42 protein-coding genes, 1 pseudogene and 2 riboswitches are annotated in these 57,671 nt (G+C 68.5%); of the genes and pseudogenes, 20 read left to right on the forward strand and 23 right to left on the reverse strand.

The genetic code is table 11. The annotated features are described in order from the left end of the window. Nucleotides 1-29: 29 nt before the first annotated feature. The 3 genes and pseudogenes from E1261_RS07720 to E1261_RS07730 all read right to left on the reverse strand — a co-directional run bounded on the left by E1261_RS07720 (nt 30) and on the right by E1261_RS07730 (nt 1,896). Nucleotides 30-806 carry an enoyl-CoA hydratase gene (locus tag E1261_RS07720; protein ID WP_132404105.1) on the reverse strand — a complete coding sequence of 259 codons (777 nt, stop codon included), beginning with the start codon at nt 804-806 and terminating at the stop codon, nt 30-32. Next, nucleotides 799-867: pseudogene (locus tag E1261_RS47080) on the reverse strand (NAD(P)-binding domain-containing protein); the annotation flags it as partial. The gene E1261_RS07720 and the pseudogene E1261_RS47080, both read right to left, overlap by 8 nt. Nucleotides 868-879: 12 nt before the next feature. After that, nucleotides 880-1,896, reverse strand: a complete 1,017-nt coding sequence (locus E1261_RS07730) for an enoyl-CoA hydratase/isomerase family protein (RefSeq protein WP_132404108.1) — start codon at nt 1,894-1,896, stop codon at nt 880-882. Between the two features lie 152 nt (nt 1,897-2,048). Here E1261_RS07730 and E1261_RS07735 point away from each other — a divergent pair, with 152 nt between their 5' ends. Genes E1261_RS07735 through E1261_RS07745 form a run of 3 tightly spaced genes read left to right on the forward strand, consistent with a single transcriptional unit; the run spans nt 2,049 to nt 5,989 of the window. Beyond that, nucleotides 2,049-4,106: an MMPL family transporter gene (locus tag E1261_RS07735; protein WP_132404111.1), complete on the forward strand. Its 2,058-nt coding sequence runs from the start codon at nt 2,049-2,051 to the stop codon at nt 4,104-4,106. A gap of 3 nt (nt 4,107-4,109) precedes the next feature. Continuing rightward, nucleotides 4,110-5,255, forward strand: coding sequence for a sensor histidine kinase (locus tag E1261_RS07740; protein ID WP_132404114.1), 1,146 nt, complete (start codon nt 4,110-4,112; stop codon nt 5,253-5,255). Next, nucleotides 5,252-5,989 (forward strand): response regulator transcription factor, encoded by a 738-nt coding sequence (locus tag E1261_RS07745; protein ID WP_165952415.1) that lies wholly within the window; start codon nt 5,252-5,254, stop codon nt 5,987-5,989. Before E1261_RS07740 ends, E1261_RS07745 begins: the two co-directional genes overlap by 4 nt. Here the strand turns inward: E1261_RS07745 and E1261_RS07750 are convergent. The 7 genes from E1261_RS07750 to E1261_RS07780 all read right to left on the reverse strand — a co-directional run bounded on the left by E1261_RS07750 (nt 5,906) and on the right by E1261_RS07780 (nt 11,000). Continuing rightward, nucleotides 5,906-6,739: an ABC transporter permease gene (locus tag E1261_RS07750; RefSeq protein WP_132404117.1), complete on the reverse strand. Its 834-nt coding sequence runs from the start codon at nt 6,737-6,739 to the stop codon at nt 5,906-5,908. The two genes, E1261_RS07745 and E1261_RS07750, sit on opposite strands and share 84 nt — an antisense overlap. Then, complete coding sequence (locus E1261_RS07755) at nt 6,736-7,656, reverse strand: ATP-binding cassette domain-containing protein (protein ID WP_132404120.1); 921 nt, start codon at nt 7,654-7,656, stop codon at nt 6,736-6,738. Before E1261_RS07755 ends, E1261_RS07750 begins: the two co-directional genes overlap by 4 nt. A gap of 6 nt (nt 7,657-7,662) precedes the next feature. Next, complete coding sequence (locus E1261_RS07760; protein WP_132404123.1) at nt 7,663-8,202, reverse strand: MauE/DoxX family redox-associated membrane protein; 540 nt, start codon at nt 8,200-8,202, stop codon at nt 7,663-7,665. Then, nucleotides 8,195-8,623, reverse strand: coding sequence for a lasso peptide biosynthesis B2 protein (locus E1261_RS07765; RefSeq protein ID WP_132404126.1), 429 nt, complete (start codon nt 8,621-8,623; stop codon nt 8,195-8,197). The genes E1261_RS07760 and E1261_RS07765 overlap by 8 nt, the downstream gene beginning before the upstream one ends. Beyond that, nucleotides 8,620-8,877, reverse strand: a complete 258-nt coding sequence (locus tag E1261_RS07770) for a lasso peptide biosynthesis PqqD family chaperone (RefSeq protein WP_132404129.1) — start codon at nt 8,875-8,877, stop codon at nt 8,620-8,622. Before E1261_RS07770 ends, E1261_RS07765 begins: the two co-directional genes overlap by 4 nt. Next, on the reverse strand, nt 8,874-10,715 hold the full coding sequence (locus tag E1261_RS07775; RefSeq protein ID WP_132404132.1) for an asparagine synthase-related protein: 1,842 nt from the start codon (nt 10,713-10,715) through the stop codon (nt 8,874-8,876). Before E1261_RS07775 ends, E1261_RS07770 begins: the two co-directional genes overlap by 4 nt. 171 nt (nt 10,716-10,886) lie before the next feature. Further along, nucleotides 10,887-11,000 (reverse strand): lasso RiPP family leader peptide-containing protein, encoded by a 114-nt coding sequence (locus E1261_RS07780; RefSeq protein ID WP_202874461.1) that lies wholly within the window; start codon nt 10,998-11,000, stop codon nt 10,887-10,889. Between the two features lie 236 nt (nt 11,001-11,236). Between E1261_RS07780 and E1261_RS07785 the strand changes: the two genes are divergently transcribed. From E1261_RS07785 to E1261_RS07805, 5 genes are all read left to right on the forward strand, one after another. Further along, nucleotides 11,237-12,259 (forward strand): LLM class flavin-dependent oxidoreductase, encoded by a 1,023-nt coding sequence (locus tag E1261_RS07785; RefSeq protein ID WP_132404135.1) that lies wholly within the window; start codon nt 11,237-11,239, stop codon nt 12,257-12,259. Nucleotides 12,260-12,380: 121 nt separating this feature from the next. Continuing rightward, nucleotides 12,381-13,157 carry an AfsR/SARP family transcriptional regulator gene (locus tag E1261_RS07790; RefSeq protein WP_132404138.1) on the forward strand — a complete coding sequence of 259 codons (777 nt, stop codon included), beginning with the start codon at nt 12,381-12,383 and terminating at the stop codon, nt 13,155-13,157. A gap of 1 nt (nt 13,158) precedes the next feature. After that, nucleotides 13,159-13,656, forward strand: coding sequence for a flavin reductase family protein (locus E1261_RS07795; protein ID WP_132404143.1), 498 nt, complete (start codon nt 13,159-13,161; stop codon nt 13,654-13,656). A 198-nt stretch (nt 13,657-13,854) separates the two neighbouring features. Continuing rightward, complete coding sequence (locus tag E1261_RS07800; RefSeq protein WP_132404146.1) at nt 13,855-14,919, forward strand: fatty acid desaturase family protein; 1,065 nt, start codon at nt 13,855-13,857, stop codon at nt 14,917-14,919. A 505-nt stretch (nt 14,920-15,424) separates the two neighbouring features. Continuing rightward, on the forward strand, nt 15,425-16,348 hold the full coding sequence (locus tag E1261_RS07805; RefSeq protein ID WP_132404149.1) for a hypothetical protein: 924 nt from the start codon (nt 15,425-15,427) through the stop codon (nt 16,346-16,348). Between the two features lie 170 nt (nt 16,349-16,518). Here the strand turns inward: E1261_RS07805 and E1261_RS07810 are convergent, their stop codons facing one another. The 4 genes from E1261_RS07810 to E1261_RS07825 form a co-directional block, all read right to left on the reverse strand. Continuing rightward, nucleotides 16,519-19,332 carry a helix-turn-helix transcriptional regulator gene (locus E1261_RS07810; protein WP_132404152.1) on the reverse strand — a complete coding sequence of 938 codons (2,814 nt, stop codon included), beginning with the start codon at nt 19,330-19,332 and terminating at the stop codon, nt 16,519-16,521. Next, entirely contained in the window at nt 19,329-19,976 is a 648-nt protein-coding gene (locus E1261_RS07815; RefSeq protein WP_132404155.1) for an MBL fold metallo-hydrolase, read from the reverse strand. The genes E1261_RS07810 and E1261_RS07815 overlap by 4 nt, the downstream gene beginning before the upstream one ends. Before the next feature lie 50 nt (nt 19,977-20,026). Beyond that, on the reverse strand, nt 20,027-21,436 hold the full coding sequence (locus E1261_RS07820; protein ID WP_132404158.1) for an agmatine deiminase family protein: 1,410 nt from the start codon (nt 21,434-21,436) through the stop codon (nt 20,027-20,029). A 153-nt stretch (nt 21,437-21,589) separates the two neighbouring features. After that, nucleotides 21,590-22,780: an epoxide hydrolase family protein gene (locus E1261_RS07825; RefSeq protein WP_132404161.1), complete on the reverse strand. Its 1,191-nt coding sequence runs from the start codon at nt 22,778-22,780 to the stop codon at nt 21,590-21,592. 105 nt (nt 22,781-22,885) lie between these two features. Between E1261_RS07825 and E1261_RS07830 the strand changes: the two genes are divergently transcribed. Then, nucleotides 22,886-25,786: a helix-turn-helix transcriptional regulator gene (locus E1261_RS07830; RefSeq protein ID WP_132404164.1), complete on the forward strand. Its 2,901-nt coding sequence runs from the start codon at nt 22,886-22,888 to the stop codon at nt 25,784-25,786. Between the two features lie 4 nt (nt 25,787-25,790). On the opposite strand, the gene E1261_RS07835 is transcribed toward E1261_RS07830, so the two are convergent. Continuing rightward, the gene (locus E1261_RS07835) at nt 25,791-31,451 is read right to left on the reverse strand and encodes an RHS repeat-associated core domain-containing protein (RefSeq protein ID WP_132404167.1); all 5,661 of its coding nucleotides are present in this window, start codon (nt 31,449-31,451) and stop codon (nt 25,791-25,793) included. 166 nt (nt 31,452-31,617) lie between these two features. Here E1261_RS07835 and E1261_RS07840 point away from each other — a divergent pair, with 166 nt between their 5' ends. The 3 genes from E1261_RS07840 to E1261_RS07850 all read left to right on the forward strand — a co-directional run bounded on the left by E1261_RS07840 (nt 31,618) and on the right by E1261_RS07850 (nt 34,501). Then, nucleotides 31,618-31,914 (forward strand): hypothetical protein, encoded by a 297-nt coding sequence (locus tag E1261_RS07840; RefSeq protein ID WP_132404170.1) that lies wholly within the window; start codon nt 31,618-31,620, stop codon nt 31,912-31,914. Between the two features lie 66 nt (nt 31,915-31,980). Next, nucleotides 31,981-33,204 carry a flavin monoamine oxidase family protein gene (locus tag E1261_RS07845; RefSeq protein ID WP_165952416.1) on the forward strand — a complete coding sequence of 408 codons (1,224 nt, stop codon included), beginning with the start codon at nt 31,981-31,983 and terminating at the stop codon, nt 33,202-33,204. An 811-nt stretch (nt 33,205-34,015) separates the two neighbouring features. Continuing rightward, nucleotides 34,016-34,501 carry a nitroreductase/quinone reductase family protein gene (locus E1261_RS07850; protein WP_132404176.1) on the forward strand — a complete coding sequence of 162 codons (486 nt, stop codon included), beginning with the start codon at nt 34,016-34,018 and terminating at the stop codon, nt 34,499-34,501. Here the strand turns inward: E1261_RS07850 and E1261_RS07855 are convergent. Genes E1261_RS07855 through E1261_RS07865 form a run of 3 tightly spaced genes read right to left on the reverse strand, consistent with a single transcriptional unit; the run spans nt 34,488 to nt 37,913 of the window. After that, on the reverse strand, nt 34,488-35,264 hold the full coding sequence (locus E1261_RS07855; RefSeq protein ID WP_132404179.1) for a hypothetical protein: 777 nt from the start codon (nt 35,262-35,264) through the stop codon (nt 34,488-34,490). The two genes, E1261_RS07850 and E1261_RS07855, sit on opposite strands and share 14 nt — an antisense overlap. Beyond that, nucleotides 35,261-35,818, reverse strand: a complete 558-nt coding sequence (locus E1261_RS07860; protein ID WP_132404182.1) for an RNA polymerase sigma factor — start codon at nt 35,816-35,818, stop codon at nt 35,261-35,263. Before E1261_RS07860 ends, E1261_RS07855 begins: the two co-directional genes overlap by 4 nt. 34 nt (nt 35,819-35,852) lie before the next feature. Then, entirely contained in the window at nt 35,853-37,913 is a 2,061-nt protein-coding gene (locus E1261_RS07865; RefSeq protein ID WP_165952417.1) for a glycoside hydrolase domain-containing protein, read from the reverse strand. A gap of 85 nt (nt 37,914-37,998) precedes the next feature. Here E1261_RS07865 and E1261_RS07870 point away from each other — a divergent pair, with 85 nt between their 5' ends. The 3 genes from E1261_RS07870 (at nt 37,999) to E1261_RS07880 (ending at nt 44,107) form a co-directional block, all read left to right on the forward strand. After that, entirely contained in the window at nt 37,999-38,853 is an 855-nt protein-coding gene (locus E1261_RS07870) for a MurR/RpiR family transcriptional regulator (RefSeq protein WP_132404188.1), read from the forward strand. Nucleotides 38,854-38,945: 92 nt separating this feature from the next. Continuing rightward, nucleotides 38,946-40,247 (forward strand): lysine N(6)-hydroxylase/L-ornithine N(5)-oxygenase family protein, encoded by a 1,302-nt coding sequence (locus E1261_RS07875; RefSeq protein WP_132404191.1) that lies wholly within the window; start codon nt 38,946-38,948, stop codon nt 40,245-40,247. A 98-nt stretch (nt 40,248-40,345) separates the two neighbouring features. After that, nucleotides 40,346-44,107, forward strand: coding sequence for a S8 family peptidase (locus E1261_RS07880; RefSeq protein WP_132404194.1), 3,762 nt, complete (start codon nt 40,346-40,348; stop codon nt 44,105-44,107). Here the strand turns inward: E1261_RS07880 and E1261_RS07885 are convergent. Next, nucleotides 44,104-45,357, reverse strand: coding sequence for a hypothetical protein (locus tag E1261_RS07885; RefSeq protein ID WP_238176071.1), 1,254 nt, complete (start codon nt 45,355-45,357; stop codon nt 44,104-44,106). The genes E1261_RS07880 and E1261_RS07885 overlap by 4 nt on opposite strands. Nucleotides 45,358-45,439: 82 nt before the next feature. Continuing rightward, a riboswitch (glycine riboswitch) is annotated at nt 45,440-45,534 on the forward strand. Continuing rightward, a riboswitch (glycine riboswitch) is annotated at nt 45,535-45,645 on the forward strand. A gap of 55 nt (nt 45,646-45,700) precedes the next feature. On the opposite strand from E1261_RS07885, the gene gcvT reads away from it, so the two are divergent. The 4 genes from gcvT to E1261_RS07905 all read left to right on the forward strand — a co-directional run bounded on the left by gcvT (nt 45,701) and on the right by E1261_RS07905 (nt 50,527). Beyond that, nucleotides 45,701-46,810, forward strand: a complete 1,110-nt coding sequence (gene gcvT, locus E1261_RS07890) for a glycine cleavage system aminomethyltransferase GcvT (protein ID WP_132404197.1) — start codon at nt 45,701-45,703, stop codon at nt 46,808-46,810. Next, nucleotides 46,810-47,184: a glycine cleavage system protein GcvH gene (gene gcvH / locus E1261_RS07895; RefSeq protein WP_132404200.1), complete on the forward strand. Its 375-nt coding sequence runs from the start codon at nt 46,810-46,812 to the stop codon at nt 47,182-47,184. Before gcvT ends, gcvH begins: the two co-directional genes overlap by 1 nt. 1 nt (nt 47,185) lies before the next feature. Next, the gene (gene glyA, locus E1261_RS07900) at nt 47,186-48,448 is read left to right on the forward strand and encodes a serine hydroxymethyltransferase (protein WP_132404203.1); all 1,263 of its coding nucleotides are present in this window, start codon (nt 47,186-47,188) and stop codon (nt 48,446-48,448) included. Nucleotides 48,449-48,586: 138 nt separating this feature from the next. Then, the gene (locus E1261_RS07905; RefSeq protein WP_132404206.1) at nt 48,587-50,527 is read left to right on the forward strand and encodes a heparinase II/III domain-containing protein; all 1,941 of its coding nucleotides are present in this window, start codon (nt 48,587-48,589) and stop codon (nt 50,525-50,527) included. Between the two features lie 18 nt (nt 50,528-50,545). Here the strand turns inward: E1261_RS07905 and E1261_RS07910 are convergent, their stop codons facing one another. Continuing rightward, nucleotides 50,546-50,869: a plasmid stabilization protein gene (locus E1261_RS07910; protein ID WP_132404209.1), complete on the reverse strand. Its 324-nt coding sequence runs from the start codon at nt 50,867-50,869 to the stop codon at nt 50,546-50,548. A 359-nt stretch (nt 50,870-51,228) separates the two neighbouring features. Here E1261_RS07910 and E1261_RS07915 point away from each other — a divergent pair, with 359 nt between their 5' ends. Further along, on the forward strand, nt 51,229-52,107 hold the full coding sequence (locus E1261_RS07915; RefSeq protein WP_202874463.1) for a DUF2797 domain-containing protein: 879 nt from the start codon (nt 51,229-51,231) through the stop codon (nt 52,105-52,107). Here the strand turns inward: E1261_RS07915 and E1261_RS07920 are convergent. From E1261_RS07920 to E1261_RS07930, 3 genes are all read right to left on the reverse strand, one after another. Beyond that, complete coding sequence (locus tag E1261_RS07920; protein WP_132404212.1) at nt 52,084-54,123, reverse strand: HelD family protein; 2,040 nt, start codon at nt 54,121-54,123, stop codon at nt 52,084-52,086. The two genes, E1261_RS07915 and E1261_RS07920, sit on opposite strands and share 24 nt — an antisense overlap. Nucleotides 54,124-54,304: 181 nt before the next feature. Continuing rightward, nucleotides 54,305-57,082 carry an ATP-binding protein gene (locus tag E1261_RS07925; RefSeq protein ID WP_132404215.1) on the reverse strand — a complete coding sequence of 926 codons (2,778 nt, stop codon included), beginning with the start codon at nt 57,080-57,082 and terminating at the stop codon, nt 54,305-54,307. A gap of 25 nt (nt 57,083-57,107) precedes the next feature. Continuing rightward, nucleotides 57,108-57,602: a beta-class carbonic anhydrase gene (locus E1261_RS07930; RefSeq protein WP_132404218.1), complete on the reverse strand. Its 495-nt coding sequence runs from the start codon at nt 57,600-57,602 to the stop codon at nt 57,108-57,110. Nucleotides 57,603-57,671: the final 69 nt, after the last annotated feature.

Here is a 57,671-nt window from a genome sequence, read left to right on the forward strand (position 1 = left end):
CCTCGTGGGGGCGCCTAATGATGGGTGACCTAATGATGGGTGAACTTCGCTGGGCGTTTTTCGATGAAGGCGGTCATGCCTTCGGTGCGGTCGGCGAAGGCGAAGGTTGCGTGGAAGGTGCGGCGTTCGAAGCGGATGCCCTCGGTCAGGGTGGTTTCGAAGGCGCGGTTGACGGCTTCCTTGGCGACGTAGACGGCAGGAAGCGACATCTCCGCGATCTTGTGGGCAACCTTCGCCGCCTCGTCGAGCAAGGCATCCGCCGGTACGACGCGAGAGACCAGGCCGGCGCGTTCGGCCTCGTCGGCGCCGATCGAGCGACCGGTGAGGATGAGGTCCATCGCCTTGGCCTTGCCGATCGCCCGGGTCAGGCGTTGGGAACCGCCGATGCCGGGGATGACGCCGAGGGTGATCTCCGGCTGGCCGAACTTGGCGGTGTCGGCGGCGATCAGCAGGTCGCACATCATCGCCAGCTCACAACCACCGCCGAGCGCATAGCCACTGACGGCCGCGATCAACGGCGTCCGTACGGCGGCCAGCCGGTCCCACGCGGTGAACCAGTCCGACAGGAACATGTCCTGGTACGACTGAGCCTGCATCTCCTTGATATCCGCGCCGGCGGCGAACGCCCGCTCGGAGCCGGTGATCACGATCGCCCCGATCCCCTGGTCCCGATCGAGCTCGGTCGCAGCGTCGACGACCTCGTTCATCAGTACGGCGTTCAGCGCGTTCAGCGCCTTCGGCCGGTTCAGCGTGATCGTCGCCGTCCGCCCGTCGCGGGCGACCAGGATCGTTTCGTAGTCAGTCATGAAAAATCAGCGTTCCAGCAGTCGCACCCACAACGCCACCCGAGACCGGCGCGTCGAGAGCGGCGCAGCATTGTCAGGCGAAGAAGGCGGCAACCGATTCGTCGGTGACACCGTCGAACGTCGCCGGCGACCATTGTGGATTGCGGTCCTTGTCGATCACCTGCGCCCGCACCCCCTCGATGAAGTCATGCGAACCGTGGAACCGCACCGACAACCGGTACTCCTGCTCCAGCGCAGCCGGCAACGACGGCAGATCGGCCGCGGCCCGCAGTGCGCGCAGCGTCACCTTCAACGAGGTCGGCGACTTCGTCAGCAACACCGCCGCGGTCTCCCGCGCAGCCGGTACGTCGGACTCCAGCAGCCGACTGTGGATTTTCACCAGGTCGTCGCCCTCGTAGGCCAGGTCGATCCACTCCCGATCGCCGACCAGCGCGGACTCCGGCACCGGATCAGCAAACGAAGCCACCGCAGCCGCCGCGTCCTGGGAGGCCAGTGCAGTAAGGAGATCCGGCAACCGATCGCTCGGCACATACCAGTCCGCAAGCCCGACCGCGATCGCATCACCCACGCCGACCAGCCCGGCCGTCAGAGCCAGGTGCGTGCCCAGCTCCCCCGGCGCCCGCGACAGCAAATATGTGCCGCCGACATCCGGGAAGAAGCCGATCCCGGTCTCCGGCATACCGACCTTCGATCGCTCGGTGACGACCCGGATGCTCGCGTGCGCCGACAGCCCGATCCCGCCGCCGAGCACGATCCCGTCCATCACCGCGACGAACGGCTTCGGGTACGCCGCAATCTCCGCATCGAGCCGGTATTCGTCCGCCCAGAACGCCGCCGACGCCGTACCGCCCGCGATCCCGTCGTGGTAGATCGACACGATATCGCCACCCGCACACAGACCCCGCTCACCGCTACCGGTCAGCACAACAGTCTGTACGGCGGGATCCGCGGCCCACTCGTCGAGTACCCGGCGGATGATCGTCACCATCTCGTGCGTGAGCGCGTTGATCGCCCGCGGCCGGTTCAGCACCAGGTGACCCGCACGACCGTGCACATGCGTCAGAACCGGGGACTCCTCGACCAAGGACATGTCCGCCAAATTAGCTGGACGTCCAACTAAATCCCTAGGGCGTGGATCACAGCTGTCCACCACGGGAGTACTGCGGACTGTCCACTGGGGGCGGACGTTTCACCCCGCCCTGCTGGGCCAGTGTTCGAGGTCCACAGACAGGGGAGGTTTTCATGTTCACGTTGCCGACTGGGCGGCGGGGTAAATGGGGTGTGGTCGGGGTCTGGCTGCTGTTGCTGGTGGCGGTGTTTCCGCTGGCCGCGGGGCTCGGTGACGTGCAGAGCGACGACGTCACCGATCAGTTGCCCGGCGGTGCGGAGTCGACGCGCGTCCATCAGGTCGAGGACCGCATCCCCGGCTCCGAGGACGACGAGCTGATCGTCGTCTATCACCGCGACGGCGGTCTCGCCGCCGGGGACAAGGAGGCTGTGACGCGGCAGCACGCCGTACTGGCAGGAGAGTTCGAGGTCGACATGCCACCCGTGCCCTCCGAGGACGGCACGGCGCTCATGTACGCCGTCGGCCAGCCGGCGAGCGGGACCGATGCAGGTATCGCCAAGTTCGTCGAGCGGGTCCGGGCGGTCACCGCCGACCGGCCGAGCGGTCTGCGGGCCGAGGTGACCGGCCCGGCCGCGATCGACGCGGACGTCGACGCGGTGTTCGACGGGATCGACACGACCCTGATGCTGGTCACCGTCATCGTCGTTGCGTTCCTGCTGATCATCACCTACCGCAGCCCGTTCCTCTGGCTGGTGCCGCTGCTGACAGTCGGGGCCGCCGCGTACCTGTCGATGGCGTTGGTCCGGGTCGTCGCCGGTGCGCTGGACCTGACGGTGAGTACGCAGAGTTCCTCGATCATGATCGTGATGGTGTTCGGCGCCGGGACCGACTACGCGCTGCTGATCGTCGCGCGATACCGCGAACAACTGCGCCACCACGGCGACGTCCATGCCGCCATGCGCGCCGCGCTGAAGAGTGTGGGACCGGCGATCCTCGCGTCGGGATCGACGGTCGCCCTCGGCCTGGGCTGCCTGTTCGTGGCCGACATGAACGACATCTCCGGCATCGGGGTGATCGGTGCGCTGGGCATCCTGGCGACTCTGGTCACCATGCTGACGCTGTTCCCCGCCGTACTGACGGCGCTGGGCCGCAAGGTCTTCTGGCCGCGTGTCCCTGCCCTGGCCAGTACGGCGCCCGCCGGCCGCGACTGGTGGCGGTGGGTCTTCGCCCGGCCGTTGCTGTCGGCCGGAGTTTCCGCACTGGCGCTCGGCCTGCTGGGACTCGGGGTGCTCGGGCTCTCGACGGACCTGAAACAGGCCGACTCGTTCACCAGTACTCCGGAGTCGGTGACGGGATTCACGACGCTTGATCGGGCCTACCCGGGCGAGGGTGGCCGGCCCTTCACCGTTGCGACTCCGACCGATCAGGTGGCACAGGTGCTCGCTGTGGCGCGTGCGACGGACAAGGTGGTGTCAGCGGAAACCGAGCGGGAGGGCAACGGCTGGTCGCTGGTCGACGTCGTACCGGCGGCTCAGCCGGACAGCGATGCCGAAGCGGCCGTGATCAAGCGACTGCGGGCCGACCTGCCGCCGGCGGCGCTGGTCGGTGGCGAAGGGGCGGAGCGGGTCGACGTACAGGAGGCGAGCGCCGCCGACACCAAGCTGGTGATTCCTCTCGTTCTCGCCGTGGTGCTGCTGGTTCTGTTCCTGCTGCTCCGATCCTTGGTCGCCTCGCTGCTCGTCGTGGCCGCGGTCGTGCTGTCGTGGCTCGCGGCGCTCGGACTTGGCTCGCTGGTGTTCGAGAACGTGCTCGGGTTCGGCGGCGTGGAGCCGACGCTGCCGGTGCTGGTGTTCGTGTTCCTGGTGGCGTTCGGCGTCGACTACGCGATCTTCCTGGTCGCCCGGATCGCCGAGGACCGCAAGGAATTCGGTACGACGGTCGCCACCCAGCGGGCGGTCCGGGCCACCGCGCCGGTGATCGCGTCGGCCGGATTGGTGCTGGCAGCAACCTTCGCGGTACTGGCGTCGTTGCCGTTCGTGCCGATGGTGGAGATGGGAGTGGTGGTCGCCGTCGGGGTTCTGCTGCAGACTCTGCTGGTAGCGCCTGCGTTGCTGGCGCCGATGATGGTGGGTCTGCGCCGATGGATCTGGTGGCCGAGCCGCCCTGCGGACAACCCGCAACCGGCAGCAGTCCCGGACGAGTCGGTGCTGGTCGGCGAGGAACGGAGCTGAGGGATGGGGACGGTGGCCATGGTGGGATCGAGGCGGTGGGGAATCGGCAGGGGCGACCTGCTGCTGACCGCGGCGCTGCTGCTCCTGCCGGTGGCCGCCGTCCTCGCCCTGCCGCGGCACTGGCTCGACGACAAGCAACTCGACGCCCTCGGGATCACCCTGCTGGCCCTGGCGACCGCGCCCGTTCTCGTCAGACGCCGCTACCCGATCCAGGCGCTGGTCTTCTGTTTGGCCGTCCAGATGGTCTACCACGCCTTGAACTACACGCACGACATCATGCTCCCGGTAGCGGTGGTCCTCATCTACACGGTCTCCCTGACCACCTCCCGCGTCTCGACGCTGGCGATGGTCGGAATCAGCGTCGCCGGAGTCCTGGTGAGCGCGAGCGTCCCGCAAAACGAATCGATCGGCGCGGAGGTGATCAGCCCGCTGGGCTGGTTCGCCGTCGCCGCGGTCGGTGGCCAGGCGATGCGCCTGCACCGGGCCTTGCTCGCGGAGACGAGTGAGCGCCGGGTCGCCGAGGAGCGGCTGCGGATCGCGCGCGACCTGCACGACGTCCTGGCCCACCACATCGTCGTGATCAACTCGCATGCCGGGGTGGCCGCTCATCTGCTCGACGAGCGCACCGACGATCCGACGCTCGCGCCGATCTCGCAGTCGCTGCACACGGTGGCGGACGCGAGCAGCGGCGTACTGGCCGAGCTGAGAACCACCCTCGACGTCCTCCGTGGCAACGAGGCCGACGTGGATCGGCACCCGACGCCGGACCTCGCCGGCCTGGCCCGGCTCGCAGCGGTCACCACGGCCGTCGGCGTACAGGTCGAACTGCGAGTATGTGGCACCAGCCGGCCGCTGCCGGCAGCCGTCGAGATCACCCTCTACCGGATCGCGCAGGAGGCCCTGACCAACGTGGTGAAGCACGCGCACGCTCGACAGGCACTGGTGCAGCTCGAGTACGACGTCGAGGAGGTTCGGCTCGAGGTCACCGATGACGGCCGGGGCAGGTCCGACAGCGGCAGCACGGCCGGCTACGGCATCGCGGGGATGAACGAGCGGGCGCAATCCGTCGGTGGTCAGCTGGTCACCGGCGACGCCCGGTACGGCGGATTCCGGGTCGCGGTGACCGTACCTACGCCGGGAGCGCGATGATCAGGGTGGTGCTGGCCGACGACCAGGAGCTGGTCCGGAGCGCCTTCGCGATGCTCGTCCGCTCCGCACCGGACATGGACGTCGTCGGTGAAGCCGCCGACGGCGACGAGGCGGTCGCGCTGGTCCGGTCGACCCGGGCCGACGTCGTCGTGATGGACATCCGGATGCCGGGGACGGACGGGATCACGGCCACCGGCACGATCGCGGCCGACGAGGATCTGAGCGGTGTCCGGGTGCTGATCCTGACCACGTTCGAGAGCGACCACAACGTGGTGGCCGCGTTGCGTGCAGGAGCGAGCGGGTTCCTCGTCAAGGACACCAAACCCGCGCAACTGCTGGCCGCCATCCGTACCGTCGCCGCCGGCGAGGCACTGTTGTCGCCCGGCGCAACCCAGGCACTGATCGAACGAGTGCTGAGGCAACCCGATCCGGCCGGTCCCGCGCCCGGCGCACTGGCCGCGCTGACCAAGCGGGAACGCGAGGTATTGACGCTGATCGGCCGCGGCCTGAGTAACGGTGAACTCGCCGAACGAATGGTGATCAGTCCGCTGACCGCGAAGACCTACGTGAGCCGGTTACTGACCAAGCTGGACGCCCGCGACCGGGCCCAACTGGTGATCGCCGCCTACGAATCCGGTCTGGTCAGGGCCTCAGCCGGGTCGACTCAGGCCCCGGGTCGCCACAGTGGCGCCGGCGATCGTGATGACGGCGGCACCGGCAAGGGCAGCGAGTAGCTGGCCGACGGGCGCGTGGCCGAGGACCAGTTCGCGGGCGGCCGTGATGCTGTGGGACACCGGGTTGAAGGCTGCGACGTGACGCAGCCAGGTGGGTAGGCCGGCCTCCGGGACGAAGGCGTTCGAGGCGACGATGAGCGGGAAGGTGACTGTGCCGGAGATGGCCTGCACGAGCTCGGTATGGCGGAGCTGGCAGGCCAGGGCGATGAAGATCCAGCCGAGGCCGGTGCTGACCGCGGTCGAGACGACGACGGCGGCCGCCGTACCGAGGATGCCGCCCGGTGGGTCGAAGCCGAGCACCACCGCGGCGAACACGGACAGCACGGTCAGCTGCAGGACCATGCGAACCAGGCCGGCCACGCTGTGCGCGACGAGCACCGAACCCGGCCAGATCGCCATCGTCCGGAGCCGGTTGATCAGGCCGTTGCGCATGTCCTGGAGCAGACTGATGATCAGGCCGAGCGCCGACTGCAGCGCCGTGGTGATCATGATCGCCGGTACGACGAAGTCGACGTACCGGGTGCCGGCCGGGAAGCTGATCGCCGTGGACAGGCTGCCGAGCAGCTGACTGAGCACGCTCACGAGCAGGATCGGGCCGAGCAGCGTCACGATCAACGTGCGCGGCTCGAAGACCACGCCGCGCAGGGAACGGCCGGACAGCGCGAGGATCTGTGTCACGACGCTGGCCGGCTCCGTGCGCACCGGCGTCCGTGCGACCGGCTGCGCGCGAGGTACGGTGACGGCGGTCATCGGGCCTCCCCCAGCGTTGCGAAGACGTCGTCGAGACTCGGCTCGGCGACCTCGAGACGCTCTGCCTCGATCCCGAGATCATCGAGCGCACGGACCACCTGGACGATCGTTGCCGAGGACGCGTCCACGACGGTCAGCTCGGCAGATTCGTTGCGCTGGGCAACATCGAGTCCGCGTCCGGCGAGGTGCTCGATGACACGTCCGACCGGAGCACCAGGTGGCAGCCGGACCACGATGGCGCGGCGACCCACCTGCTGTTTCAGATCGGCCGGCGTACCACCGGCGACCACCCGTCCACCGGCCAGTACGACGATCCGGTCGGAGAGCTGGTCGGCCTCCTCCAGGTACTGGGTGGTGAGCAGGATCGTCGTCCCCCGCTCCGCGAGTTGGGCGACCTGTTCCCAGACCGCACGCCGGCTGGTCGGGTCGAGTCCGGTGGTCGGCTCGTCAAGGAACAGTACGGCGGGGGCGGTGACGAGGCTTGCCGCGAGGTCGAGCCGGCGCCGCATGCCGCCTGAATACGTGCGGACCCGTCGATCCGCTGCCTGTGTGAGGCCGAACTGTTCGAGCAGTTCAGCGGCCCGCACCCGGGCCGCCCGCCGCCCGGTCCCGCTGAGCCGGGCGAGCAGGACCAGGTTCCCGGTTCCGGACAGGGTGTCGTCGACCGTCGCGAACTGCCCGGTCAGGCCGATCGAGCGCCGGACACGACCGGGCGACCCGACCACGTCAGCACCCGCGACCCGCGCCGTACCGGCTGAGGGCCGCACCAACGTCGAGAGGATCTCGACCAGCGTCGTCTTCCCCGCGCCGTTGTGACCGATGAGCCCGAGCACCTGGCCCGCCGCGACGGACAGATCGACCGACGAGAGCGCGAGCGTGTCGCCGTACCGCTTACTCAGTTGCTCGACCTCGATCACGGCCGCTCACGCCGTCGCGTGCCGGCGCAGCAGCAGCCGGACGAAGTCGTCGTAGTAGCGGATGATGAGGAACGCCAGCAGCAGCCCGAAGGCGAGCGCGGGCAGCGCCAGTCGCAGGTTGCCAAGGACGGGGGCGACCGGTACGACGACGCCGGCCACCGCGATCGCGAGGAAGACCAGGTTGCGGCCGACCATCGCCGTACTCATGATCGCGCCGCGGCCACCGAAACACCGGCACTCGGCGAAGATGCCGGCCCGGACCGAGCGGATCACCACACCGGTGAAGAGCAACAGCATCAGCCCGCCGATCACGAACCCGAGCCGGGGTGCGATCGGCGAGACCAGCAGCGCAGCCGCGAGCCCTTCACCGCTGACGACGATCCCGGCGAGGATCGCGGCAGACCGGGCGGACTTCAGCCGAGCCAGCCCTTGCACCGACTGGGCGAAGCCACGAAACCCGTTGTGCGTAAGGGTTTTCCCGGCGAAAGCAGTGATGAAGACCAAGGCCAGGAACGCGCGGGCAGACACCGCAACGAACTCAGTCATGGCGTCCTCCCCGCGGGGCTACCTCGATCAACTTGCGGAAGTGCTTCACGTCATCGAGTTCACCGACCGGCTGCCCGTCGACCTCGACCCAGGCATGGGCACGGAACGGCTCGGTCAGCGCGCCGGTGCACCAGTGCGGCCAGGTGCCGGACAGCCGGCAGCGCAACGCCGTCGCGACCGATCGCGGCAGACAGCCCTGACCGGCACACGTCACGCTCACCGCAACGACGGCCGAACGAGCGGCGTACGCATCGGTCTCGGTTGCGGGGCGCGCGCCGATCCGGACAGTCGACATCACCCGGCGCAGCGTGGCCGGCCGAAGCTTGATGAGTCCGAACGCCGCCGCGACACAGATCCGGCCGAGTAGCCGGTCCCAGCGGCCGACCGGGAGACCGTGCTCCAACGTCACCGGCATCGTCATGGCCGCAACACCCCCGCCTGCTCGAACGACGTCATCAACTGGCCGACGTCGGCGGCGATCCGCTCGGACGCGTCCGGGTACGACGCCTGCAGGGTGGCGATCAGTTCGTCGGGGCTCTTGCCGTCGAGGATCCCGTGCAGGACCGTCGCGCCGGTGCGGTTCAGGGTCAGGTAGCTGCCGGACTTCTCGTTCAGCAGCACCATCCCTTCGTCGGTGTCGGTCCAACTCATCCCGGGCGCCAGCGTGTACCTCATCCCAGACCTCCTTGGCGGGTCAGTTGTTCGTTCTTCTGGGCCGAGTTCTGGGCCGGGCGGCTGGAGACGGTGCGCAGCCAGGACTCGACGGCGAGCGTGCTGATCAACGGGATGAACGCGAACGACGACTGCGGCGGCCGGATCACGAGATCGCGCAATCGATCCGCGTCGACCAGACCACGCCGGGCCAGTTCGAGGTCCTCGCACAGTTCCAGTAGCTGCGGGCGCATCCGCCGGACACCGGCGTACACATCGGCGCTGTACTCCGACTTTGTCCGGCGGAGGCGGAACTCGTCGGGGACCGCACCGCGCATCGCCTCGGCCAGCAAGGGTTTGTACCGGTCCGGCATCGCGACATCCCAGGCGCTGACCGAGCAGGCGGCCTCGACGACGGCGTCATCGATCATCGGCGCGTGCCACGCAACGCCACTGCGCTCGGTCCACCGCGACACCCGCCGGATCGTGTCGCCACACAGCCGCACGTCCTGCAGCAGAGCGTGCACCCAACGATGCGGCGACATCGGCTGCGGATCTTCGCCGGCCGTCCGGTGCAGCTGGCGGCGAGCGGCCTCGAGGCCGTCCGCGGTGGACCAGATCGGCATCCGGTAGCCGATCCCCCAGCCGAACTCCGGCTTGCGGAGGTACTGCTCGATCGGCTTGTCGAGCAGAGACGCCGTACGGCGCAATCCGGTGGCGAACGACTCGGACCGGTTCAGCTCGGTGACGGTCTCGCGCCACGGCCAGCGGTGCACGGCCCGGTAGGCCTTGATGTACGGCAGCGCACGCAGTGGCCGGTCCATCAACGCAGGAAGGAAGAGTTGCGTCGCGGTGTAGAGCTCGTCGCCGCCATGACCGGTCAGGTGCAGCTTCGAACCGCGGGACGCGAGGAGCTCGGCCTGGTAGCGCAACTTGCCGCGGGTGCGGATCCACGCGAACGGGCCTTCCAACTCCCCATGACCATCGAGATCGGAGAACCAGGCCGGCGCGTCCTGCAGGCTCATCACTTGATGCATACCGGACAACTGCTGGGCAGCCCGTGCGGCCCAGAACTGATCCTCGTCTGCCGGGTTGGCGGCTTCCCAGCTCGTCAGGATCATGCCGCGCTGATGGCGGCCGGCGAGGAAACTCAGTGAGGTGGAGTCGAGTCCACCGGACAGGTCCGCACTGAGATCGGTGTGGGCGGCGCGCACCCGGATCGCCTCGGCGAGGGCTGCCCGGGTTGCCGTCGCAGCCTGCTCGAGCGGGAGTTCGGGTTCGGGCGGCGACCACCATTGGGTACGGCGAGCTCGGCCGGAGCGATCCCAGTCCAGGCGCTCGCCCATCGGCACGGCCTCGATACCGCGCCACATCACCTGGTCGGTGAACGGCCACGGGGTCCACGGCGCGAGCAACCGGGCCGGGATCGCATCGTCGTCCACGCTCGCACCGGTCAGCCGGATCAGCGGTTCGGGATCGTCGGCCGCGATGTCGACGCCGTCGTACCGAACGACGAACAACTGGCGGGTTGACGAGAGTGTGCCCTGCGCACGCACCAGCCCGTCCATCGAGAGCAGGACGTGCCGATCACCGGGGAAGCGGCGCGCGAGGGCGTCGGCCGCAGCCGGTGCGGACAGCCCGTCCAGTTCGTGCTGGGCGTCAGCGGGCGCCTCGGTGACGCCGACGGTGACCAGGCACCGATCGCGGCCGCGATGGACGGTGAGTGCCTTGGCAGGAAGCTGCCCGATCAGCCAGGGGCGTCCGCTGACCGGATGGGACAGAACCTGGGTGCCGGGCGGCCGGTCGACAGACTCGGCCAGCTGCGACCCGGTCGCATGGTCTGGAAAGATCAGGAAAGTCATCGCCGCTCCCCGAAAGAGGTCTAACCGGACCAATCGCGAAGCAATTGCTGGACTGTCAGCAAATGCCGGGCCATCCGGTGACTAATTGCCGGACGGGGTGCCGGTCCCGAAAGAAATCGGCACCGGCACCCCACTGTGCCTAGGTTCCGCGACCTGCGGAGCTGAGTGAAATCAGCACAGCATGACGCAGGTCCAGTCGGCTTCGAAGCCCCAGGTCGGACGGCCCAGGGTCACCTCGGCGAAGCTGCCGACCTCGGTCAGCATGGGCGGCTCGTAAGCAAGCATCATTGCCTCCAGTACGCGATTCGCGATTAGACCAATTGACAGAATTGCCAATCGGCGACTTCGAAAACCAACCTAGCGACCGACTGCTTCGGAATCCGTTCACAAATCCCCCGCGGCACTTTCACATCGCTTTCACCGACCCGCACCGCGCTTTTGTCCGGCCCGCTCGCGTGTTGTAGTGGGACGGTGATCGCCCGTCATCGAGGGTGCGGAGAATCGAGGCTGAGGAGAAACGGATGTCGGTGCAGTTGTCAGTGCTGGACACAGCCCCCATCTGGCAGGGCCAGCGCCCCGCCGACGCACTGCACGACTCGGTGCGGCTGGCGGTCGAGGCCGACTCGCTGGGCCTGTGCCGGTACTGGGTGGCCGAGCACCACAACGCGCCGTTCATCGCGAGCTGTGCACCACCGGTCCTGGTCGCGGCCATCGCCGCCCGGACGTCCCGGATCCGGGTCGGCTCCGGTGGCGTGATGCTGCCGAACCACGCCCCGCTCGTCGTCGCCGAACAGTTCGGCACCTTGGAGTCGCTGCATCCGGGCCGCATCGATCTCGGCGTCGGCCGAGCCCCCGGCACCGACCCTGTCACTGCGGCGGCGCTGCATCGCCGGCCGGGCGCGGAGTTCGAGCCACTTGTCGAGGAGCTGTCCGACCTGCTGTTGCGCGGCGCGGGCGGCGAGGTGATGGGCGACATCAGCGGTACGACGATCCTGGCAGTGCCGGCGTCCGGTTCCCGGCCGAGTCTCTGGGTGCTGGGCGCGAGCCCCGCAAGCGGTGAGCTGGCGGGGCGGCTCGGCGTACCGTTCGCGTACGCCTACCACGTCCGGCCGGTCGGCGTGGTCGAGTCGATCGCCGCGTACCGGGAGTCGTTCCGCCCGACCGCCTGGTCGGCAGAACCGTGGGCCGCGCTGTCCGCATCCGCGATCGTCGCCGAGACGCAGGCCGAAGCACACCACCTCGCCGGGCCGACCCGGGTGGTGGTCGCGGAGTTGCTCCGGGGCCGCCGGAACGGCCCGAATTTGCCGCCTGCGGAAGCCGCGTCGTACCGGTTCGATCCACGCGAGAAGCTGGCCGTCACCCAGCATCTACGGACCCACCTGATCGGTGACCTCGCCACGGTCCGCGACCAGGTCACCGAGCTAGTCGCGAGCACGGGGTGCCAGGAGATCCTGGCGCTCACTCTGATTCAGGACCTCGCCGCCAGGACAGCGTCGTACCGGCTGCTCAACCAGGCGGTGTCCGCCGTCCCGGTCCAGGCGTGACTCGTCGCAGCTCTGCCAGGAGGTCGCCTGGCCAGCCGTAGCCCCAATCTTGATAAGCACGCTGTTTGCTGAGGAAGCACTCTGGCGGCTGCGGCCGCCTGACTCTGGGGAGAGTGAATTGGTGTCACGTGCGCAGATTGCCAAAGACCTGGACTGTCGGGTCCTCGGTCCTCTACAGCTCCTGCTGGGCCAGCAGAAGCTGAAGGTGCCCACCGGGAAGAACGGTGTCCTGCTGGCCATCCTGCTCGTCCGGGTCGGCGAGCTCGTCTCCACCGAGGAGATGATCGACCGGCTCTGGGGCGACGACCTGCCACAGCGGCCGAAGTCCGCCCTGCAGACTCGCATCACCCGCGTCCGGAACGCGCTCGACCGCGGCCGGCCAGGGCTCGGCCAGATCGTTCGCAGTGGGTCCGGCGGGTACGAGCTCGACATCGAACCGACCCAGGTCGATCTGATCCGCTTCCGTCAGCTGGCTCAGCGGCAACCGGCCCGGTACGCACTCGAGGAGTCCGAGCACCTCCGCCAGGCGCTCGGTCTGGTGCACGGCCAGATTCTCTGCGACGTCCGGGGCCCGGCACTCGAGGCCGACATCATTCCGGGGCTCGAGGAGGAGCTGCTGCTGGCCCGCGAGCGACGCTGCGAGCTGGAGATCTCGCTCGGCCGGCATCGCGAACTTGTGTCCGAGCTGCGCGGACTGGTCGGCCGGTACACGTTCCGCGAACGGTTCTGGCTGCAGCTGATGACGTGCCTGTACCGATCGGACCGGCAGACCGAGGCACTCGCGGCGTACTACGAGATCGACCGGCGACTGCGCCAGGAGGTCGGAGTCGATCCCTGCGAAGAGCTCCGGATGCTGCACGCCCGCATCCTGCGGAACACGGCAGTGCAGGTGGCCTGACGTGTCCTCGTCGACGATGCCGAAAGCCGTGCGGAAGCATCATCCGCTGCGGTTGGCGCTCGGCCGCTTCGCCACCGGCGTCACGATCGTGACGGCGGCCGGCGACAGCGGCCCGGTGGGGCTGACCGCGAACTCCTTCACCAGCGTCTCGCTCGAACCCGCCATCGTCCTGGTCTGCCTCGACGCCGGCTCACGCAGCGGGCAGGCCATCACGCGCGCCGAGTCCTTCGTGGTCAACTTCCTGCGTCGTGACCAGCGCCGGTTGAGCGAGACGTTCGCACGCCCCGGGCAGGACCGTTTCGCCGGACTGACCACCCGCCCCGGCCGCACCGGAGCGCCCGTCATCGAAGGCAGCCTGGGGCACGTCGACTGCCGGGTCGACGAGACCTTGCTCCGCGGCGACCACCTCGTCCTGTTCGGAGCCGTCCTCGAGGCGGCCGTAACGCCGGCGGCGGCCGACGACGCCCCGCTGATCTTCTACGCCGGCCAGTATCTCTAGCGCGTCCAGCTGTCCGGACGTGAAGATCGTCACGGGCGCGGCGGCTTCGCCCGTGCCGTAGGGTGGGGCTCAGAACGACCTCTTCAAGGTTCTCGTTGTCGTGACCGGCCGCAGCAGAAGATCGCGGCGGATGTGTCTACGCGGACTGAGCAGATTTCTGCCCGCTTGGCTCCGCAGCCATCACGATTCGAGGAACCCATGCCTTCCGCCGGCACGACGCTCACGCCTACCCAAAATCAGGAGACCTGCGCCCCGAGCAAGGGCAGCGACTTCGCTCCGCTGCTGCGGGAGATCAAGGCGGCCGGTCTGCTCGAGCGCCGTACCGGTGAGTATGCGATCGGGATCGTGGTCAACCTGCTCTGTCTGGGCGCGGTGGTCGCCGGGCTGATCCTGCTGGGGAACTCCTGGCTCGTGCTGCTGCTGACCATCCCGGCCGGGATCTTCAGCACCCGCGCCGCGTTCTTCGGTCACGACGCCGGTCACCAGCAGATCGGCAGCTCCCGCCGGCTGCACGACGCGATCGGTCAGCTGCACGCGAACTTCCTGCTCGGCATGAGCTACGGCTGGTGGAACGACAAGCACAACAAGCACCACGCCAACCCGAACCACACCGACAAAGACCCCGACGTCGCCGCCGGTGTGCTGGTCTGGACGCTCGCGCAGGCCGAGGGCCGCCAGGGCCTGTACGGCTGGCTGAGCCGCAACCAGGCCCGCATCTTCTTCCCGCTGCTGAGCCTCGAAGGCTTCAGCCTGAAGGTCTCCGGGATCACCTACCTGCTCACGCATCGCCCGCGCCGCGAGTCGATGGTGGAGCTCGGCCTGATCCTCGCGCACCTGACCGTGTACTTCGGTGGCCTGCTGCTGATCATGTCGCCGCAGAAGGCACTCGTCTTCGCCGTCCTGCACCACGTGTTGTTCGGCCTGCACCTCGGCAGCGTCTTCGCGCCGAACCACAAGGGCATGGAGATGCCCGACTGCGACTCCAAGTGGGGTCACCTGGAGAAGCAGGTCCGCACGTCCCGCAACGTCAACGGCCACGTGATCACCGACTGGCTGATGGGCGGCCTGAACTACCAGATCGAGCACCACCTCTTCCCGAACATGCCCCGCGCCAACCTCCGCCGCGCCCAGGCCGCCGTCCGCGCCTACTGCGAGCGCGTAGGCGTTCCCTACATGTCAACCAGCATCATCGAGTCCTACGCCCAGGGCTTGCGCCACATGCACGAGGTAGGCCGGCAGCTGCGCTCCCCCGCCACCTCCTGACCGCACACCGAGGCGACCAATAGTTGCCGCCAGCAACAACGCACCCATGCCCCCGGTGCCGAGCCCGTCCGGGTGCCTGGGCGGTCCACCTTGAGCACCCATCAACCATCCGCCAGCCGCATACGTGGTCGAACCGTGCTCAAAGTCGGCCGGCCGGCTCACCTTGAGCACCCATCAACCACCGGCTGGCCGCGCACGTGGTTGAACCGTGCACAACGTCGTACCGGCTCACCTTGAGCACCCATCAACCATCCGCCAGCCGCATACGTGGTCGAACCGTGCTCAAGGTCGGGCGAGCGACTCACCTTGAGCACCCATCAACCACCGGCTGGCCGCGCAGATGGTTGAACCGTGCTCAACGTCGTACGGGCTCGTAGCCCTGATCCCCCACCCCCCCCAGGGGCGGAGATGAGGGATTGACCCTCATGCGTGGGGGGTGCCTCAGGCGGGAGATTGGTGGCAGAAGGTCAACCACTGAAAACCACGCAAGCTGGGGGTAAACGAGATGAAGCGTCAAGGGATCGCCGTACTGGCCGGGGTCGCCGCTGTGTTCGCCGGGACGGTTCTGCCGGCCGGGACCGCCGCGGCGGACGGGCTGCCGCTGCAGGTGCCGTGCACGGAGCAGAAGGACGTCACGGGAACGCAGTTCGCCGTCAACCTGTGCGACGTGACCGACGCGGACCAGTTCCGCACCCACCTCACCAAGGAAGGCAGCGTCCACTGCGGGCCGACCTCGCTCTACAACGCGATGTACTACCTGGGTGAGCACAAGGGCCTGCCGATGCGGGTGGTGCCGAACGGTCAGCTGATGACCGAGTACGACCCGCACGACCCGGCCGACTACGACGAGGCGACCACCTGGATCGGGTGGCTCGGGTACAAGGCCGGCATGGGTTCGGACCCGAGCGGTTCCAGTGCGGCCGGCAACCGGGCCGCCTTCGACGCCGCGACCGTCGGCGCCAAGGCGAGCGGCTGGACGGTCAACCGGGGCGGCACCGGCTCCGACGGTCTGCCCGAGTTCGGGCTGGAGATGGCGAAGCGGCTGCGGCAGGCACCACTCCAGATGTGGTACGGCCGGTACGTCCTGAACGAGGACAACACGCACACCCGTACCGGCGGCCACGCGGTCACCGTGGTCGCGGCCAAGGGTGACGTCGGCTCCGGCAAGGTCGAGCTGACCCTGCACGACCCGGCCCGCTCCGACGACCACAAGACCCCCGGCTACAAGGACACCCAGTCGCAGATCCGCGACGAGAAGGTCACCCTGTACCGGGTCGCGATCCGGACCAAGTCGGTGGACGAGGAGACCGGCGTCGAGACGATCAAGCAGCACACCTACTGGCGGCTGTTCGGCGAGAACTACACCGGCACCACCCTGCAGTACGTCGAAGCCTTCAACTGGTTCGAGACCGCTCCGCCCGTCGGCTGAGCCACGCAACACCTGACGAGCGGCCCCTGGAGGGAGGGGCCGCTCGCTCCCCTGCTCACAACGTCCGAAGCCCCGGAGGCTCCTCCTCCGATCCTTCGGACGTTAGCGCGTCGGTGACAACAACGTCCGAACGACCGGAGGCCCGCCCTCCGATCCTTCGGACGTTAGGGTTAAGTGAGCGCGCGGCCTAGTTCTCGGCGGCCGGTGATGCCGAGTTTCACGTAGATGCGGCCCAGGTGGTTCTCGACGGTTTTGGGTGAGACGAAGAGTTCTTGCGCGATGTCCCGGTTGCTGCGGCCGGTGACCGCGAGCCCGGCCACCCGCCGTTCGCTCGCGGTCAGGGAGTCCTGGCCCGGCGCCACCAGCGACCGCGGCCGATCCCCCAGTGCCTGCAGGACTTCCGCGACCCGGTTCCGCAGGACGACAGCACCACAAGTGGCCGCCAGCTCGCCACCTCGGTTCAGCGTCTCCCGAGCATCGGTACGGCGACCGACCACGCGATACGCCTCACCGAGATCGACCAACGCGCGCGCCAGCTCCAGCCGGGCCGGCGAACGTTCCAGTACGGCGACCGCCTCGGTCAGCGTCTCGACCCGGCGAGCGCCCTGCCCCACGTCGACCTTGGCCGTCAGCCGGAGCGCTGCTCCCAGATCCGAGGCCGCCCCCCAACGACGACTCAAGTCCAGCTGATCGCTCGCCAACTCACGAGCCGCGGCCTCATCACCCAGTCGCAGCTGCGCCAACGCCGCCGGGGTCCGCCACGGGACCGCCGGCGGATCCAGATCCGCGGCCACCATCTCGTCCCGCAACCGGTGCGCGTGCTCCAGCGCGGCCAGCGGATCGTCCAGCTCCAACGCGATCCGGGCCCGGGTCCCCTCCAGCCACATCGCCGCGATCACTCGCGGCGCGTTCCGGGTGGACTCGTCCCAATCGGCCAGCATCGCCTGCGCCGCGCCGAGATCACCGCGCTCCAGCGCCGCGTACAACCCGAACGTCACCGCGGTCGCCCGGATCGCCACCACTTGCGGCGTCAGGTCCTCCGACTCGATCGCAGCCAGTACGCCGTCCGCGTCGGCCTCGACCGCCGGCAGGTCACCGCATCGCCAGGCCAGGAAGTCCGCGACGTTCGCGACCATCGCGAACTCGATCGGCGAACCATGCCGCCGTACCCAGTCCTGCGCGCCGGCGATCTCGTCCCGGGCCGGTCCGACCCCGTCGGCCGCGATCAGCGACATCATCGCGAGCAACCATCCGACCAGCGGGTCCGCCTGGCCGACCGAGTCCTTGAGCAGCGCGCCACGACGCAACGCGCGCTCCGCAGTACGCCGTACGTCGGCCGACGGGGTCACCTCGTAGCGACCGCATTGGGCGAGCAGGGCAAGCAGGATCCGCTCATCGGGCGTATCACCGGGGAGGTCGGCGAACCCGTGCAGGTGTTGCGAGGCGCGCTTGCGCTCCGACGGCAGGTACGACCGGACGATCCCGAGCCGCGCGTCCAGCGCCAGCCGCGCCGACTTGTCCCCGGCCCAGTCATCGAGTGCGTGCATCAGCTCGGTCGCCGCCGCCACCGGCCCGTCGACCGCCGAGGTCGCGGTGGCCGCCGTACCGAGTAGCTCGGCGCGTTCCCGGCCGCTGCTCGCCTCGGCAGCAGCCAGCAGGTAGCGCCGGGCTTTCCGCGGATCACCTTTTCGAAGGAAGAGTTTCCCCAGCAGGGACTGGAGTTTCGCGCTGTCCGGCTCGACCTCGATCGCACGGTTGAGGTAGTCGATCGCCTTCTCGACATCACCCGCCGTCGCACACAGGGTGGCAGCCTCGGTGAAGATCGCGACCGCGGTATCGAGCGTGCCCGCTGGGGCTTGCACCAAGTGCGCGGCGATCCGATCCGCCGACGACCGCGCGGCCCAGAGCGTCTCGGCGGCTCGTCCGTGCAGCGTGGCCTGATCGACCGGGCCCAGGGTCGAAGCCACCGACTCGCGGATCACCGGGTGCACGAAACTCAGCTGCGCTTCATCCACGCTGATCACGTGGGCCGCGACCAACTCGTCCACCGTTGCCGCAAGCGCAGACTCCGGCAGCTGCGCGACCGAACCGGCTGCCCAGATATCCGTGCGCGCGCCGAGCACCGCCACTGTCTTGGCCAACGCGAGCGCCGCTGGCGACAACCTCGACAATAAGGTCCGGCTCACCGCACTCGCACCAAGCCCGCGAACCGTCTCCGCCGTCGCCGCATCCTTGGTCGACCGGTCCAGCACCTCAAGCTCGTCCAGCAACGACTCAGCCAGGAACGGGTTCCCACCACTCGCTGCCAGGACCGCATCCACGACCTGGTCGGCCGCTTCAGTGTGGCAACGATCCGCAATCAGTACGGCGATGCCGTCGCGACTCAGCGGCCGCGGCAGCAACCGCTCGACGTGCCGGGCGACGGTCAGCTCGGCCAGCGGACCAAGCCGGTCCGGCGGCGGCCGGGTCGCGACCACCAGCGCGATCGGCAGGTCACCGACGCGCTTGGACAGATAGGACAGGAAGCGCAGCGACGGCGGATCGGACCACTGCGCGTCGTCGATGGTGATCAGCAACGGGCGCGGCGAGGCCAGATCGACGGCCACCCACCAGAGTGCGTGCAGCGTCCGCGCCACCTCGGCGTCCCCGGCATCCGGAGTCGCCTTGTCGAGCGCTTCGATCGCACGGCCGGTCGGCCCGGCGATGATCGCGGCGCGGGTCTCCCCGGCGTACCGGGCAATCGACCGCTCGATCAGCTGCCGCACGACACCCCAGGCCATCACGCCCTCGACCTCGTCGCCGGTCGCCTGCATCCGGACGAAGCCGCGTTCCTTGGCCATCGCCCGCGCCTCGGCCACCAGCCGCGACTTGCCGATCCCAGCCTCGCCCTCGATCACGACGACTTTGCCCTCGCCCCGGCCGGCCGCATCCAGCGCAGCGGCGATCCGGCCGAGCTCGTCCGGCCGCTCGAGCACGCCGCTCACTCAGAACCCGGCAGCGCGTCGGCCACCCGGCTCAGCAGATCCGGGTCCTTAAGAGGTTTGCCATGACCGAACAGCACCAGCTCCGGCCGCAGCGCCGCGAGCCGGCGCATCGCCTGATGGTTGCGCTGCACATCGAAGGTCAGGAAGTTCCACGGCGCGGCGACCTTGGGCAGCCGGAAGAACACGTCACCGCACAGCAGCGTCCGATCCGACTCCCGCCACAGTGCGATGTGGCCGGGCGAGTGGCCCGGCACATCCAGCACAGTGAAGCTGCCCACCTGGTCCCCCTCGACCAGTCGCCGGCTGACCGGATGCGGCGGCGGCATCTTGCCGCGAGCCAGCATCCCGGGCAGCCATCCGGCGGCCGGCACCGGCGTCGCCGTCTCGATCGCCTCCGCGTCATCGGCCCCCGCCCACAGCGGGATCCCGAGCTCCTCGCAGACCGCGTGACTGGACCCGAAATGATCCGGGTGCGCATGGGTCACCACATGCGCGGCCACGTCCCGCCCGCGGAGCTGCCGCAGGATCCGCCCGGCCGCGGCCGGGGTCCCGGCATCGACCAGCACGTCGTCGACGAGGTACGCATTCATGAAATGCGGCGGCCGGCCCAACAACTGACCGACCCCCACTGCAAGCTGCCGCACAGACGGATCTTAGTCATCCCACGGGCCGGTCGCCGACCACCGGCGTGGTTTCAGCCCTTCCGGGGCTGTTGCTGGGTGGCGCAGTGGATGGTCCCGCCGCCGGTACAGAGGCCGTCGGTCGAGATCTGTACGACGATCTTGTCCGGAAAGGCCTCGGCAACCGTGTCGAAGGCCTCGGCGTCGGTGGCGTTGTCGCCGTACTGGCCGAGCACGATGCAGTCGTTGGCCTCGTAGTAGCCGATGTAACCAGGTGCGGCGGTCTGGCCGAACTCGTCGCTGCTGCGCTCGGTGAACGGCCGCGCCTGGTTCCGTGCCTTGTAGGTCTTGTATACCGCCGCCGGATCGGGCTCGGGCAAGGTTGCCGTGGTCAGCTTCTTCTGCCCGCCCAGGAGCCGGGTGCGCTGATCGTCAGGCAGGGCGTTGATCTCGTCGACCGCCTTGAGCAGGGCCTTGCGATCGCGCTTGTCCTCGGCCTCGCCGAACTCGGCCGACGCGTACAGCAGGTGGCCGGGTGCAGTGAACCGGGCCAGGAAGTCCACATGCCAGTCGGTGACCTCGAGCCCCGGCCGGCCCGGCATCCACAGCATCCGCTCGATCCCGAACAGGCGGCGCAGCTCGACCTCGATCTCTTCCTTCTGCTTGCCGGGGTTCCGGTTCGGGTTCAGCAGGCAGCTCTCGGTCGCCACGCCGAGCCCGTGGCCGTTGACCTCGATCCCGCCGCCTTCCATCGTCAGCCAGGTCTTGACAACCGGTACGGCGGAATCGGCGGCGATCGCGGCCGCGACGGCACGGTCCTCGTCGATCGGCTGGTCGACCACCCCGTTGGCGGCCTTGCGCGGATCCTTCCGCCAGCCCTCCAGACCGGTCGTGATCGGTGCCTGCCCCCAGCCGTTGAAGTTCAGGTTCACGCCGTGCAGTGCGCCGCTCGCATCCGTCACGAAGACCGGTCCGGTGTCGCGGACCCAGAGGTCGTTCAGCGGGACGCGGACCAGGTCGAGCGGGTGGGTCTTGATCGGCGGCAGCTCGCTCTTCGCGACGTCGCCCAGATAGATCCGGCCGGACCCGTCCAGCTCCGGACCGACCTGGTCCTTGGCCGACGACGCCTCGATGATCTCGGTCAAGAACTGGTTCGCCTCGGCTTCGTCGGCCGCGTTGTTCACCAGCAGCGCGACCGGCTCGAACCGCGAGATCGTCGCGGCCAGCCGAACCAGGTCCTGCCGGGCGACGATCCGGGCGTTGGTCAGGTCCCGCCCGTACGCCGTCTCCGGTTCCTCACCCCAGACACCCGGCGTCGCGCCGTACGCCATCCAGGTCACCTCGTGCGGAGCACCTTCGGCCGGCAGCAGGAAGCCGTCCTTGACCGCGCGCGGCTTGGGTGCAGCTTGACTCGGTCCGCACCCGGTCAGTCCGGCAGCGGCCACGAAGCCCGTAGTACTGAGAAACGTCCGACGACCCATCATGAAACCTAGTGTCGACCACCGCCGGCTCGACACCGTCCGTCCGCGCCGATGGGGCCTTGAGCAACGCTGGACGGCCTTCTGCAAAAGACCGTCCAGCGCTCCATCTGACGGACTCGGCGAGTCCTCGGTTCCGTCCCCTACTGACTGTGCTGCCTAGTGAAGGGTCCGGAAGAACTTCCGGATGTCCTCGACGAGCAGGTCGGGGGCGTCCTGGGTGGCCCAGTGGCCGCCGCGGTCGTACTCGTTCCACGACACGATGTTCGCGTGGTCGCGATCGGCGAACCGGCGCAGCGGGGTGAAGTCGTTCGCGAAGCTGGCGAGCCCGGTCGGTGCCTTGGTCGCCTCGGTCGGGTGCTCGGCGTGGTGGTCCTCGTAGTAGAACCGTGCCGACGATGCGGCCGTGTTGGTCAGCCAGTAGATGGTCGCGCTCGTCAGCACGTGCTCGTCGTCGCAGGCCGCGAGCAGCTGCGCGATCCAGGCCAGCTGGCCACTCGGCGAGTCGGCCAGTGCGTGCGCGAGGTTCTGCGGCGCGGTCTCCTGCAGCTTCGCGTACGCCGACATCTCCTCGTTGAACTTCTGCAGGAACCCGAGGTACTCGATGTCCTTCTCACTCAGCCCCTCGAACTCGGCCGGGTCACCGGACGGGAACGAGAACAGCTGGGTGACATGTACGCCGATCACCTGATCCGGCGCGATCCGGCCCAGCTCGGGCGACACGAACGAACCGACATCGTTGCCGTGGGCACCGAACTTCTCGTACCCCAGCCGCCGCATCAGCTCCGCCCAGGCGCGCGCCGTCCGGTGCCGGTTCCAGCCCTTCTCGTACGTCGGCCCCGAGAAACCGAAGCCCGGCAGCGACGGCACTACAACGTGGAAGGCGTCGGCCGGGTCGCCGCCGTGCGCCCGCGGGTCGGTCAGCGGCCCGATCACGTCGAGGAACTCGACCACGCTGTTCGGCCAGCCGTGCGTGAGGATCAACGGCGTGGCATCAGGTTCGGGCGAGGTGACGTGCAGGAAGTGGATGTTCTGCCCGTCGATCTCGGTGGTGAAGTTCGGGTACTCGTTCAGCCGCGCCTCCCACTTCCGCCAGTCATAGCTGTCCCGCCACGTCTCGACAAGCCGCTTCACGTACTCCAGCGGTACGCCGTATTCCCAGCCCGGCATGACCGGACCGCGCTGGACGCCGTCGGTGACCTGGTCGCGCGGCAGCTCGTTCGCCCACCGGACCCGCTGCAGCCGCTCGGCCAGATCATCCAGCTGTGACTGGGGAACCTCGATCCGCAACGGCCGGATCGCGTCGTCCGCAGTATCCCGCGGCGTGCTGTTCGGAGTGTTCACTGTCATCTCCTCGGAGGTCGTTTGTTTTCCGGCCCTCTCGCCCCCGGCCGGTCTACGATCACAGCGTGCTGGCAGACCGGTTCCGGCGAATCCGTGGAACGCGGTATTTCCATGTCCGGTGACGATCCGTACGTCCCCGGACGACAACCGGTGGTCAGCCCCTTGTACGTCGGTCGCCGGACCGAGCTCGCTGAGTTGCGCACCGCGGCCGGCCAGGTCGAGGCAGGAGGTTCGGCCCGGGTGCTGATCGCCGGTGAGGCCGGGATCGGCAAGTCGCGCCTCGTCACCGAGTTCGCCGCCACCCTCGGCGTGGACTGGCTGACCGTCACCGGCGCCTGCCCGGAGCTCGGCGCCGAACACCTCCCGTACGTCGGCTTCCTGCCGGTCGTGCAGCAACTCGTCCAGGCCGAAGGTGGATCCGCCTCAGGCTCGGCGTTGCGCACTCTGCTCCCCCAGCAGACTCTGCTCCCCCAACAGAACGGTCAGAACAGCCGATTGACCCTCCTGCAGGAGTTGCTCGCGCTGGTGGAGCGTGCGGCCACCAAACGCCCGGTGCTGCTCGTCGTCGAGGATCTGCACTGGGCCGACGGTGCCAGCCGTGAACTCTTCGGCTACCTCGCCAGGAACCTCGGCCGCCTACCCGTCCTCCTCGTCGGCACTGTCCGTACGGGTGAGCTGCCGGCCGGGCACCCGATCCGGCAACTCGTCGCCGAGCTCGGCCGCCGAGCGGATGTGACGACGCTGGCGCTCGGCCCCTTGCGGCAACGAGATGTCGGTGAGCAACTGACCGCCATCGACGGCCGGTACGACCCAGCCCGCGCCGCGGCCATTCATCGCCGTTCCGGTGGAAACCCGTTGTTCGTCGAGGCCTTGGCCCACGACGCACCTGGGAGCGCGCGGAGCGGGACAGCGCAGTTGCGGACCCTCCTGCAGGAACGCGTTGCCCGGCTGTCGGAGAGTGCCCGCCCGGTGCTCGCCGTCGCCTCGATCGCCGGGGCGACCGTGGGCCACGAGCTGCTCACCTTGCTGGTCGGCCGGACGGACGACGAACTCGACCTCGCCCTCCGCGAACTGGTCGAGCGAGACCAGCTGCAGACCACCGCGACCGGCTACCAGTTCCGGCACGCTCTCATCCGCGAGGCCGTCTACACGGGACTCCTCCCGGCCGAACGCCGCCGCCTGCACGGTCGCGCGGCCAAGGCGCTCTCCGAGTTCCCCGCACTGGCTGCCCAAGGGCTCCCGGCCGCTGAGCTGGCCGAGCACTGGTATCTCGCCGGCCGCACCGAGGAGGCGTACCAGGCCTCACTGATCGCCGCCGACGAGGCCCGTGCGAGCTTTGCCTACACCGAAGAACTGCGACACCTGGAACGCGCTCTGAGCCTCCGTCCCGCCGACGACCCGGACCGGTTGACGCTGCTGGAGCGGGCCATGACCGCCGCCATCCCGGCCGGCGCTGCCAACCAGGGTCTGCAGCACACAATGGCCGCCTGGGAGCTGGTCGACCCCGATCGCGAACCCGGCCGGGCTGCCGAGATCCTGCTGCTCCGCGCGCAGTTCAAGAGCCGCCGCGACCTCACCGGCCGGGCCGACCTCGACCATGCACTGGAGCTACTGCCGACGGAACGGCCGAGCTACGCCCTCGGGGTGGTGCACTATCTGCTCGCGATCGACGAGGCCACCGCCCGGCGCGGACCGTCGGCCCACCGCCATGCCGCCGTCGTCGCCGAGCTAGCGGAGACCCTGGACGACGACCGGCTGCGCTGCCGGGCTTTCGCGGCGTTGGGCGACGCCTTGTGCATGAGCGGCGACCCCGACGCCGCCGTACTCGCTCAGCAGCAGGCGCAGGAGCTCGCGACCACGATCGGCGACGACTACGTGCTGGTGGCCAGCGTCCTGTGGGAATGTGCCTCGCTCGGGGTGGGCGCACGCTACGAGGAGCTTGCACGCCGGGTGCCGTCGGCCCTGCGCCAGGCCGAGCTCGTCGGCATGCACCACTGGCGCGGCCCACTGCTGCGAGCCAATCTGGTCATGGCCTACTTCGCACTGGGCCGGTGGGACGAGGCCGTCGACACGATCGAGCAAGCCCTGGCCGACGAACCGGAGCCGCTGTACCGGATGTTCCTCCGGGCAGAGCTGGCCGAGATCAGCATCCACCGGGCCAACTTCGAGCAGGCCGTGGAGGTCTTGATCCCCGCGGACGAGGTGTTCGCGGGGACACCGGCGTACCGCAACTACATCCTCGGCTTCATCACCTCGCTGTGGTGCGAGCTGGCGATGGCCCGGCAGGAACCGGAGGCCGCCAACCGAGAGGTCGGTCTGTACCTGCAGCACTGCCGCGATCACCTCGACGGACTGCAGCCCGACGAGGGCGGCCTGATGACGATCGCCCGCCTGCAGCGGGCCCGGCTCGCCGCCGCCCCCCGCAACCGCGAGATCGCCGCGGACGTGGCCTCGATCCGCGCGACCGTCACCGAGCTCCTGCACCTGAATCCGCTGAGCTCCAGGCTGTCCGACGCGACCCGGCAGACCACCGAGGCCGCCCTCGGCCCGGCCCAGATCGCCGACTGGGACGAGGCTGCGGACCGCTGGCGCCAACTCGGCCATCTGCCCTGGACGACCGAGTGCCTGATCAGCGCCGCCGAAACAGCCCTTGCCACCAGCAACCGTGCCGGCGCCCGCCGCCGCCTCGAAGAGGCCCGCGACCTAGCCGCCGTGTACGGCGGCACAGTCGCCCTCGACCGCATCGCCGTCCTCGGCCAACGAGCCCGCCTCGAACCGCCGACCACCACCCCCGAGGACGACACGGGCCTCACTCCCCGCGAGTACGACGTACTGCGCCTCCTCGCCCGCGGTCTACCGAACCGCCAGATCGCCGCCGAGCTCTACATCTCCCCAGCAACCGTAGGCGTCCACGTCGGCCGCATCCTCACCAAACTGAACGCCACCACCCGAACCGAAGCCACTGCGGTCGCCCACACCCGGGGCCTCCTCGGCGAAGAGACCCCGGGCTGAGCGGTCACCGGCCGGCAGCGTAGCCCTTGCCGGCGATCCAGGTAGCGAGGTTGCTGGTGCTCATCCAGTACTCGTTCTGGCCTTCGGCTGCACCCGAGTCGTAGACATGCGCGGTGTCGCCGTAGTCGTCGTACCCCATGATCGTGACGTAGTGGCCAGGAAAGTAGTGCGAGTTGCCCGCGGTGTCGATCGCCGGGCCGCCCATCACGTTGGCCACGATCAGCCGGTTGAGATTGATGCCCTTGACGATGTCCGCTCTCAGCTGCGGGATGGAGACGTCGGGTTCAGCCAGGTTGCCCTGCGCGTCGGCCGGAATGTCCTTGGACACGTAGAAGTCCGTCTGCAGCTTGGCGTTCATGAACGGGACGATGTTGCCCGCGATCGACGCTGTGCCGTCCTCCGTCGTCCCGAGCGGCTCCCAGATCAGCTGCTCCTTCTGGAACAAATAGCCCTGCGCCGCCAGTGCGACCCGGACCGCGGCCGGCCCGCAGGAGAACTCGATATTGGCCTGCTGTCCGTACTTGTACGGGTTGCCCCGGTCGCAACTCTTGCCGCCGTTGGCGCAGTCCAGTCCGGACTTGTCGGTCTGGTTGATCGGATCGTTGGCTGCGTACGCGTACCGGTTCAGGCCGATGATGTCGTCGCCGTCGATCACCGGGTTCGGCGAGATGAACCGGCCGAGCTCCGGGTCGTAGTACCGCGCATGCAGGTAGAGCAGACCGGCCGCGTCCTCGCGCTGCCCGGTGAAGCCCCGCGACTCCCGTGCCAGCGGCCCGGTGGCCGACACCACCTCGCCGAAGGCGGCGTACTTCTTCCGGTGCACTTCGTTGCCCGCGGCATCGGTCACTGCCTGGATCGACCCTTGCTGGTCGGTGTGCACCCAGTACGGCGTTGTGCCCTCGGCGCGGGCGACCAGCTGACCCGCGACCGAGATGTACTTGGTCGCCGTCCCGGTCGTCACGTTCACCTCGTAGTCGTCACCGAGGTAGCGACGGGTCGTGCCGCCCTCGACGGCCTGTACCCGGACGCCGTCCGCGTCGTACGTGAAGGTGGTCGTCACGCCGTCCTTGGTGACCGAGGCCAGCCGGTTGTCACCGTCCCACGTGTACGTGCGGCCCGCGCCGGACGACATCAGCCCGGCGGCGTCGTACGTGTAGGTGTTCGCACCGGCCTTGGTCACCGCGTGCGGTTTGGCCGAGCCGTAGGTGTACGCACCGAGGTCGGAGGTCGAGGCGATGTTGCCGGTCTTGTCGTACGCCACCGTGTAGTCGCTCGCCTTGGTCAGCTGCTCAGCCTCGTCGTAGGTGTAGGTCCAGCTCTCCCCCGCGAACGGACTCGCCACCTGGGTGACGTTGCCCTTGGCATCGCGGGTGTAGGTGACGTCCTGGATCGTCGTGGTGCCCTTCTTGGTCTGGATCGAGTCCAGCCACCCGCGCACCTCGTCGAAGCCCCGCGTGGTCACCGTGCCGTTCGCGTTCTCCAGCCGGGTCAGCTCGCCACCCGCGGTGTAGCGGGCAGCGGTGACAAAGCCCGGTACGGCGAGCAGTCGGCCGGCGCCGTCGTACCGCAGCGGCGCCGTTGGAGTGCCGACGGTGAAGCCGTCCGGGTACGTCGTCCACAGCGGCCGGTCGCCCGGATCGAAGCCGTGCTGGACGGTGTACGGCGTACCACCGATCGTTCGGACCACCCGGACTGCCCGGCCCGCGACGTCGTAGTCGGACGTCTTGGTTCCGGACGGGTCGGTGGTCGTGGTCAGCCGGCCGGTGTTGAAGAACCCGGCCCGCGGTTCGTCGTACCGCCAGGTCGACGTGGTCGATGATGCCGTCCCGGCCTTGCTGAGCTGACTCGTCTTCCGGCCCAGGGCGTCGTACGTGAACGTCGTCTTCTGGCCCTTGGCATCGGTCTGCGCAACCAGGCGATCCGCCGCATCCCACTCGTACGTCGTCGTGCCGTTGTCGGGATCGATGATCTTGATCGCGTTCCCGACCGAGTCGCGGAGGTAGCCGATCACGTTGCCGTCCGGATCGGTCGATCGGGTCAGGAAGTCGTTGCCGTCGTACGTGTACGTCGCTGTCTGCGTCGTACCGCCGATCTCCTGGCTGCTGGCGATCCGCTTGTCGTAGGCGTTCACCCGCTGGGTCATGGTGTTGCCGCGCTCGTCGGTCTCGGTCGTTGTCCAGAGCCCGTAACTCGTCAGCCGCGTCGCTCCGCCCGGGATCGTCTCCTTGATGACCCGGTCGAGGGCGTCGTAGCTGGTGAGGGTCGGGTGCGTGACCGGCTGCGGTTGGCCGGACACCCAGTAGTACGCCGCGGTGGTGGCTGCTGCCTTCCCGCGCGCGTTGTACGTGGTGTCGACGTAGATGTCGCCGGTCGCCGCGTCCGGTCCCTTCGAGACCGTCCGCCAGTCGCGCTGCAGACCGTCGAAGTACCGGCGGGTCCACTGCGGGGTGCTCGATCCGTCCGCCGCGGGCCGCTCGGTCTGCTCGTGCTGGGTCGCCGCGTTGCCGACGCCGACCCAGCTGTACCGCTCGAACTTGCCGCCTGGCTCGGTCATCTCGAGCCGTCGGCACAGAGCGTCGTACGAGACCGTGGTGACTTGGTTCTCGGGGTTACGAACCTCGGTGGGCAAGCCGCAGGCCGCATCCCAGGTCGCCGTGACCTGGTGGGCGAGCGCGTTCTTCTCACTCACCTGGTACAGGTGGTACGCCGGGTCCCAGCCGATCGTGGTGCGCGCGCCCCGCGGGTCGATCTCGGCGGTCACGTTGCCGAACTCGTCGTACTCCTTGCGCGAGTCGGCGTACGTGCCGGTCGTCGAGCGCCACTTACTGCCGCGGGTCGCGAGGCCCTTGGCCGGCGGCTCGCTGATGCTGGTCGCGTTGTCGTAGTAGGCGAGGGTCTCGGACAGCTTGGTTCCGGCGGTTCCGATTCCTTGGTACCGCCGGACGGCGGCCGACTTGTTCACCACGTACGTCGCCGGGTTCGGCACGAACGTGGTCGTCGTGGTCCGCTCGTCGCCGGTGGCCTCGTGATCGCCGTACTCGATCTGCTCGGTCACCTCGCCGTACGCGTTGTACTGCCGTGCCGTGTACTTGCGCTTCACGGCACCGTCGGGGGCGTAGATGTTCTCCCAGGTGCCGGTGGGCAGCGCGGTCCGGGGCGTCGTGTCGTTGTCGACGGTGAACTCCTGGATTGTTGCGCCAAGCAACGTTCCGTCCCCGGACCTGCGTTCGGCCTGCTCGGATTCGCCGACCGCGGCCAGGTCCTGCCGGAAGGTGCTGTCAGTCGTGGGACAGGCCGCCTCACCGGCGATACATGGTGCAGTCTCGCGCTGGGTGCGGAAGCCCAACGGTGTCCGCTCGGGCCGGTTGATCGCACCACCCGCGAAGCTGTACTTCGTGGTCGCGCTCCCACCGCGACCGTCGGCCACCGTCACGGCCGACGCGGTCTGGACGAGCGGCGGGTTGTTGGTGTTCGTCCACTCCGAGGACGGCGTGTACGCGACCGACGTCTTCGCGCCGTACACATCGGTCTTCGAGCTGAGCAGATCCGGAACCGCTCCCCCGATCCCCCAGACATGCCGGCCCTTGCTGAAGCCGAAGTTGGTGTTGTACAGCTCGGTCATCTCCCCGAGACCGTCACCGTTGACATCCATCTCCAGGAAGGTGCTGCTGCAGTTGCCCTTGCTGCAACTGAACGAACCGATCCCGGTGTCGCTCGCGCCTTCGGCGAAGCCGGACCCGGTCGACAGCCAGATGCGTCTCCTCGTCGAGAGCCCGTACGGCGACAACTCGATCATGTCGGCGCGGTGATCGCCGTTGACGTCCGCGGTCAACTGGCGGGCGTTCGTTGCCGAGGGCATCGCCGCGTCGGTCGAACCGAGGACATAACTGTGGCCGGTCGAGATCCAGGTCCGCCGGGTGTACATCGCCAGGAACGGATAGAGCTCGACCAGGTCGGTCCTGGAGTCTCCGTTCACGTCCATCACGATGAACCGGCTGCCGGCGCCATCCGCGTCCGGTGTGCTCCACTGCATGCCGCCCTCGGTCGCCCCCAGGGTGAATCCGGTTCCGTTCGACATCCACAGCCGCCGGCCGGCCGCACCGAAGAGGCCGGCGTAGACCTCCAGCAGATCCGACCGGCCGTCACCGTCCACGTCCGAGGCCATGAAGACGGTGTTGGTGGTGAAACCGGTCCCCGACGACACGTTCGAAGCGAGCGTGAAACTGGTGCCGTTGGACAGCGAGGTGGCCTGGCAGTAGACGACCGGGAAGATCCCGCAGCCGTAGAGCTCGACCACATCGGTCTTGCCGTCGCCGTTCACATCCATCGTGAGGAAGCGCGAGTCCTTGCTGTTGTTCCCCACCGAGTTCGCGGTCGAGGCGAGCGTGAAGCCGGTTCCGTTCGACAGGTAGACCCGGCGTCCCCAGTTGAAGCCGTTCGGGTAGAACTCGAACAGGTCCGACTTGCCGTCGCCGTTCGCATCACCGCTGAGGAACCGGCTGTCGGCGTTGACGCCGGTCACCGCGACATTCGATGCCAGCGTGAAGTCGGTTCCGTTCGAGATCCAGGCGTGGTGTTCCCAGGTCCAGCCCGCGTAGATCTCCAGCAGGTCGCTCCTGCCGTCGCCGTTGATGTCCATCGGCAGGTACCGGGTCTCGGCCTTGTTCGCCATCCCGGTGTTGTTCGCGCCGGAGGCGAAGGCCGGCGTACCGGTCTGGTACGTCGCCGAGGCCGGCGGCAGGCTGGTTCCACCGGTGACCGTTCCGGACGCGTCGACGACGGCGTCCTTCCCGAACTGCTGGACCTGCGTGAGCAACGACCGCGTCGTCGTACCGCTGGTCGCGTAGGTGAGCTTGTAGGCGCGCACGCGGCCGCCGCCGACTGCTATGTCGATCGTCTTGATCCGGCCCTTCACCGCACTCAGTACGCCGTTACCGGCGGCCCGCTGCTCGTTGTCCGGCCGCGCCTCGTAGTGGAACTTCACCGTCACGCCGTTGTAGGCGATCTGGGCCGGAGCCGCCCAGCCATCGGTGTTCCAGGTGAGATCAACCGTGTTGCCGAGCGTGTCGACGACCTGGCTCAGTCCCCAGCGGAACACCTGATCCGTAGCGACGCTCTCGATCGGGGCGAAGACGCGTCTGATCCCGTCCTTGGCCGTCACGGTCCAGCGGGTCCCCGAGAAAGCGATCCGGAGGTAGGTTTCGTTCTTGGTCGCATGGGTGCCGCCGGTTGTACAGCTTGGGCTGACACTGCCCGCCGTACAAGCTATGAGGTCCTGACCATCGAGCCGGAAGGCGTCGGTGTCGTCGTACTTGGGCGCTCCCCGGCGCGCGGAAACTCGCTCGATCTCGGACAGCCCGGCCAGCTTCCAGCCCTGCCCGGCCACACCGTTCCCGGCACTGGACTCGTAGGTCAGGGAGAGCTTCGGCTCAAGCCCGCGAAACCCCGGCACCTGCAGAGAAATCGTGTCGGAGAAGGTGCCGCGGTGATCGACCTTCCAGCTCTTCTCCGGAACCTCGGGCTCGGCCGGTTCGGCGACATCGGCCAGCTTGGTCCGCTCTTCGTCCGAAGGTGTCGGATCATCGGTCGGCGGACTGATCGCCTGGGCCGGCACGGCCACTGTGAGCAGGAGCAGGACAGCGGTGAAGAGACGGGTGGACCTCATCAGGTCAACTCCTAGGGCGGTGGGAGTCGGGCACTGATCGTAGGACCCGATCACGTACCGCGGTAAGAGCCTTTAGACCACCGTGAAATCAATGACTGGGCGGTTCCGCATGTCACTCGTTTGACCCAGCACTTCGCCTGGGGCGGCGGCCGGGGACCACTTCGCGGTGAACGTGCCGCCGAGTGTCCGGCGGTTCACCGTGACGGTGGAGGTGTCCGCACCCAACGGCGGTGCCGTCGCCGAACAGATCGTGCAGGCGTTCTCGGTCTCCGGTCAGACGCTGACCCCGGACTGGGCAGCGACGAACGGTGCCGCCAGATGGCAAGGGCGGCTGCACCCACGGATCAGCGGGACACTGCCGGAGCTGGAGTTGGACCTGACCTTCGTGGACATGACCGCGGTACTCGCCGTCAGCCTGATAGCCCTGGTGACCCGGCACGAAGGCGCAGCCGAACGGCGGTAGCTGCCACCGGCTCGCCATCCACGGAGACGCACGTACACACTGGTAGCCGGCGGGGAGGAGATTGTTGTGGATGCCGATGTGATTGTGGTGGGGGCCGGGGCAGCGGGATTGGCTGCGGCGCGGCGGTTGGGGTCGGCTGGGGTTGCGGTGCTGGTGCTGGAGGCTCGGTGGCGGATCGGTGGGCGGGTGCATACCGATCGGGAGTTCACGCGGTTTCCGGTGGAGCGTGGGGCGGAGTTGTTGCAGGGTGCGGGGAGCCCGCTTGGTCAACTGGCCAAGGAGATTGGGGCTCGGCAGACGCCGGCGATGACGATGCGGCGCGGGCGCGTGCTGGATGGTGGGCGGCTGCGCGGGTTGCTGCCGTGGACGTTGCCGTCGGCACCTAAATTGGCTTCGGTGATGCTCGCCGTACGGCGGTCGCCGGGGAAGCCGGACGAGTCGCTGGCGGATTTGGTGGCGCGCCGGAGGCCGGGTGCACGGACGCTGCGGATGGCCGAAGCGATCGCGAACGATGCCTGTACGACGGCATCCGAGTTCAGCGTGCACGAAATGGCGGCCGTGATGGGGGGTGCTGAAGAGTCCGGCGGGCAGCAAAGGCTGCGCGATGGGTTCGACCAGGTGATCGACCATCTGGCTGCGGATTGCGCTGTCGAGTTGAACAATCCGGTCAAGGCCATCCGCCGCTCGGCTGACGGGGTGATTGTCGAGGCGGATCGGACCTACACCGCGCGGGCTGTTGTGGTGACGATCCCACTCGGAGTGCTGAAGGCCGGCGGTATCGAGTTCTCCCCCCAGCTGCCTGCGGCCAAGCAGGAGGCGATCGAGCAGTTGCGGATGTACTCCGCCACGAAGGTGATCCTGCATTTCGATCGCGTGTGGTGGCCGGAGTCGATGTCGTACCTGCTCGCGGACAACGGCGTACCGGTCCTGTGGCCACCGCGTCCCACCGAGCCGGTGCTGACTGCGTTCGTGACCGGCCCGCGGTCCGACGCCTTGCGCCCACCACCGGGACCGGTCGCTCGGGTCATAGAGGTGCTGCGACCGCACCTGCGGGGTGCGGAGCTTGTCGACTCGCAGGTGGTCGACTGGGGTACCGATCCCTGGACCCGCGGCGGCTACTCATCCGCGGCGCCAGGTGGCAGCCACCTGCGCGCCGTACTGGCTGCTCCTTGTGGGCCGATCCATTTCGCCGGCGAGGCAACCGATCCGATCTCGCCCGGCACGGTCAGCGGGGCGCTGCGCTCCGGGAACCGTGCAGCCGAGGCAGTATTGCGATCACTCAACCTCTAGCCCCCCGAACCGGTTGGGAGGAACCGCGACGGCGGATTCGGGGTGGAGCCGCCACCCCGAAAACAACGGGTAGGCCTCCCCGGCCCTCGCAGTAACCGGCCGAACGGCTGAACCTCGTACACCCGGCGCACCTGCCCGTGGGCCAGCAGAGCGCCGTACCCGCAACGTCCGATGGATCCGAGGGCGTGGTCTCCGGATCGTCGGACGTTAAACGCTGCTCGGCGCTAACGTCCGACGAGCACGCACGCCTGGTCTGCGGATCGTCGGACGTTGTGACGGGCATGACGGCCACACACCGGACAGGAGCCTGGATATCCGTTCAATGTGCTGGTTCTCCCCTGAAATTTTGGCCGGAGAAGGGGCAACTTGAGGGGAGATCCCCTCGTTTTCCGGGCCGCAACCACAGGCCGGAAGGCGAGGTCCGGTGACCGCGGTTTCACGTTGTCTGGGGCTGACGGGCTGTGGCTGAGGTGCGTGATGCTCGAGTTCTGCGCTATCCGGGGGATTGGGGGTGCTCGGTGACGAAAATCCATCGGATAACGCACGGGCCCGCCCGGCGTGCGGGAGATCGTGGGGCGGGAGTCACGTTGAGCATCCACCGACCATCTGGCACCCGCCGGAACGGTCGAACCGTGCTCAAGGTCGACCAGCCAACTCACCTTGTGCACCGATCAACCACGTTCCGGCCGCGCACATGGTTGAGCGGTGCTCAACGTCGTACCGGCGCAGTCGCCGGCAGGCCCACCCGAAGGTTTCCGTGGCGCCGCGGCCGAGGAGGTGTTGCGATCGTTGACGGCATAGACTCCGGTCGGTGAACGGACTGCAGCGGCTGATTGGCAAGCTCGGGACCACCAAGGCCTTCGCGGGGGTCGGGCGGGCCCTGGTTCGCGTCGATGAGCGGTTGCTGCGCAGTACCAATGGCCGCTTCGGGGTCGGTACGTCGATCGGGCTGCGCACGTTGTTGCTCACGACAACCGGTCGTCGGAGTGGTCAGTTGCGGCAGGTCCCGCTCCTGTACGTCGAGCGCGACGGAGCGTTCGTGGTCATCGGCTCGAACTGGGGTGGCGAGAACCACCCCGCGTGGTCGGCCAATCTGATCGCCCAGCCCGAGGCCAGCGCCACGGTCCGCGGCCGGACCGTCCCCGTCCACGCCCGGCTCCTCACCGGCGACGAACGCCAGCAGATGTGGGACGCCGTCGCCGCCTACTGGCCGGCGTACAACACCTACGCCACCCGCGCCCCGAACCGCGAGATCCGCGTCTTCCGGCTCGAGCCGGTCGAAGTCAGCCGAGGCTGATCGTGGTCGCGGCGCTGGTGCCGTCGCGATACGTCACCCGGACCGGAACCGGCTTGTTGCCATCGAACTCCCAGCCCGGCAGCCAGAAGGCGAAGTAGCCGTTCGCGACCGTCGCCTTCACGACCCCGCGGGTCGGGCTGGTGTACGTCATGCCGACGATGTCGGAGCCGATCCGGCCCTCCGCGACCGTCACATAACCGGCCGGAGCACCACCTGCGGCGCCCATCCCGGACACCGCGATGTCGCGCGGGCCGACCAAAGGCCGGCCGGGACCACCGACGTGGCCGAAGCCGCTGCGGTTGCGGCCCGGCCCGACGTGCGTCAGACAGTTCGCCTCGAACTGGTCAGGTCCGGTCAGGATCACCATGGCCCAGTTGCCCCTCCGCTCGGCGATCGCGACGTCGGTCCGCTCGACCTGCTCGTCCATCTCCTTCAAGGACTCGCGGCACTCGGCGACGGCCTTGGACTGCTGCTTGGCCGACATCCCGGCCGGCTGTGGGGTCCAGCCCGCGTAGGCGTCGCCGTTCGGGAATGGGCCGCCTTCGCGCGGCAGCAGGACCGTGGCGGCCCCGATCGCGACGGCCGCGGTGGCCACCAGGGCCCGGACCATCGGCCGCCGGAGCCGGTGCGGGCGCGGGCCGGCCACTGGATCGGTGGCGAGGATGCGTTCCAGGGTGGCCTGGGCCCGGGGGCTGTGTGGGTCGGGAGCAGAGGTTGCCGGGTCCAGGGTCTTCAGGTTGCGGAACTCGTCGAGGGGATTCATGAGGGGTGCCCTTCCTTGAGGTGCACGGGGGTGACGCGTGCGGGGGTGGGGCGGTGATCCAGCTGACCGCGCAGGGCATTGCGCGCCCGGGACAGCCGGAGGCGGTAGGCGACGCTCGTGATGCCGAGCACCGCCGCGGCCTCGCGGCTCGGGAGGTCGTCGATCACTGCCAGAGCAAGGGCCTCCTGATGGACGGCGGACAGTCGCTCCCACGCTCGTGCGAGGTCGACCTGCCGCGCTACCAGCTCGGCGTCGTCCGGTAGCGAGGTGGTGGTCACCTCGGCCAGACGGACCGCGACTGCCTGTTGCCGGCGGGCGCCTCGATGGCTGTTCAGGATCGTGTTGCGGACGATCCCGAACAACCACGCCCGCGCCTGCGGCAACTGCGCCGGTACGGCGTCCAGCCGTCGCCAGGCGGCCAGAAACGCTTCCGCCACGGTGTCCTCAGCCTGGACCTCCGGCACTCGTCGCTGCGCGAACCGCACGAGATCGGCGTACGTCGCCTCGTACAGGGCGACGAACCGTTCCGCGCGCTCATCCGGTTGCTTGCTCATGCCCCTACCTGTCCACCACACCCCAAGGTGTATCTCACCAAAGGGTGAGCGAATCCGGGTCGACAGATCCGTCGTCGGCGTCGTGCCGCAGCGTGATCGTGTTGGCCCCGGCCGCCAGGTCGACCGTGGCGTACGCGGACGACCAGGTCGTGTTCCAGTCACCGGTCGGCAGGAACTCGACCTTCCGCGGTACGGCACCGTTCACCAGCAGCGTGAGAGTGTTCGTGGTGTCGGTGCCGTTGCTGTAGCGGATCTCGACGACCTGCGGTCCCGGCCGGGCCGCGGTCACATCGACGGTCACCGAACTACCACTCGCCTGGTCGAGCCAACCGACGTACCCGCTGCCGGTGTAGCCATTGCCGACGGTGTCGAGCCGGCCGGTCCCGGTCAGCCGGCCGTCCTCGGCCTCCACGCGCGGCGGCAACGCCGTACCGGCTGCGCGCAGCAGCAACTCCTTGCGGGTCCTCGCCATCAGGTCCGTGTCGTCGGTGAAGTTGTCATAGCCGCGCATCAACGCATCCGCGAGCCGCTGCGCCGCCGCGGGATCGCGCCGCTTCAGAATCGACAGCAGCTCGTACTCCTCATTCCCGTCCCGCGTCGCCAGCGACCGCACGCTCGTCCGCACCGTCCCATTCGCCAGATCGGGATAGACGATGTACCCATCCCCAGGGAACTCCTCGACATTGCCGAACTGCCCCGCGGTCCACGCGTTGTAACCCCAGTGGAAGAACCCCGTCGCGCCGTACTTGAAGTTGCCCCAGGCAAGCTGTCGGGCCGTGTACGCCGGATAGTTCGACCACCGGTTGAGCCAGCCCAACCGGGCATCCGGCTGCAGGCAGACGTACGTCCACACCTCGTCACCGGCCGCCTGCCGATCGCGGTAGAACTGCTCGTTCTCCTGCAGCTTGTCGATCAGCGGGATCCACACCGACAGATTGCCGGCCAGCTCGGGGAAGAGACCGATCACCGCATCCTGGGTCTTGGCGTCCGCACCGAAGTACTGCCGGTACTTGCCGACCGCCCAGTTGTAGTTGTCGAGCTTGTCCTCCTTCGGCTCGTCGGAGATCGTCTGGTACCAGATATCCGACCAGCCCTTCGCGTCCAGATGCGCCTTCAACGCCGGCAGGTACTGGTCGAGCCAGCGGTCCGCCTTCGCACTGCCCACCGGCGCCAGCGTCACCTTGTGCTGACCGTCGACGTTGTCGATGATCCACACCTGGTCGGTGTGGAGCGCGTTCAGCAACGGGTTGCCGCGTAGCCGCGCCACCGAGCCGTGCCGGATGAAGAGCTCGACGAACTGATCGAACTTCGACCAGTCGAAGTGGTACGTGTCCCCCACCAGCGTGGTCGGCCCGTCCAGCAGCGGATCGATCGAGATGTGCACCTGGTTCTGCCGGGTCGCCTTCTGCTCCTTGGCGAAATCCTCCATCAGCTTCCACCACTGCGCCGAGTACCGCGGGAAGCGGTACCGGTCGACGATCTCGTCGGCGACCACACTGCCGTCGAGGTCGGCGTACTCGTTGAAGAAGACGTTCCAGGTGCTGTAGATGTACTTGCTGTCGATCGCGTTCGGCGCGTCGATCGGATACACCGTCAGCCGCATCGGTACGGCGATCGCCCCGGTGCTCGTCGCGACGTCGACCGAGCCCGTGTAGGTTCCGGCGGCCTGCCCGGCCGGCACGTTCACGGTGACCCAGATGCCTTGGGTCCTGTTCGCGGCCACGGTCGTCGAGCGCTCGTTTCCCAGCGGATCGGGGAACAGTTGCCCGCCCTCCGGTGCATGGTGGTTCTGGAACTTGTACTCCAGGTTCCCGGCCGGGATGGACCCCGCCGACCCGGTCAGCGCGCTGAACGTGACGCCCGTGATCGTGAACGACGCGGTGTGCCGCAACAGGATCTGGTACGACTCGGCCTCGTTGCGCGCGGCGTCCCAGTTGATCGACGTACTCGCGCCGGCCGGGCGTTGGTCGGTCTGGAACACCCGCTTCCACGAGTCGGCGGTCCAGACCCGCGCGACCGCGGCGACCGCCGGAGTCGCTCCGGTCATCAGCAGGGCGAGTACGACGAGCGGGATGAGCAGGCGGTGAGGGCTCATAAGCAGATCTCCTTGCCGTGAGCTGCAACATGGGTGAAAATCACTCTCAGGCATTCACTCCGGCTTGACAAGGATTATCACCAGCATGCAGACCTCGGGAGTTCTGGACCTGGTGCTCACGTTCCGTGCCCAGATGCCGGCCACGATGGCCCGGGTGGCCGCCGTACTGGAGGCTGATCCGGCCGCGCCACTCGAGCTGTCCATCACCGGCCTGGCCGAGCGCGCCGGGACCTCCGCGGCAACCGTCACCCGGCTCTGCCGCCTGCTCGGCTTCTCCGGTTATCCAGCCCTCCGAGTGGCAGCCGCCCAGGACGTCGGCCGCGGGGATCGCGACCGGGCCTGGCTCACCGACTTCGGCGACTCCTTCGCCCCTGGCGACTCACCGTCGACCGTCCTCTCGACCCTGCTGAACGCCCAACTCGTCGCCATCCGGACCACCGCCCAGCAGTACGACCTGGCCGCGCTCACCGACCTCGCCACGCGCATCCGCAACTGCCAAAAACTCGACGTGTACGCCGTCGCCGGCAGCGGGCTGGTCGGCCGCGAACTCGCCGCCCGGCTGGCCCGGTTGGGTGTCAACGCGCACGCCCACATCGACCGGCACAGCGGTCTCCCGAGCGCCGCTCTGCTCGACGAAAACTGTGTGGCACTGGGGATCTCGAACCACGGCGACACCGAGGACACGCTCGGAATGTTGTCCGAGGCAACGAGACACCAGGCCTGGACGGTCGCGATCACCAGCTCCCCGGAGACGGCCATGGCAGCAATCGCCGATCAGCACATCACTGCCGCTTCCCCGCACTCCGACGTACAGCCCGATGAGGTTGCCGCCCGGCACGCTCAGCTCCTGACCGCCGACCTGCTCTATCTGCTCGTCGCCCAGGTCGACCCCGCGCGCACCGCCCGCACTTTGGCTGCGACTGCCGAAGCCTTCCAGTGAGTGATCTTGACGGCAATCCGTGGACCCCCTCTGTTCTTCCACGATTCGCTTAGGTTAGCCTCGCCTAACAGCCAACGAGGAGGACCCGCCCTGTGGAAGGCTTCGAACTGATCGGGGTCGGTTTCGGCCCATCCAACCTCGCCCTGGCGATCGCTGCCGGGGAACTCGGCGCGGCGACCCCGCGGCAGCTGTTCCTGGAGCGGCAGCCACGGTTCGGCTGGCACCGCGGGATGCTGATCGAGGACGCGACCATGCAGGTCTCGTTCCTCAAGGATCTGGTCACCCTGCGCAACCCGGCCAGCCAGTTCACCTTTCTGAACTTCCTGCACCAGAGTGGCCGCCTGATCGACTTCATCAACAACAAGACGCTCTTCCCGCTCCGCGTCGAGTTCCACGACTACCTCGAGTGGGCCGCGGCCCAGGTCGAAGACGTCGTGCACTACGACCGGACCGTGGAGGCCGTTCGGCCGATCACGAACGATGGCGTCGTGGGCGAATTCGAGGTCACCTCGGTGTCTGCCGACGGCAGCCTCCGCGAGACGTACCGGACCCGCAACCTCATCCTCGGGACCGGCCTGTCGCCGCGGCTGCCCGAGGGTGTGACGGCGTCGGACCGGGTCTGGCACAACCGCGACCTGCTCGACCGCATCGATCAGCTCGGCGACGACGCCGCGCCGCGCCGGGTGGTCGTCGTCGGCGCCGGCCAGAGCGCGGCCGAGGTCACCGGCTTCCTGCACGAGCGGTTCCCGACCGCCGAGGTGTGCTCGGTGTTCTCGCGGTTCGGCTACAGCCCGGCCGACGACAGCCCGTTCGCGAACCGGGTGTTCGACCCGGCCGCGGTCGACGAGTTCTACTCGGCGCCGGAGGACGTGAAGCAGCAGCTTCTCGGCTATCACGCGAACACGAACTACTCGGTCGTCGACACCGAGGTCATCCAGGACCTGTACCGCCGCAGCTACCGCGAGCGCATCGTGGGCAAGGAGCGGTTGCGGTTCTTCAACGTCGCCCGGGTGATCGACCTGCACGACTCCCCCACCGGCGTCTCGCTCACGATCGAGTCGCTGAGCACCGGTCAGAAGACGCCGCTCGACGCGGACCTGGTCGTGTTCTGCACCGGCTACACCCCGGGCGACCCGACCGACCTGCTCGGTGACCTGGGTAGCGAGTGCCGGCGAGACCAGGCCGGGCGGGTGCGGATCGGCCGCGACTACCGCGTCGTCACGACTCCGACCGTCCGGGCCGGTATCTACCTGCAGGGTGGGGGCACCGAGCACAGCCACGGTCTGGCGTCGTCGCTGCTCTCGAACATCTCCGTGCGGGCCGGCGAGATTCTCGACTCGATCCGGCAGCAGCCGGTCGCGCCGCTCCGCAAGGCGGAGCACGCGGTCGCCTGAAGGGTCAGCCTTCCGGGCAACGACCAACCAACTCACCCCGCGCTGCGTCAGCCAACCGAAGCGGGAATGTCCCGTGGAACCGACTCGGGGGTTGGCGAATGCGATTCAGTAGATCGGTGGTGGCCTTGGCCGGGGCGGCCTTGCTCACCACAGCCGCTGGGGTGGCGGCGACCGCGAGTACGCGCGGCCTTGCGCAGGAGGCCGCGCGTACTCGGGTCGGAGCCGGGTGGCAGTCCGGCGCACAACCAGGAGACAGGCAGCGGGTCCTGACCTTGCTGACCGGTGACCGGGTCGCCGTGACTGCGCGGCCGGGGATGCCGGAGCAGGTGCGATTCCTGCCGACGGCGGGCAGTGGTTCGGCGGGGGCCACTGTTTCCCGCGCGAACGGCCACACCTTCGTCGTACCGTTCGCAGCGCGCACACCGATCGCCTCCGGGCGGGTGGACCGCCAACTCTTCGACATCACGACCCTGCTCGCGCAACTCGGCGACGACCAGGCTTCGGACCGAATCCCGGTCATCATCGAGTACGACGGCCCGCCACGCGAGGCGGCTGCCAAGGCGCAGCGTGCGCTGCCGGGGAGCGCGGACGGTACGGCGCTCACCTCGATCGGAGCGCGCGCCGAGTCGGTTCGCCGTACGACGGCCAATGAGTTCTGGCAGTCGCTGGCCGGCACCGGACTGCAGAAGCGGTCGGCCCAAGCCGTCCGCAAAGTCTCGCTGGACCGGAAGGTCGCACCGGCCCTCGACCGGAGCGTGCCACAGATCGGCACGCCTGCGGCATGGAAGCGCGGCCTGACCGGCAAGGGCATCAAGGTCGCCGTACTCGACACCGGGATCGATGCCACGCACCCGGATCTGAAAGGCAGAGTCCAGGCAGCCAAGGACTTCTCCGGCTCCGGGAACATCCTTGACCACGACGGGCACGGCACCCACGTCGCGGGCACGGTCGGCGGCAGCGGGGCCGGATCGAAGGGCAAGCACCGCGGCGTCGCACCGGAGGTCACCCTGCTCAACGGCAAGGTGATCGACGACGACGGCATGTCGTCGGAGTCCAAAGTCATCGCCGGGATGGAGTGGGCCGTTGCCCAAGGCGCCAAAGTCGTCAACCTCAGCCTGCACGCCGACGGGACCGACGGCACCTCTGCCCTCGCGCGTTCACTCGATGCCTTGAGCAAGAAGTCCGGCACCCTGTTCGTCGCCGCGGCCGGCAACGGTTGTGGCGGCCGGGGACTGATCCAGGCACCGGGCGCCGCCGAGCAGGCGCTGACCGTCGCCAACCTCGAGCGTGACGGCAGCCTGAACGAAAGCTCTTGCCTCGGACCGAACCCGGACCACACCGGCAAGCCGGATATCGCCGCGCCGGGCACCGACATCGTGTCGGCGCTCGCCGCTGGCAGCGAGGGCCAGCCGGTCGACAAGTACTACACGCCCATGACCGGTACGTCGATGGCCACACCTCACGTGGTTGGCGCGGCCGCACTGCTCGCCCAGCAGCACCGCGACTGGAAGGGTGACCGGCTCAAGGCCCGGTTGATCTCAACCGCCGATCCGCTGGGCAAGCAGCCGCTCGACGATGCCGGGACCGGCCGCGTCGATGCCGACCAGGCCACCGACAACAGCATTACGGTCGACACCGCCGAGCTGGAGATGGGTACCTACCTCTGGCCGCACCGGGCGCCGAAGCCCTTCAGCCAGGTGCTCACCTACCAGAACACGAGCACGACCGCCGTCACCCTCAACCTCACCGCGCCGCTCGACCCGGGTGCCACCGGCGCGGCACCGAAGCTCAGCACCACGAAGCTCGTCGTACCGGCCAAGGGCAAAGCCTCGGTCACGGTCTCGGCCGACCCCGGGCGGGGCAAGGTCGGCCGGCACACCGGACGCATCATTGCGACTCCGGCCAAGGGCGATCCGCTGTTCACGTCGTACGGGTGGTTCCTCGAGCCCGAGATGTACGACGTCACCGTGAAGGGGATTCTCGGCGACGGTACGCCGGCCGACAGCTTGCTGTTCGTCACCCGGCCCGACGGTGGACCCGTTGACACGTGGGAAGGCAACGGCGGACCGGACCTGATCAACGGGGTTGCGAAGATGCGGATCGCGCCCGGTGTCTACTCGATCGCGGGCACGTTCCTGCAGCCCGCCACGGCGACCACCGCCGACCGGTTGGTGATCGCGGCCCAGCCCGAGGTGCGGATCCGCAAGACGACCACGGTGACGCTGGATGCGCGCAAGGCGGTTCCGGTCAAGGTCGCCCTTGCTGGGAAGCATCAGCTCGTGCCTGCGGCATCCTCGATGGCCTACTACCGGCTGAATCGGTTCGGCAAGCTCAGCGGCTTCGAAGAGGTCGAGATCGACGATGCGCCGATCGAGCTGCGGGCCGTTCCGACGTCCGGTGTCACGGTCGGGAAGATGGAGTTCAGCGCGGCGAGCAGGCTCGAGACACCGGCGTACCGGCTGAAGCTCGGGACGAAGGAACTGCCGGTCGCGGAACTGACGGACGGGCCGCGCTTCGCCGGCACCAAACAGCTGACTGCCGTCAACGCGGGGACCGGTACGGCGGCCGACCTGAAGCGTGCCGTCGGCAAGCTGGCGGTGGTTGCGATGGACGGGATGCAGGCACAGGCGGAGATCGCGGAGGCGGCTCAGCGGGCCAAGGTCGGCGGGGTGCTGTTCTACGACCCGAACATCTCGGGGTTCGGTGTCGACAGCCTCTTCCTCGGCGACCGGACGCTGCGGATTCCGGTCCTGCAGACCTCGCGCGAGGTGGCCAAGACATTGCCCGGCAAGGTGGTTCGGATCGACGGGGCGCTTGGATCGCCGGAGGTGTTCGACCTGCTGAAGGCGTGGGCCGGCCGGGTTCCCGCTCGGCCGGTGCACCAGTACTGGAAGCCGCAGCTGGCACGGATCGCGGAGTCGTATGCGGTGCACAGCACGGCCACGCAACTGTGGGAGTCGAAGGTCGGGTACACGCCGCTCGGCGAGGCGCACGGGCTCAGCCCGCTCCCGCTCTCGATCGGTCCGTTCCGGCGGATCGCCTATGTGAGACCGGGCCAATGGGAGCAACGCGTCGACATCGGTTCGGCGGACACCAGCAGCCGGGGACGCTCGGGCGCACACCGGTACCGGACGGGCGAACGACGTACGGTCAACTGGCGTGGGCCGGTCGCGACCTCGGGGTTGCCGTCCAAGACCACAACCTGGCCGTCCGATATCGGCGTCCAGCGGACCGGCAAGAATCTGGTGATCGGGCTCGCGCCGTTCGTCACGGGTGCGACGCAGTACGAGGAGCCGGACGGCTTGTCCGACGGCACCTACGCCCTGTCGCTGAAGCGGGACGGGAAGGTCCTGGTCGAGGCGGACGAGCTGTCGCTCAACGGTCCGGTACCTGATGCCCCCGGCAACTATCAGCTGGCATTGGACGTGCAGCGGAGCCAGCCGTGGTGGAAGTACTCCACGCAGATCCGCAGCACCTGGGACTTCCGGTCCCGGGCCGGTGCCGCCGAGGCCATGCCGCTGATCCTCGCCGACGTCAACTTTCCCCAGGCAACCAGTCTGAACCAGGTCCGCGTCGGTACGGCGACGCCGCTCACCCTGTCGTTGCGCCACCAGACCGGCGCCCCGACCGCGCCGTTCACCGGCGTGAAGCTGCTGATGTCGTACGACGGACGCACGTGGACGCCGGTGCCGCTGCACAAGAAGACCGACAGTGTCTACACGGCGAGCCTCAACCATCCGGACGCCCAGGCAGGCAGCACGGTCAGCCTGAAACTCGACATCACCGATGCTGCCGGCGGCCGCCTACAGCAGGACATCACCAAGGCCTACGGCCTGACCAAGTGGAAGGGTGGAACCTAGGCCTGCGGGTACGGCGAGTCGTGCAGGCCTAGGTTCTTCCAGACGAAGCGCGGAATGCGGGCCAGGAAGTCGCGGAGGAACACGGAGCTGTGGGCGATCGTCTGGTGGTCGTGCCGGCCCGGTTCGAACCAGGCCCAGTTGCCGACGACCTGGAACGAGACCGGCCGGACCGCCATCAGGAACTCCATCTGGCGCGGGTGGATGACGTCGTACGCGAACTTGTGGTCCCGGGCGTGGATGGCGAACTGCTCGTTGAAGGCTTCGCTCTCGAAACTGATCCCGGCCCCGAAGCCGCGCCGGCTGACCTGGATCCAGGGCATCCCCACCGGCAGCTCGAAGCCGAGGATCGGCTCGCTGTGGTTCTCGGTCACCGTGCGCGTGGTCGTGCGGCCCTCGGAGTCGGTGGAGCTCTCGGTGCGGGTCGTCTTCCAGTGGTGCGTGAACGCGACGAACGGCGGACCGTCGCCGTCCCGGCCGCGGATCACGTCGCTCGTGCTGTGGTCGTGCCCGCTCCGGGTGGTCGGCGTACTGTGCAGAAGGCTGTCGTCCTGGCCGATCCACCACCAGTCCGGGTGCTGGTAGAAGGTCAGCCGCGGTTCACGCGGCGGCTGGATCCACCGATCCAGGGGCAGGGCGTCGATGGCCGTTGCGATCATGGCGACCTGGTCCAGCCACGGCGCCAGCAGCTCGGGATCCTTGCGCGGCGGATCCTGAATGACGAGCTGGTCGCCGTCGATGCTGAGGTTCACGCCCGGTTGACCACTCGCCAGCGTGAGCAGCGCAGTACACAGCTGCCCACTGAGCACCTCGGTCGCGAAGGCCGGATCCTGTACGCCGACCGTCCACCCCGCGCCGAGCTGCGGCGGCACCGGCACCATCGTCGCCGCCACCCCGGCCCGCGGCTGCGTCTGCCCGCCCGTGATCCACAACTCCGGCAGCCGCCGCGACAGCGTCACCATCCCGACCCAGCCCTTCCAGTACTCACTCCCGTACTCGATCACCTGGAACGGCCGGCCGGAGCTCGTCAGACCGACGATCTGGTCGTCCGGGTCACGCGTGAACCCCATCCCGAACGGCGGATTCGACAACCGCGCCACCGATTCGAAGGCCGGGCTGCCCACAAACGTCCAGCCCCGGTCCCGCAATGACTTCACATACCGCTGCCGGCGCACGAACAGTACGACGCCCACCGCCGTACCGGACACCAGCAGCAGGATCATGATCAGGCTGAAAAGCTGGCTTCCACTCACGGAGTCGAGCCAATCACATCGACGGGTCCCAGAGCGGCTGCCTGATGCTAGAGTCGGCGGCTCAACTGCATATCGCGCCGTTCGAATCGGGGCGGGAGAGTCCGGGCTCACCATGACCCGGCGCCGAAGGAGCAAATCTCCCCAGAATCTCTCAGGCCCACTGACCGTTCCGATGAGGCGAACTCTGGAAAGCCGGACCCTCGCGTAGCTGTGGGGAGTCCGCACCCACGGTGCAAACCGCCTCACCCGGCGGCGAAGCTCTCAGGTACAGATGACAGAGCGGGGAGGTCACCCAGCAGTGGCACCGCGTCCGCGGTGCCTGACCGAGGGAGCCTCCCGACTCATGTCTTTGACACGCGCGACTCCGCTGGCCGCGGAGCATCAGCAACTTGGTGCGTCGTTCACCGATTTCGCCGGCTGGACCATGCCGGTTCGCTACACCTCCGATATCGCGGAGCACAACGCTGTCCGGACCACGGCCGGGCTGTTCGACCTGTCGCACATGGGTGAGCTCGAGGTGGTCGGCGCCTGTGCCGCCCGGGCACTCGACCACAGCCTGGTCGGGACGCCGTCGAAGATCGGTCTCGGGCGCGCGCGGTACTCGATGCTGTGCGCCGAGGACGGCGGCGTCATCGACGACCTGGTCGTCTACCGGCTCGCCGACGACCACTTCCTGATCGTCGCGAACGCCAGCAACACCGCCGTCGTACGGGACGAACTCAAGCAGCGGATCGCAGGCTATGAGACCGAGCTCCGGGACACCACTGACGACTGGGCGCTGATCGCCGTTCAGGGTCCGGTCTCCGCGCAGATCGTGGCCCCGCTGACCTACACCGATCTAACCGATCTCAAGTACTACGAGATCACCGAAACAAAGCTTGCCAACAGCAACGTCCTGCTCGCCCGCACCGGGTACACCGGCGAGGACGGGTTCGAGATCTACTGCCGGCCGGCCGACGCCTCGCAGATCTGGGCCGAGCTGCTCCGCGTCGGAACGCCGTACGGGCTCAAGCCGTGTGGGCTGGCCTGCCGGGACACGCTGCGGCTCGAGGCCGGGATGCCGCTCTACGGCAACGAACTCAGCCGTGAGCTGACGCCGTTCGAGGCCGGGCTCGGCCGGGTCGTTGCGTTCGGCAAAGAAGAGGACTTCGTCGGCCGCGAGGCACTCGCCCGCCGCCGCGACGAAGGTGCCCAGCGGGTACTCGTCGGGCTCACCTCATCCGCTCGCCGCTCACCGCGCAGCGGGTACGCCGTTCTGGATCCGGCGACCGGCCGTGAGGTCGGCACCGTGACGAGTGGCGCACCGTCGCCGACGCTCGGCCACCCCATCGCGATGGCGTACGTCGAGGGGATCTACCAAGAGCCGGGCACCCGGCTGCAGGTCGACATCCGCGGTACCCACGATGACGTAGTTGTGGTCCCCCTCCCCTTCTACCGCCGCCAGGAGTCCTGATGAGCGTCCCCACTGAACTGCACTACACCGCCGACCACGAGTGGATCGCGCTCGACGGCGAGCTGGCGACCGTTGGGATCACCGCCTTCGCTGGTGAGGCCCTCGGGGACGTCGTGTACGTCGACCTGCCGGCAGTCGGCACCGCCATCAGCACCGGCGACGCCTGCGGTGAGATCGAGTCGACGAAGTCGGTCAGCGATCTGTTCGCTCCGGTCGACGGCGAGGTCGTCGAACTCAACGAGGCCGTCGTGGCCGATCCCGGTCTGCTGAACACCGACCCGTACCAGGCCGGCTGGTTGCTGCGGGTCAAGGTCACCGGCCCCACCAAGCTGCTGGACGCCGCCGCCTACGAGGCACTGATCGGAGGCGAGTGAGATGAGCACCCTCGATCAGAGCCTGGCCGAGTTCGACCCCGAGATCCACGCCGCCGTGACGGCCGAGCTAGGGCGTCAGCGCAACACCCTCGAGCTCATCGCCAGCGAGAACTTCGCTCCGCTCGCGGTGATGGAGGCGCAGGGTTCCGTCCTCACCAACAAGTACGCCGAGGGCTACCCCGGCCGCCGGTACTACGGCGGCTGTGAGCACGTCGACGTGGTCGAGCAGTTGGCCATCGACCGGGTGAAGGCACTGTTCGGTGCCGGCTTCGCCAACGTCCAGCCGCACTCCGGCGCCCAGGCGAACGCGGCCACCATGTTCGCGCTGCTCGATCCGGGCGACACGATCCTCGGCCTCGACCTCGCGCACGGCGGTCATCTCACCCACGGCATGCGCCTCAACTACAGCGGCAAGCTGTACGACGTCGTCGCGTACCACGTCCGTGACACCGACTTCGTGGTCGACATGGCCGAGGTCGAGCGGCTGGCGATCGAGCACCGGCCGAAGCTGATCGTGGCCGGCTGGTCGGCGTACCCGCTGCACCTCGACTTCGCCGAGTTCCGGCGGATCGCCGATCTGGTCGGGGCGTATCTGATGGTCGACATGGCGCACTTCGCCGGCCTCGTCGCCGCCGGGCTGCACCCGAACCCGGTCCCGCACGCCGACGTCGTCACGACGACGACCCACAAGACCCTCGGCGGTCCGCGCGGTGGTGTCATCCTCACCAACCGCGCCGACCTGGCGAAGAAGTTCAACTCGGCGGTCTTCCCCGGCCAGCAGGGCGGTCCGCTGGAACACGTGATCGCGGCCAAGGCGGTCGGGTTCAAGCTGGCGGCCTCCGACGAGTTCCGCGACCGGCAACGCCGTACTCTCGACGGCGCGCAGGCGATCGCCGCGCGGTTGTCGGCCGACGACGTCCGGGCGGCCGGGATCTCGGTCCTCACCGGCGGCACCCAGGTGCACCTGGTGCTGGTCGACCTGCGGCACTCCGAGCTCGACGGGCAGCAGGCCGAGGACCGGTTGCATTCGGTCGGCCTGACCGTGAACCGGAACGCCGTACCGTTCGATCCGCGGCCGCCGATGGTCTCGTCCGGGCTGCGGATCGGTACGCCGGCGCTGGCCGCTCGCGGTTTCGGTCCGGCCGAGTTCGCGGAGGTCGCGGACATCATCGCGACGGCACTCGTCGACGATTCGGTGCTCGATGGTCTGCGCGATCGGGTCGAACTTCTCACCACGAAGTTCCCGCTGTATCCGGAGCTCTGACTCCCCCAGCCCTTAAGAGAAAACTTGGCTCCGCTTCGGTGCTTTATGCAACGGTTCGCCCTGGCTCAGGCGTTAGTGCCTACATAGGGTCCTGACCGGAAGTACCGGGGTGTGGGCCGGGGGCTGGGGTGGCTTGGGGTGGCTGAACACAAGGGTGAGCTGCGCCGAAGACTGGGAAACACGGTCGCGCTGGTCGCGGTCTGCGTCCTGATCTGCGGTATCGCGTTCGCAGGGGCGATCGTCTTCCTGATGCCCGGTGAGAAAGGGCAGATCGACCAAGTCGGTACGGCGTCGCCGGATCGCCCGGTCACCCAGCCGGTCGCCGCGCCACTGCCCGTCAAGCCGCCCGGAACGAAGCCCAGCACGAAGCCGGCCGCCAAGGGGTACCCGTGCCAGGGGTACAGCGGTCTGCAGAAGAAGATCCCGCTGAAGATGGTGCTTGAGGACACGTTTGCGTGGGGCAACAACCCGCCGTACAAGGCCGGGAACGGGTCCGGCGACATCAAGTGGGAGTCGAACCCGTATCAGGACCCGAGCTGGCACCTGTGGTTGCACTCGCTGCGCTGGCTGGGCAACGGGATCGACCACCTGAAGGCTGGGAACGCCACGGCGCGGACGCACACGCTCGCCATCATCCAGGACTGGGTAAAGGACAACCCGTTCCCCTGGAAGGGTGACGCCAGTGCGTCGGAGTCCACGATGCACCGGACCAACGTGCTGATCTGTGCCCGGCAGGCGTTGCTCACCGGGCTGCACGCGAAGAAGCTGCCGGCGCAGTACAAGTGGCTCGACGATGCGCTGCTCACGCATGCGCAGTTCATGATCGACCATTGGAGTGGCAGCCGGAACCACGGTACCGACGAGAGCATCGCGCTGTTCGGCGTCGGCTGCACCTTCGGCCGCGACGACCTGATGAAGAAGGCCGTCACGCGGCTCAACGAGGGTGTCGTCCAGTCGATCGACCGCGAGGGCACGACGAACGAGCAGTCCGTCGGCTACGCCGGCTTCAACTACCGGCTGTGGGGCAGGGCGGCCGCGGTGGTCCGGGCCTGTGGGATCGATCCGGGCCCGGAGATCGACGCCCGGCGGAAGCTCCTGGCGGAGTGGATGGCGCTCGCCACCAAGCCGAACGGCGAGCTGTTCCAGATCGGCAACAGCACCCGGGAGAAGGTCGTCAGCGTTCCCGGTACGCCGTGGGAGTTCGTCGCGACGAAGGGCAAGTCCGGGCCGCGGCCGGAGCACCGGACCGGGATCTACAAGGGCGGATTCATCTTCGGCCGGACCGGTTGGGGCGAGAAGCGGCCGTTCGACGAGGAATCGGCGTACAGCATCCGCTTCGGTCCCTCGAAGAAGTACCACGGCCACGACGACCACATGTCGATCAACTACAACTGGCACGGCCAGGACGTGCTGATCGATCCCGGGTACTACGGCTACAAGCAGGGCGACCTGCAGCAGTGGGCGCCGAGCCAGGCCGCGCACAACGTGATGACGATCCCGACCGCCACCGGCAAGCTGGTGCCGACACGGCTGGTGGGCTCGGTCAGTACGCCGAACTCGGACTACTACGAGCTGGCCGACAAGCCTGCCGAGGGTGTCAGCCGCAGCCGGGACATCCTGGTGCTGAAGGACCCGGACGTGGTGATCGCGCTCGACCGCGGCGAGTCGGGGAGCAACCAGCGGTACGAAACGCTGTGGCACCTGCCGCCCGGCCAGACCGTGACCGTGCAGTCGCCGACGACCGCGGTCGCGACCGGCGGCAAGATGCAGACGCACCTCTTCCAGATCCCGTTCGGTGCGACCAGCGGTACGACGACGGTCGAGCAGGGCAAGTCGAACCCGGCGCAGGGCTGGTACCTCCCGGACATCTTCAACGCCAAGCCGGCACCGGTCGTCAAGTTCACCCAGACCGGCCAGAACGCGCGCATCCTGTCCGTCATCGCGCCCGCCAACAACGGCGAGCAGGTCTCCTACAGCACCCGATCAGCCGGCACCAACTTCTTCGTCGACCTGACCGTCGGCACCCGGAAGGTCACCGTCAAGATCACCCCCGACGGCCGCCTGACCCGGATGAACTGAGAGGTCCGGAGCGCGCGGTCACCGGCCGACGGCGCGCTCCAGTTGGGTCTTGGTCATTTTTGAGCGGCCCTTGATGCCCTTGTCCTTGGCTTCGTTGTAGAGCTGCGCCTTGGTCCGCCCGCCGGGCCCCTGGTGCGAACGCAGTCCGCCGCGCCGGCCCGAAGAGATGTCGTGGGTAGAACTCCGGCTCGACTCCTTCGCCTCGCCGGACCGCGCGCGCTCCTTGTTCACCGTGCGCGCCGCGATCTCCTCCGCGACGTCCTCGCTGCGGCCGCTCTCCTTCAGCCCGGCCTTGATGTGCTGGTACTGCCGTTCCCGCTTCTTACTCGCCCCAGCAGGCATGATCCGACTCCTTTCGCCGCCGCCCGGTACCCAAAAACTTCGTCAAGACACCGCGGGGCCGCCAACTTGCCGTCCCGGTCTCACGTCATGAAGTCGTACGGGGAACGTCTCATGACCACGGAAGGCGGTCGAGCGAGCGGATGGGGTGTTTCGGATGAGCCACGACGGCGGTGGATCGGCACAGCGGGTGGCAGTTGATCTCTGCCGGTTCGCGTGGGCTGTTGGCGGGAAGTCGCACGTCTGCCGCCAAGGCAGTGGTCACGCGTTACCGCACAAATGCGGGTACTGCGGGCTCGTGCAGCACGCGGGATCGGAGAAGGTGCACTGACTGTCGGTGGCGCCGTCTAGAGTCAGCGCCCATGAGCGAACCCTTCCGCGTGGCCGGTCTGGTCTGGAACGACGGCCTCCCGCAGCTGGAGTGGTCCGCCTCGAACCCACGAACCCCGCTGCGCCTGGGTGACGAGATCGCCTTCGCGACCGGGGCCGACCGCCAGTGCATCGGCATCTGGCGCAACGGCAAGCGCCTCGGCTGCCCGACCAGGACCCCGCTCGCAGCCAGCGTCCATGGGCCGCTCTGTCCGGAATGCCAGACAATGGATCGTTCGTACTCGATCGCCGCTGACACCCGCCTCGACGATCCTCGTGAGTTCGCCGTCTATCTCGCCCATCACGGCAGCCGCGTGAAGATCGGCATCACCGCCGCCGACCGCGGGCCGGCCCGTCTCCTCGAGCAGGGCGCGCTCAGCTCCGCCTTCCTGTCCAGCGGCACCCTAGCCGCGGCCCGCCGGGTCGAGCGGCTCTTCACCTCCGCCTTCGGCGTGACCGACCGGGTCGCCTCGACCGTCAAACGCACGGCCCGCCTGAGCCCGCCCAGTGCTGCCGAGCGCGCCGACGACCTGCAGGCTCTCGCCAAGAACGTCCGCACTCTCGACTGGCCCGACGGGCAGACCCTTCGCACGCTCGACGTCATCGACCACACCCCGACGTACGGGCTTCCCGCCGACGGCATCCGGCCCGCTCACGCGCTGACCGCGCTCACGCCGTACGCGGTGATCTCCGGCCGCATCACCTGCCAGATCGCCCGCGATCTCTACCTCGACACCCCGGACGGCCTCGTCCTCGCCGACACTCAACTGCTGTCCGGCTGGCCGCTCAGCCCGGTCGATCCGGGCACAGCCTTCAGCGCGGTCACCGAGGCGATCGCCGTACCGGTGCTACCGCAGGACTCCCTGTTCTAGCGCCTCCGGGAGCGGTTCGGAGTGCACGAGCTGCAGCCGACTCACGGCTCGGGTCAGTACGACGTACAGGCGCTGCAATCCACGCGGTTCCGCGGCGACAATCCGCGCTGGCTCGGCCACCACCACGGTGTCGAACTCCAGACCCTTCGCCAGCGTCGCCGGGACGCAGACCAGACGCGTCGCCTCCATCGAGTCCTCCGACTCCCCCAGCAGCCCAGCCTCCAGGCCCGCGCCCACCAGCTCGGCCTGCAGCGCCCCGATCTGATCGTCGGCCGCGATCAACGCCACCGACCCCTCACCGGCCAGCGCTGTCCGGCACGCCTCGACCACCGCGTCGGCCAGCGACTCTTCTCCAGTCCGTACGACGGCCAGCGCGTCCGCGACCGTCCGGACTCCCGTCGGTACGCCGAGGGTCGGAGCAATGACCGGCAGCAGCCGAGCCGCGAACTTGATGATCTGCTCCGGCACCCGGAACCCTCGCTCCAGCTCCACCACCAGACCGTCCGACTTGTCCAGGTGACCGAGCACCCGGTCCCACGCCCCGGCAGCCCACGGCGTGGTCGCCTGCGCGACATCCCCGAGCACGGTCGCCGAACCGGTCCGGCACCGACGCCCGAGCGCGCGCAACTGCATGGCCGACAGGTCCTGCGCCTCGTCGAGCACGAGGTGCCCGAGCGAACCGGCCCGCCGCTCGACGAGGTCATCAAGCTCATCCAGCAACACCGCATCGGCCGGCGACCACTTCGCCGACTTCCAGGACCGCGCCGGCTTCGCCCACAGCAGCGCAGCCTGCTCATCGGCCGTCAGATCGTCGCCCGCGACCTCCGCCAGGAAGTCGGCATCGGACAGGATCTTGTGCAGCACCTGCTCCGGAACCAGCTTCGGCCAGACTGAATTCACCAGCGACTGCACGGGCTTCGACCGCGCCACCGCGTTCTGCACACGGTCGTCGGGCGAGTCCCCACGCTGTTCCATCAGGACCAGTACGGCGTGGGCCAGCCGCTGCGCGAGCGCGTTCCGCCCGGCGGCGTACCCGGTCGATCCGCGCAGGGCCGCGACGATCTCCTGCGCCTCGTAGTCGTGCACCCGGAACCGCTGCGCGCCCTTGCTGTACAGGATCCCCTCCGTCGGCGTACCGATGAAGGACCACAACGCCCGCACCAGTACGGCGGACATCCGCTCGTTGCCCTTGATCCGCGCAGTCTCCGGACCGTCGATCGCCTCCGTCGGGTGCGTGATCAGCTCCTCGATGGTGATCTGCCGGACGTCGACCTCGCCCAGTGCCGGGAGGACCTTGCGGATGTAGGACAGGAACGAACGGTTCGGCCCGACGATCACGACACCACCGCGCCGGAGCCGCTCGCGCTCGGTGTAGAGCAGGTAGGCGACGCGGTGCAGCCCGACCGCGGTCTTCCCGGTACCGGGCGCACCCTGAACGCAGATCGACGGGTTCAGCGGCGCGCGGACCAGGTCGTCCTGCTCGGGCTGGATGGTGGCGACGATGTCGCGCATCGGGCCGGTACGCGGCCGCTCGATCTCGGCCCGCAGGAAGGCGTCGCCCTGATCGTGGGCTTCCGGCCCGATCATCGGCTCGTCCTCGAAGCCGGTCAGCTCCGCACTGTCGGAGAACCCGTACCGCCGGCGCAGCAGCACCTGCTGGCGATCGCTGTGCGTGGCCCGGTAGAACGGCACCGAGACCGGCGCCCGCCAGTCGATGACCATCGGCTCACCACTGCCGTCGTGCACATGCCGGCGGCCGATGTAGATCCGGTCGATCCCGTCGATCGTCCCGTGCTCGTAGTCGAGCCGGCCGAAGAAGAGCGGGACATCGGGCAGGTCCACCAGCGCCAGGGTCCGCTGCTCGTGCGCGCGCTGGTTGGCCTCGTTGGTGAACCGCTCGTCGTTGTCCTCACCCCCGAGCACGGGAATCTCACGGACCAGGACATCGGCGTGCATCCGCGCCAGCGCGGATTTAGCCTCGGCGAGAAAGGCTCGTTCGGAGTCGAGCTCGACCATCGTGGAATTGCCTCGTTTCGTGTGAAGGAGAACGGACAGATCGACGGGCGACCACCGAGGGTCCCGCCCCGGACTTGTCCGGTTCGATTCGATCCTTCACACAGTGCATTGCCACCCGGCTGTGCCATGGAAATTGGCAGACCGGCGACCTTACCAGCGCACCCCGTAGCGCACCACCGAATTAATTCAGCAGGCCCTCGCGGTGCGCGATCGCTGCGGCTTCGGTCCGCGAAGCAGCCCCGAGCTTCCGCAGCACGCGAGCCACATGGGTGGCCACGGTGTTGCCGGAGACGAAGAGCCTCCGCGCGATCTCGGCGTTCGACAACCCTTCGGCCAGCACCCGCAGCACCTCGAGCTCCCGGGCCGTCAGCCCGAACGCCCGCCCCGGCTGCGCACCGAGCCCGAGCCGATGACCCAGTACGGCGATCCGCGCGATCAGCGGCTCGGCCCGCAGCTCGCCGGCCAGCGCACGAGCCTCCGCAAGCGCCTCCCGCGCACGCTTTTCGTTGCGCCCGGCAAGTTCCGCCCGGGCCAGGCCGGTCAGCGCGGCCGCGAGTTCGTACCGGTCACCGAGCTGCCGCCACGCCTCGACCGCTCGCCGCCAGGCCACCGGCGTCTCCTGTTCGATCGCCTCGACCGAGCAGAGCATCGCGGCCGGCATGGCTCGTTGATACGCCCCCGCCGGTACCGCCTTCCACACGGTCTGCACGGCGGCCAGGTCACCCGCCTCGGCCAGGGCGAGCAGAAACCACACGGCGTCATAGTTGCGCCAGTCCCGGCACTCGATCCCTTGCGCGACGAGCCGCCGTACGGCGTCGCGATCGCTCTGCCCCATCGCAGTGGTGAGCCGGACGCTCAGCATCATCGCCGCGAACGGCTGGGAGTGTCCGCTTGTGGCGTCGATCAGTCGCTGCGCATGCTCGAATCGCCCCTGCCGGACAGCGATCAGGGCGGCCACGTAGTGCAGGGAGGCCAGAAAGCGAGGCGGCGGTCCGTCGGCCAACGCATCGTCGATGACGTCGAGTGCCTCGTCCCAGCGCCCGAGCCGGAACAACGCGTACGAGCGATTCTGCGCCAGCATGCTGCCGCGGGACCGGGCCAAGCCCCACTCCTCGGCCAGCCGCTGGGCCGCAGCGCCGACCTCGACCGCCTCCTCGAACCGGCCGTCGACCGTCAGGACGATGCACTTCCACTGCTCGGCGGTCAGGTACAGCGCATGGTCGCCGGCCCGCAACGCCAGCTCCCCACACCGGACGTACTTCGCGATCGCCGCCTCGCCCTCTCCCTCCGCGTCGTCGACGTAGGCAGCAGACACCAAGGCGGCGGCCCGGAGCCCGTCGTGGTCGAGCCGGTCGGCCAACGCGTAGGCCTCGTCAACGACCAGGCGGCCAGGTTCGATGTTGTCCTCGACGCACAACAGGAAGCCCAGCCAGGCCAGCAACCGGCACCTCAACAGGTCGTCGGCCCCTGGCGGCACCAGCGCGACCGCTCGCTGCACGCTGTCGATGCCGGTTTCACCGAGCCGGTTCCGCAACAAGCCTTGCAGGCCGAGGACCCTCGCCACCCGCATCGGCTCACGCTCGACGTCCAGTTCGGCCAGCGCCTCGATCGACCGCTGAACACCCCACTCGGCCCGGCCCGCCGCATTGGCAACCTCGATGCCAGCCGTCAGCACGTCCGCCCGGCTCACGCCGGTCAGCTGCTCCGGATCGTCGACCTTCGGCCACAGGTTCAGGACCTTGTCGAGCAGATTCAGCTGATCGTCGTACGCGAACTGCCGTCCAGCCACCGCAGCTGCCCGCCAGGCCGCAGCCAGCGCCCGCCCGAGCTCCCCAGCGGCCTCCCAGTGCTCAGCCAACGCGGCCGCCTGGTAGTCGCCGTCAGTATCCCGAGTGTCGATCGCGGTCGCGTACCGGCGGTGCAGACGGCGTCGCTCGCCGGGCAGAAGCGCGCCGTACACAGCCTCTCTGATCAGGTCATGCCGGACGGCATACACCGAGTCCCGTACGACGACTTGGTGCCGCTCGACCAGTTCGCGCAACGCCTCGTCACTCGGCCGTTCTAGAACGCCAGCCAGGATCACGTCCGGCACCTCTGCGCCGGCCACCGCAATCGCCGCCAGCAGGTGCCGGGCGTCTGCCGACAGGTCTGCAACCCGATCCAGCAACAGGTCGCTCAGCCCGCCACCGGCTGCAGACCCGCTGGATTTCAACGCCTCGACGAACAGCGGGTTCCCGTCGCTGCGCCGGTGGATCTCGCTCGCCAGGACCGGATCGACCGGACGTCCTTCGATCGCGGCCAGCAGGGCCGCCACTTCGCGCCGCTCGAGCGCCGCGAGTTCAACCCGTACGACGTCCGCTCGCCGACCCAGCTCGCCCAGCAACTGCCGGGTCGGGTGACCGGGCGTGAGCTCGCCGGACCGGATCGTCCCGACCAGCAGGATCGGCCGATCGGCCAGGTTCCGTGCCAGGTAGGCGAAGAGCTCGCGGCTCGACACGTCCGCCCATTGCAGATCCTCGATCACCAGCACCACGGGCTGATCCCCCGCCGCCCGGCCGAGCAGAGTCAGCAGCTCCTCGAACAACCGCACCGGCCCACCATCGACTCGGGCCAGCCCGAGTTCCGGCCACCAATCGGCGAGCGCCGTACCGTCCGCAGGAAGCTCCGCCCGCAACCGATCCGCACCCCAGGCCCGCAGCAGGTCGCGCATCACCGCGACGAACGGCAGCCACGGCGTCCCGCCGGACCCCAACTCAAGACACCCGCCCCGCAGCACCAGCGGCCCAACTGCCAGCCGGCCGACCGCGGTCGTCACCAGCCGGGACTTCCCGATCCCGGCCTCCCCGGTGACGACCACCGTGGTCGACTCACCGGCCCGAACCTGGTTGTACGCCGCCTCGATCGCGGCAAGCTCGGCCGTCCGGCCAACGAGGACAGGGCTGATGACTGGCGACGGCATGCGGCCATATTCGCATCTGAGCCGCTCAGTCGGTGATCTCCCGGAGCGAGCCCTTGGCGACGTCGTACACGAAGCCACGGACCGAGGTCTTCACGGGGATGAACGGGTCGGCGGTGATCCGGGCGATCGACTGCCGGACGTCGGCGTCCACGTCCGGGAAGGCCTCAGCCGACCAGTCCGGCTTGAGACCGGTCTCGGCCTGGATACTCGCCTTGAACTCGTCGTCGGTGAAGGTCAGCATGCCGCAGTCGGTGTGGTGGATCAGGATGATCTCCTGGGTGCCGAGCAGCCGCTGACTGATCGCCAGACTGCGGCGTTCATCGGCAGTGATCACGCCGCCGGCATTCCGGATCACGTGCGCATCGCCCTCGGACAGGCCGAGCAGGCCGTACGGGTTCAGGCGAGCGTCCATACATGCGACGACGGCCACCCGCTTGGCAGGCGGCAGGGGCAGCTCGCCTTTGTCGAAGTTCTCGGTATAGCGCTCGGCGTTCGCCAGCAGCTCGTCGGTCACACTCATCGGTACCCTCCAGGTAACTTGAGTAAGTTGACTCAAACACTAGCTTTTCAGCGTCGTTCCGGGACGCCG

Source organism: Kribbella albertanoniae (assembly GCF_004348455.1).
GTDB lineage: Bacteria > Actinomycetota > Actinomycetes > Propionibacteriales > Kribbellaceae > Kribbella > Kribbella albertanoniae.

Coding starts and splice junctions, on each gene's coding strand:
- E1261_RS07765 (WP_132404126.1), bottom strand. CDS start 8,623: ATGACGATGCCGGTGACGTTGGAGCACGGTCTCCCGGTCGGCCGCTGG.
- E1261_RS07930 (WP_132404218.1), bottom strand. CDS start 57,602: ATGAGTGTGACCGACGAGCTGCTGGCGAACGCCGAGCGCTATACCGAG.
- E1261_RS07865 (WP_165952417.1), bottom strand. CDS start 37,913: ATGAGCCCTCACCGCCTGCTCATCCCGCTCGTCGTACTCGCCCTGCTG.
- gcvT (WP_132404197.1), top strand. CDS start 45,701: ATGTCTTTGACACGCGCGACTCCGCTGGCCGCGGAGCATCAGCAACTT.
- E1261_RS07825 (WP_132404161.1), bottom strand. CDS start 22,780: ATGACAGTGAACACTCCGAACAGCACGCCGCGGGATACTGCGGACGAC.
- E1261_RS07855 (WP_132404179.1), bottom strand. CDS start 35,264: ATGAATCCCCTCGACGAGTTCCGCAACCTGAAGACCCTGGACCCGGCA.
- E1261_RS07720 (WP_132404105.1), bottom strand. CDS start 806: ATGACTGACTACGAAACGATCCTGGTCGCCCGCGACGGGCGGACGGCG.
- E1261_RS07880 (WP_132404194.1), top strand. CDS start 40,346: ATGCGATTCAGTAGATCGGTGGTGGCCTTGGCCGGGGCGGCCTTGCTC.
- E1261_RS07830 (WP_132404164.1), top strand. CDS start 22,886: ATGTCCGGTGACGATCCGTACGTCCCCGGACGACAACCGGTGGTCAGC.
- E1261_RS07760 (WP_132404123.1), bottom strand. CDS start 8,202: ATGACTGAGTTCGTTGCGGTGTCTGCCCGCGCGTTCCTGGCCTTGGTC.
- E1261_RS07860 (WP_132404182.1), bottom strand. CDS start 35,818: ATGAGCAAGCAACCGGATGAGCGCGCGGAACGGTTCGTCGCCCTGTAC.
- glyA (WP_132404203.1), top strand. CDS start 47,186: ATGAGCACCCTCGATCAGAGCCTGGCCGAGTTCGACCCCGAGATCCAC.
- E1261_RS07920 (WP_132404212.1), bottom strand. CDS start 54,123: ATGGTCGAGCTCGACTCCGAACGAGCCTTTCTCGCCGAGGCTAAATCC.
- E1261_RS07775 (WP_132404132.1), bottom strand. CDS start 10,715: ATGACTTTCCTGATCTTTCCAGACCATGCGACCGGGTCGCAGCTGGCC.
- E1261_RS07805 (WP_132404149.1), top strand. CDS start 15,425: ATGAAGCGTCAAGGGATCGCCGTACTGGCCGGGGTCGCCGCTGTGTTC.
- E1261_RS07835 (WP_132404167.1), bottom strand. CDS start 31,451: ATGAGGTCCACCCGTCTCTTCACCGCTGTCCTGCTCCTGCTCACAGTG.
- E1261_RS07870 (WP_132404188.1), top strand. CDS start 37,999: ATGCAGACCTCGGGAGTTCTGGACCTGGTGCTCACGTTCCGTGCCCAG.
- gcvH (WP_132404200.1), top strand. CDS start 46,810: ATGAGCGTCCCCACTGAACTGCACTACACCGCCGACCACGAGTGGATC.
- E1261_RS07800 (WP_132404146.1), top strand. CDS start 13,855: ATGCCTTCCGCCGGCACGACGCTCACGCCTACCCAAAATCAGGAGACC.
- E1261_RS07745 (WP_165952415.1), top strand. CDS start 5,252: ATGATCAGGGTGGTGCTGGCCGACGACCAGGAGCTGGTCCGGAGCGCC.
- E1261_RS07785 (WP_132404135.1), top strand. CDS start 11,237: ATGTCGGTGCAGTTGTCAGTGCTGGACACAGCCCCCATCTGGCAGGGC.
- E1261_RS07910 (WP_132404209.1), bottom strand. CDS start 50,869: ATGCCTGCTGGGGCGAGTAAGAAGCGGGAACGGCAGTACCAGCACATC.
- E1261_RS07770 (WP_132404129.1), bottom strand. CDS start 8,877: ATGAGGTACACGCTGGCGCCCGGGATGAGTTGGACCGACACCGACGAA.
- E1261_RS07740 (WP_132404114.1), top strand. CDS start 4,110: ATGGGGACGGTGGCCATGGTGGGATCGAGGCGGTGGGGAATCGGCAGG.
- E1261_RS07820 (WP_132404158.1), bottom strand. CDS start 21,436: ATGATGGGTCGTCGGACGTTTCTCAGTACTACGGGCTTCGTGGCCGCT.
- E1261_RS07780 (WP_202874461.1), bottom strand. CDS start 11,000: ATGCTTGCTTACGAGCCGCCCATGCTGACCGAGGTCGGCAGCTTCGCC.
- E1261_RS07915 (WP_202874463.1), top strand. CDS start 51,229: ATGAGCGAACCCTTCCGCGTGGCCGGTCTGGTCTGGAACGACGGCCTC.
- E1261_RS07735 (WP_132404111.1), top strand. CDS start 2,049: ATGTTCACGTTGCCGACTGGGCGGCGGGGTAAATGGGGTGTGGTCGGG.
- E1261_RS07730 (WP_132404108.1), bottom strand. CDS start 1,896: ATGTCCTTGGTCGAGGAGTCCCCGGTTCTGACGCATGTGCACGGTCGT.
- E1261_RS07925 (WP_132404215.1), bottom strand. CDS start 57,082: ATGCCGTCGCCAGTCATCAGCCCTGTCCTCGTTGGCCGGACGGCCGAG.
- E1261_RS07750 (WP_132404117.1), bottom strand. CDS start 6,739: ATGACCGCCGTCACCGTACCTCGCGCGCAGCCGGTCGCACGGACGCCG.